General features: G+C 40.3%; 45 protein-coding genes (1 of these 45 running past the window's edge). 24 read left to right on the top strand and 21 right to left on the bottom strand.

Features of this window, described 5'->3' with window-relative positions; all coding sequences use genetic code 11:
- Positions 1-971 carry the beginning of a TonB-dependent receptor gene (locus tag BM015_RS16920; RefSeq protein WP_143075906.1) on the bottom strand. Its footprint begins 1,609 nt before the window's first position, so 971 of the gene's 2,580 nt are visible here — the first part of the coding sequence; it begins with the start codon at positions 969-971; its stop codon lies off the left edge, out of view.
- 107 nt (positions 972-1,078) lie between these two features.
- Here BM015_RS16920 and BM015_RS16915 point away from each other — a divergent pair, with 107 nt between their 5' ends.
- Positions 1,079-2,119, top strand: a complete 1,041-nt coding sequence (locus tag BM015_RS16915; RefSeq protein ID WP_090661326.1) for an endonuclease/exonuclease/phosphatase family protein — start codon at positions 1,079-1,081, stop codon at positions 2,117-2,119.
- A gap of 83 nt (positions 2,120-2,202) precedes the next feature.
- Here BM015_RS16915 and rpoC read toward each other — a convergent pair whose 3' ends face one another.
- Positions 2,203-6,498 (bottom strand): DNA-directed RNA polymerase subunit beta', encoded by a 4,296-nt coding sequence (rpoC, locus tag BM015_RS16910; RefSeq protein WP_090661323.1) that lies wholly within the window; start codon positions 6,496-6,498, stop codon positions 2,203-2,205.
- Positions 6,499-6,887: 389 nt separating this feature from the next.
- Here rpoC and BM015_RS16905 point away from each other — a divergent pair, with 389 nt between their 5' ends.
- Complete coding sequence (locus tag BM015_RS16905; RefSeq protein ID WP_090661320.1) at positions 6,888-7,127, top strand: hypothetical protein; 240 nt, start codon at positions 6,888-6,890, stop codon at positions 7,125-7,127.
- A 30-nt stretch (positions 7,128-7,157) separates the two neighbouring features.
- Here BM015_RS16905 and BM015_RS16900 read toward each other — a convergent pair whose 3' ends face one another.
- From BM015_RS16900 to BM015_RS16890, 3 genes are all read right to left on the bottom strand, one after another.
- Positions 7,158-8,558: a S41 family peptidase gene (locus BM015_RS16900; protein ID WP_090661317.1), complete on the bottom strand. Its 1,401-nt coding sequence runs from the start codon at positions 8,556-8,558 to the stop codon at positions 7,158-7,160.
- Positions 8,559-8,732: 174 nt separating this feature from the next.
- Positions 8,733-9,548 (bottom strand): alpha/beta hydrolase, encoded by an 816-nt coding sequence (locus BM015_RS16895; RefSeq protein ID WP_090661314.1) that lies wholly within the window; start codon positions 9,546-9,548, stop codon positions 8,733-8,735.
- Between the two features lie 251 nt (positions 9,549-9,799).
- Positions 9,800-11,059, bottom strand: a complete 1,260-nt coding sequence (locus BM015_RS16890) for an aminotransferase class I/II-fold pyridoxal phosphate-dependent enzyme (protein WP_090661312.1) — start codon at positions 11,057-11,059, stop codon at positions 9,800-9,802.
- A gap of 402 nt (positions 11,060-11,461) precedes the next feature.
- Here BM015_RS16890 and BM015_RS16880 point away from each other — a divergent pair, with 402 nt between their 5' ends.
- From BM015_RS16880 to BM015_RS21435, 5 genes are all read left to right on the top strand, one after another.
- Positions 11,462-12,061 (top strand): DUF3347 domain-containing protein, encoded by a 600-nt coding sequence (locus BM015_RS16880; RefSeq protein WP_090661306.1) that lies wholly within the window; start codon positions 11,462-11,464, stop codon positions 12,059-12,061.
- 3 nt (positions 12,062-12,064) lie between these two features.
- Positions 12,065-14,422, top strand: a complete 2,358-nt coding sequence (locus tag BM015_RS16875; protein WP_090661303.1) for a TonB-dependent receptor — start codon at positions 12,065-12,067, stop codon at positions 14,420-14,422.
- Positions 14,423-14,605: 183 nt separating this feature from the next.
- On the top strand, positions 14,606-15,547 hold the full coding sequence (locus tag BM015_RS16870; RefSeq protein ID WP_090661300.1) for a hypothetical protein: 942 nt from the start codon (positions 14,606-14,608) through the stop codon (positions 15,545-15,547).
- Between the two features lie 263 nt (positions 15,548-15,810).
- Complete coding sequence (locus BM015_RS16865; protein ID WP_143075905.1) at positions 15,811-16,413, top strand: hypothetical protein; 603 nt, start codon at positions 15,811-15,813, stop codon at positions 16,411-16,413.
- An 86-nt stretch (positions 16,414-16,499) separates the two neighbouring features.
- A complete protein-coding gene (locus BM015_RS21435; protein WP_177191945.1) occupies positions 16,500-16,880 on the top strand; it encodes a hypothetical protein in 381 nt (126 codons plus the stop codon).
- 35 nt (positions 16,881-16,915) lie between these two features.
- On the opposite strand, the gene BM015_RS16855 is transcribed toward BM015_RS21435, so the two are convergent.
- Entirely contained in the window at positions 16,916-17,245 is a 330-nt protein-coding gene (locus BM015_RS16855; RefSeq protein ID WP_090661292.1) for a hypothetical protein, read from the bottom strand.
- A 185-nt stretch (positions 17,246-17,430) separates the two neighbouring features.
- Here BM015_RS16855 and BM015_RS21895 point away from each other — a divergent pair, with 185 nt between their 5' ends.
- Positions 17,431-18,051, top strand: coding sequence for a DUF1801 domain-containing protein (locus BM015_RS21895; protein WP_090661291.1), 621 nt, complete (start codon positions 17,431-17,433; stop codon positions 18,049-18,051).
- A 161-nt stretch (positions 18,052-18,212) separates the two neighbouring features.
- Positions 18,213-19,718, top strand: coding sequence for a S26 family signal peptidase (locus BM015_RS16845; protein ID WP_090661288.1), 1,506 nt, complete (start codon positions 18,213-18,215; stop codon positions 19,716-19,718).
- A 70-nt stretch (positions 19,719-19,788) separates the two neighbouring features.
- On the opposite strand, the gene BM015_RS16840 is transcribed toward BM015_RS16845, so the two are convergent.
- The gene (locus tag BM015_RS16840) at positions 19,789-21,453 is read right to left on the bottom strand and encodes a glutamine--tRNA ligase/YqeY domain fusion protein (RefSeq protein ID WP_090661285.1); all 1,665 of its coding nucleotides are present in this window, start codon (positions 21,451-21,453) and stop codon (positions 19,789-19,791) included.
- A gap of 170 nt (positions 21,454-21,623) precedes the next feature.
- Between BM015_RS16840 and msrA the strand changes: the two genes are divergently transcribed.
- From msrA to BM015_RS16825, 3 genes are read left to right on the top strand one after another with little or no spacing between them, the layout of a single operon-like run.
- A complete protein-coding gene (gene msrA / locus BM015_RS16835) occupies positions 21,624-22,325 on the top strand; it encodes a peptide-methionine (S)-S-oxide reductase MsrA (RefSeq protein WP_090661282.1) in 702 nt (233 codons plus the stop codon).
- Between the two features lie 28 nt (positions 22,326-22,353).
- Entirely contained in the window at positions 22,354-22,635 is a 282-nt protein-coding gene (locus BM015_RS16830; RefSeq protein WP_090661279.1) for a DciA family protein, read from the top strand.
- Between the two features lie 48 nt (positions 22,636-22,683).
- Positions 22,684-23,100 (top strand): response regulator, encoded by a 417-nt coding sequence (locus BM015_RS16825; RefSeq protein ID WP_090661276.1) that lies wholly within the window; start codon positions 22,684-22,686, stop codon positions 23,098-23,100.
- 66 nt (positions 23,101-23,166) lie between these two features.
- Here the strand turns inward: BM015_RS16825 and BM015_RS16820 are convergent, their stop codons facing one another.
- Both BM015_RS16820 and BM015_RS16815 read right to left on the bottom strand, forming a co-directional pair.
- A complete protein-coding gene (locus BM015_RS16820) occupies positions 23,167-24,144 on the bottom strand; it encodes an ROK family protein (protein ID WP_090661272.1) in 978 nt (325 codons plus the stop codon).
- Positions 24,145-24,242: 98 nt separating this feature from the next.
- Entirely contained in the window at positions 24,243-25,694 is a 1,452-nt protein-coding gene (locus tag BM015_RS16815) for an MFS transporter (protein ID WP_090661269.1), read from the bottom strand.
- Between the two features lie 144 nt (positions 25,695-25,838).
- Here BM015_RS16815 and BM015_RS16810 point away from each other — a divergent pair, with 144 nt between their 5' ends.
- From BM015_RS16810 to BM015_RS16800, 3 genes are all read left to right on the top strand, one after another.
- On the top strand, positions 25,839-27,260 hold the full coding sequence (locus BM015_RS16810; RefSeq protein WP_090661266.1) for a glycogen synthase: 1,422 nt from the start codon (positions 25,839-25,841) through the stop codon (positions 27,258-27,260).
- Between the two features lie 55 nt (positions 27,261-27,315).
- On the top strand, positions 27,316-28,599 hold the full coding sequence (locus tag BM015_RS16805) for a glucose-1-phosphate adenylyltransferase (protein WP_090661263.1): 1,284 nt from the start codon (positions 27,316-27,318) through the stop codon (positions 28,597-28,599).
- Positions 28,600-28,767: 168 nt separating this feature from the next.
- A complete protein-coding gene (locus BM015_RS16800; RefSeq protein ID WP_218148527.1) occupies positions 28,768-29,922 on the top strand; it encodes an aminotransferase class V-fold PLP-dependent enzyme in 1,155 nt (384 codons plus the stop codon).
- A 103-nt stretch (positions 29,923-30,025) separates the two neighbouring features.
- Here BM015_RS16800 and BM015_RS16795 read toward each other — a convergent pair whose 3' ends face one another.
- Positions 30,026-31,246, bottom strand: coding sequence for an ABC transporter permease (locus tag BM015_RS16795; RefSeq protein WP_090661260.1), 1,221 nt, complete (start codon positions 31,244-31,246; stop codon positions 30,026-30,028).
- A 14-nt stretch (positions 31,247-31,260) separates the two neighbouring features.
- On the bottom strand, positions 31,261-31,644 hold the full coding sequence (gene rbfA, locus BM015_RS16790; RefSeq protein ID WP_090661257.1) for a 30S ribosome-binding factor RbfA: 384 nt from the start codon (positions 31,642-31,644) through the stop codon (positions 31,261-31,263).
- A gap of 122 nt (positions 31,645-31,766) precedes the next feature.
- On the opposite strand from rbfA, the gene BM015_RS16785 reads away from it, so the two are divergent.
- The 3 genes from BM015_RS16785 to BM015_RS16775 all read left to right on the top strand — a co-directional run bounded on the left by BM015_RS16785 (position 31,767) and on the right by BM015_RS16775 (position 38,431).
- Positions 31,767-33,596: an ABC transporter ATP-binding protein gene (locus tag BM015_RS16785; RefSeq protein ID WP_090661253.1), complete on the top strand. Its 1,830-nt coding sequence runs from the start codon at positions 31,767-31,769 to the stop codon at positions 33,594-33,596.
- Positions 33,597-33,973: 377 nt separating this feature from the next.
- Positions 33,974-37,027, top strand: a complete 3,054-nt coding sequence (locus tag BM015_RS16780) for a SusC/RagA family TonB-linked outer membrane protein (RefSeq protein ID WP_090661250.1) — start codon at positions 33,974-33,976, stop codon at positions 37,025-37,027.
- 18 nt (positions 37,028-37,045) lie between these two features.
- Entirely contained in the window at positions 37,046-38,431 is a 1,386-nt protein-coding gene (locus BM015_RS16775) for a RagB/SusD family nutrient uptake outer membrane protein (protein WP_177191944.1), read from the top strand.
- Between the two features lie 244 nt (positions 38,432-38,675).
- On the opposite strand, the gene BM015_RS16770 is transcribed toward BM015_RS16775, so the two are convergent.
- Positions 38,676-39,629 carry a methylenetetrahydrofolate reductase gene (locus tag BM015_RS16770; RefSeq protein ID WP_090661242.1) on the bottom strand — a complete coding sequence of 318 codons (954 nt, stop codon included), beginning with the start codon at positions 39,627-39,629 and terminating at the stop codon, positions 38,676-38,678.
- A gap of 206 nt (positions 39,630-39,835) precedes the next feature.
- Here BM015_RS16770 and BM015_RS16765 point away from each other — a divergent pair, with 206 nt between their 5' ends.
- The gene (locus BM015_RS16765; RefSeq protein WP_090661239.1) at positions 39,836-40,270 is read left to right on the top strand and encodes a hypothetical protein; all 435 of its coding nucleotides are present in this window, start codon (positions 39,836-39,838) and stop codon (positions 40,268-40,270) included.
- A gap of 166 nt (positions 40,271-40,436) precedes the next feature.
- Here the strand turns inward: BM015_RS16765 and BM015_RS16760 are convergent, their stop codons facing one another.
- The gene (locus BM015_RS16760) at positions 40,437-41,222 is read right to left on the bottom strand and encodes a M90 family metallopeptidase (protein WP_090661236.1); all 786 of its coding nucleotides are present in this window, start codon (positions 41,220-41,222) and stop codon (positions 40,437-40,439) included.
- A gap of 38 nt (positions 41,223-41,260) precedes the next feature.
- The gene (locus BM015_RS16755; RefSeq protein ID WP_090661233.1) at positions 41,261-41,650 is read right to left on the bottom strand and encodes a DoxX family protein; all 390 of its coding nucleotides are present in this window, start codon (positions 41,648-41,650) and stop codon (positions 41,261-41,263) included.
- An 87-nt stretch (positions 41,651-41,737) separates the two neighbouring features.
- Between BM015_RS16755 and BM015_RS16750 the strand changes: the two genes are divergently transcribed.
- Positions 41,738-43,342, top strand: a complete 1,605-nt coding sequence (locus tag BM015_RS16750; RefSeq protein ID WP_090661229.1) for a Na+/H+ antiporter — start codon at positions 41,738-41,740, stop codon at positions 43,340-43,342.
- Positions 43,343-43,492: 150 nt separating this feature from the next.
- Positions 43,493-44,389 (top strand): citrulline utilization hydrolase CtlX, encoded by an 897-nt coding sequence (ctlX, locus tag BM015_RS16745; RefSeq protein ID WP_090661226.1) that lies wholly within the window; start codon positions 43,493-43,495, stop codon positions 44,387-44,389.
- 35 nt (positions 44,390-44,424) lie between these two features.
- Here the strand turns inward: ctlX and BM015_RS16740 are convergent, their stop codons facing one another.
- A complete protein-coding gene (locus tag BM015_RS16740; RefSeq protein WP_090661223.1) occupies positions 44,425-46,362 on the bottom strand; it encodes an ABC-F family ATP-binding cassette domain-containing protein in 1,938 nt (645 codons plus the stop codon).
- A 214-nt stretch (positions 46,363-46,576) separates the two neighbouring features.
- Here BM015_RS16740 and BM015_RS16735 point away from each other — a divergent pair, with 214 nt between their 5' ends.
- Positions 46,577-46,795 (top strand): DUF2281 domain-containing protein, encoded by a 219-nt coding sequence (locus BM015_RS16735; RefSeq protein ID WP_090661220.1) that lies wholly within the window; start codon positions 46,577-46,579, stop codon positions 46,793-46,795.
- Positions 46,795-47,190, top strand: coding sequence for a type II toxin-antitoxin system VapC family toxin (locus tag BM015_RS16730; RefSeq protein WP_090661216.1), 396 nt, complete (start codon positions 46,795-46,797; stop codon positions 47,188-47,190). The genes BM015_RS16735 and BM015_RS16730 overlap by 1 nt, the downstream gene beginning before the upstream one ends.
- 79 nt (positions 47,191-47,269) lie before the next feature.
- Here BM015_RS16730 and BM015_RS16725 read toward each other — a convergent pair whose 3' ends face one another.
- The 5 genes from BM015_RS16725 to BM015_RS16705 all read right to left on the bottom strand — a co-directional run bounded on the left by BM015_RS16725 (position 47,270) and on the right by BM015_RS16705 (position 53,608).
- Positions 47,270-49,807, bottom strand: coding sequence for a DNA gyrase/topoisomerase IV subunit A (locus tag BM015_RS16725; RefSeq protein ID WP_090661213.1), 2,538 nt, complete (start codon positions 49,805-49,807; stop codon positions 47,270-47,272).
- 17 nt (positions 49,808-49,824) lie between these two features.
- Positions 49,825-50,283 (bottom strand): IS200/IS605 family transposase, encoded by a 459-nt coding sequence (gene tnpA / locus BM015_RS16720; protein WP_090661627.1) that lies wholly within the window; start codon positions 50,281-50,283, stop codon positions 49,825-49,827.
- Positions 50,284-50,671: 388 nt separating this feature from the next.
- Positions 50,672-51,514, bottom strand: a complete 843-nt coding sequence (locus BM015_RS16715; protein ID WP_090661210.1) for a DUF1835 domain-containing protein — start codon at positions 51,512-51,514, stop codon at positions 50,672-50,674.
- Positions 51,515-51,811: 297 nt separating this feature from the next.
- A complete protein-coding gene (gene rsmG, locus BM015_RS16710) occupies positions 51,812-52,435 on the bottom strand; it encodes a 16S rRNA (guanine(527)-N(7))-methyltransferase RsmG (RefSeq protein WP_090661207.1) in 624 nt (207 codons plus the stop codon).
- Positions 52,436-52,489: 54 nt separating this feature from the next.
- Positions 52,490-53,608, bottom strand: a complete 1,119-nt coding sequence (locus BM015_RS16705) for a glycosyltransferase (RefSeq protein WP_090661204.1) — start codon at positions 53,606-53,608, stop codon at positions 52,490-52,492.
- Between the two features lie 181 nt (positions 53,609-53,789).
- Here BM015_RS16705 and BM015_RS16700 point away from each other — a divergent pair, with 181 nt between their 5' ends.
- The gene (locus tag BM015_RS16700) at positions 53,790-55,961 is read left to right on the top strand and encodes a carbohydrate binding family 9 domain-containing protein (protein WP_245751467.1); all 2,172 of its coding nucleotides are present in this window, start codon (positions 53,790-53,792) and stop codon (positions 55,959-55,961) included.
- A 412-nt stretch (positions 55,962-56,373) separates the two neighbouring features.
- Here BM015_RS16700 and BM015_RS16695 read toward each other — a convergent pair whose 3' ends face one another.
- Entirely contained in the window at positions 56,374-56,868 is a 495-nt protein-coding gene (locus BM015_RS16695; RefSeq protein WP_090661202.1) for a carboxypeptidase-like regulatory domain-containing protein, read from the bottom strand.
- Positions 56,869-57,671: the final 803 nt, after the last annotated feature.

Genomic DNA, 57,671 nt, shown 5'->3' with positions numbered 1-57,671 from the left:
CGCGGGTCTGGTGTATTATACCAATCAAGCGATGAATAAGAACGTTCTCCAAAAACATAGCTCAGCGATGTAGTAAGATTGGTTTTATTGCTGATGCGAAAATCGTGTGTAAGCAGCATTACAGGCTGATTTACTTTACTGATATTGGCACTTCTTTTTTTGCCGTTTTGATAGCCCCACGACGGATTATAATAGTGCGTTCCGGCAATATCAATCATCTCCTGCGTGGAAGCGCTTTGCCTGCCGCTTTCTGCCGGAGAAGCAAAAGCTATAAAAGATAATATTTGTTTTTGGCCTAACTTTTTATCAATTGCTATAAACCAGCTGTAACCATTAAAATAAGAGCCTGGCACATAACCTTCATCTGCATAACGCCAGCTTCCGGAAACAGTAAAGGCCCAGCCTTTTTTATTTATGCCGGTGCTGTGCGTAAAAATGATGCGGTGATCATAACTTCTGTTTGATAAAGCATAACCAATACTGGTTTGTTGCCTTTGTTTACTGGCCCGCACATCAATATTGGTTGAGTTGCCAATATCGCCAAAAGCAAACGTATTATAACGAATACCAAAGTTGATGTCGCGGTTGCGGAATACGTCATTCAAACCGCCCCATAAGCCAAAAGGCGTATAACCATTGTCAAGGTTATCCATGGGAACGCCATTAATATAAGTGGCCGAATTATCTGCATTGTAGCCGCGAATGCGAAACCTTGCCACACTGAAATTAAATGTAGCTGCATTATAAAACGGGTCGCGGCCAGCGGTTAATAAAGAAGATATATTTTGTGTGCCTGCATCGCCTAGCTCATTATCATCAAGTGTGATGACGGGAATGTTATCAATAATATCATCTTTTAATTCCTGTATGGGAATTGAATCTACAGCGGGAATCGAATCTGTAATACCCTGTTGTGCAGAAACATAAAAAGGAATATTCAGGAGCGCGGCGGTTAGAAGGTTGCGTAACATAAGGTCAGATTTTGGGTTACTCAAATCTAAGATATATTTTTTCAATTTCAATACAGTTATTTAAATTGCTGTTAACGTGCGTCCTTAAAAAATCTAAACACCTTAAAATGAAAACTGTTTTATTACTGCTGATTGCAATCCTTCTTTTTAAAATTACTGATGCCCAAACCCAGCATTACAAACCTGCTGTTATAGCTTTTTATAACCTGGAAAACTTTTTTGATACTATCAATAATCCCAAAATAAATGATGAAGATTTTTTGCCGGGCGGCGTAAAGCATTATAACAGCAAAGTTTATCAGGCAAAGGTGCTGCGCCTGGCTACGGTTATCTCACAGATAGGGACAGATATCAATCCCGATGGCTTTGCTTTTATAGGCATTGCTGAAATAGAAAATGATACGGTGTTAAACGATCTTATTCATCATCCTTTATTAAAAGACCGTAATTATGGAATTGTGCATTATGATTCAAGGGATATCCGCGGCGTTGATGTTGCACTTCTTTATAATCCGAAATACTTTACTGTGCTTAACAGCAGGAAGTTGTTTGTGCCTTTGCCTGAAGGCGCCAAGACAAGCGCTTATACCCGGGATGTTTTATGGGTGAAGGGCATTTTAAATGGCGACACGGTTTATGTGTTTGTCAATCACTGGCCAAGCAGGGTGGGAGGTGAACAGCGCAGTGCGCCGGGGCGTTTTGCAGCAGCACAGGTGAACCGAAATTTTATTGATTCGATTGAAAAATATAAACCCGGCGCAAAGATTATTGTTATGGGCGATTTAAATGATGATCCAATAAATGAAAGCATTACAAAAGTATTAGGTGCAACAGGAAAAATAGCGGATGTAAAACCCGGAGGTTTATATAATCCCTGGGTTGATTTATATAAAAGAGGAATTGGTACGCTGGCTTACCAGGATGCATGGGGGTTATTTGACCAGATCATTATAAGCTATGCCTGGCTTGATAAAAACCAGCAGGGTTATTTCTTTTTTCAGCCGCATATTTTTAATAAAGAATTTATGGTTGAAAATACAGGAAAATACAAGGGCTATCCAATGCGCACGTGGGATGGTAATGTTTTTCGTGGCGGCTACAGCGATCATTTTCCTACCTATATTGTTTTGCTGAAGAAAGTGGAGTAACAGAACCTGTAGGTATCCATCGCTATAAAACAAAAAAGCAGGAAACTTTCGCTCCCTGCTTTTTCTTTTATTGATTTGAACAATTACTCTTCTTCATCAAAATTCATTGCCTCACGTGTAGTGGTGAGTAATTCATATTCTTCCTTGCTTCCTACAATCATATTTTCAAATTCACGTAAACCACTGCCTGCAGGAATTAAGTGACCGGTAATTACGTTTTCTTTCAAACCAAGCATGTCATCGCTCTTGCCGTTTATGGCTGCAGAACTTAATACTTTGGTTGTTTCCTGGAATGATGCGGCTGATATCCAGCTTTGCACACCCAGGGAAGCTTTTGTAATACCAAGAAGAACGGGCCTTGCAGTTGCGGGTTCGGCGTCCCTCACTTCCACCAGCTTCTTATCTGAACGGCGCAAAACAGAGTTTTCTTCCCTTAATTCACGCAGCGAGATAATCTGGCCTGAGCGGAGTTTTGAGCTTTCACCTGCATCAGTAACCACTTTCTTTTCAAAGAGGCGGTCATTTTCTTCAATGAAGTCAAACCTGTCTTCTAAATCTTCTTCCAGGAATTTGCTGTCGCCTGCATCTACAATTTCAATTTTCTTCATCATCTGGCGAACGATAACTTCAATGTGCTTGTCGTTAATACGCACACCCTGCAAACGGTAAACTTCCTGTATTTCATTCACAACATATTCCTGAACGGCAAAAGGCCCTTTAATTGCTAGAATGTCAGCAGGTGCAATTTGCCCGTCACTCAGCGGTGTTCCGGCTTTTACAAAGTCGCCATCCTGAACAAGAATTTGCCTTGTAAGCGGAACGAGGTATTTTTTGATAATACCATCCCTTGCTTCCACGATGATCTCACGGTTACCGCGTTTTACATTACCAAAAGCTACCACACCGTCAATTTCAGAAACAATGGCAGGATTGCTCGGGTTTCTTGCTTCGAACAATTCCGTTACACGTGGAAGACCCCCTGTGATATCGCCTGATTTACGAAGCGTTCTCGGTATTTTTACAATTACATCGCCCGCAGCTACCGCATCGCCTTCTTCAAGGATCAAGCGGCTGCCAACCGGCAGGTTATAAGATTTTGTATCCTTTGCTCCTTCAACCATTATTGAAGGTATCTTGGTTTTATCTTTTGTTTCGATAACCACTTTATCGCGGTGGCCTGTTTGTTCATCAGCTTCTTCGCGGTAAGTGATACCTTCCAGTACATTTTCAAACTTAACCGTACCTGGAATTTCAGCAACAACAACATTGTTGAATGGATCCCATGTACAGATAGTATCGCCTTTCTTCACTTCCTGCCCGTCTTTTACTGCAAGCACAGAACCGTAAGGAATGTTATTGGTAATAAGCAGGCGGTCGTTTTTCATATCCATGATACGCACTTCACCTGTACGGCCAATTACAACCTGTATTTTATTGCCTTCGTTGTTTACTGCCTGAACACTGCGCAATCCATCAAAATGAATGGTACCGTCAAATTTTGCAGTTAATGCAGATTCAATAGAAGCACCACCTGCAACACCACCTACGTGGAAGGTACGCAGTGTAAGCTGTGTGCCCGGCTCACCAATTGACTGTGCGGCGATAATGCCTACTGCATCACCACGCTGCGCCAAGTAACCGGTAGCAAGGTTTTTACCATAACATTTTACACACACACCACGTTTGCTTTCGCAGGTTAATACTGAACGAATTTCAACGCTTTCAATGCCTGATTCATCAATGCGTTTAGCAACTTCAGGAGAAATTTCTTCACCCGCTTTAATAATCAGTTCTTCTGTATGCGGATCATATACGTCATGTAATGAAGTACGGCCCTGTATGCGGTCGCCTAAAGACTCAATTACCTCTTCATTATCTTTTAATGCTGATGTTGCAATGCCGCGCAATGTGCCACAATCTTCTTCAGATATAACCACATCCTGCGCCACATCCACCAAACGACGTGTTAAGTAACCGGCATCAGCTGTTTTCAACGCAGTATCGGCCAAACCTTTACGGGCGCCGTGTGTTGAGATAAAGTAATCCAATACGTTCAAGCCGCCTTTAAAGTTGGAAAGAATCGGGTTTTCAATTACTTCAGAACCGGTAGAGCCGCTTTTTCTTGGTTTCGCCATCAATCCGCGGATACCTACAAGCTGTTTTACCTGTGTTTTAGAACCACGGGCGCCGGAATCAAGCATCATATAAACAGAGTTGAAACCGTGTTTATCTCTTGCCATTTCCTGGATCAGCGATTCGGTAATGCGCATATCCACGCGGCCCCATATATCAATAACCTGGTTATACCTTTCATTATTGGTGATAAGGCCCATGTTATAGCTTTCGCGTATGTCTTCCACTTCAGATTTTGCATTTTCGATCATTTCGCTCCTTACATCAGGTACAATCAAATCGTTTACACTGAAGCTTAAGCCGCCGCGGAAGGCCATGCGGAAACCAAGGGTTTTAATATCATCAAGGAATTTCGCAGATTTTGGAATATCTGTTATTTTGATGATATCACCGATAATTTCACGAAGGTTTTTCTTGGTTAGTAATGCATTGATGTAACCAACTTCCTGCGGAACAAACTGGTTAAACATTACGCGGCCAACAGTTGTTTCAATTAGTTTTTTAACAATGTTGCCATTCTTTTCGCGTACTTCCGTGCGCACTTTAATGTGTGCATGAAGATCAACTTTGCCTTCGTTGTAGGCAATCATTACTTCTTCAAGGCTGTAGAAAGCTTTGCCTTCACCTTTTACAGGTTCTTCCGGCGTACCTTTTTTACCTTTTGTAATATAATAAAGGCCCAATACCATGTCCTGTGAAGGAAGGGTGATTGGTGTGCCGTTTTGCGGGTTAAGAATGTTATGCGAAGACAACATTAATAACTGTGCTTCCAAAATGGCGGCATTGCTCAACGGAACATGCACCGCCATCTGGTCACCATCAAAGTCGGCGTTGAACGCTGTGGTTACCAACGGGTGCAATTGTATCGCTTTACCTTCTACCAGTTTAGGCTGAAAAGCCTGGATGGATAAACGGTGAAGCGTGGGGGCGCGGTTAAGCATAACCGGGTGCCCTTTCAATATATTTTCAAGAATATCCCAAACAACAGCATCCTTTCTGTCCACTAATTTCTTGGCAGATTTTACTGTTTTTACAATACCCCTTTCAATTAATTTTCTAATGATAAATGGCTTAAACAACTCAGCAGCCATATCTTTTGGTAAACCGCACTCGTGCATTTTCAATTCAGGGCCCACCACGATTACAGAACGGCCTGAATAGTCAACACGTTTACCCAACAGGTTCTGGCGGAAACGGCCTTGCTTGCCTTTCAGCACATCACTCAGAGATTTTAAGGCGCGGCCACCTTCAGCTTTAACGGCGTTTGATTTTCTTGAGTTATCAAACAGGCTGTCAACAGCTTCCTGCAGCATACGCTTTTCGTTACGTAAGATTACCTCAGGCGCTTTAATTTCCAGCAAGCGTTTTAAACGGTTGTTACGGATGATTACACGGCGGTAAAGATCGTTCAGGTCAGAAGATGCAAAACGGCCGCCATCCAAAGGAACCAGCGGACGCAATTCCGGCGGAATAACCGGTATATATTGCATTACCATCCATTCAGGATTGTTGCTGATTCTTGTGCCGGCATCACGAAAAGCTTCCACCACGCTCAAACGCTTTAAAGCATCTGCTTTACGTTGCTGGGAAGTTTCATTAGCTGCAGCGTTTCTTAAAGTATAGCTAAGTTCATCCAGGTTAATGCGGGCCAGCAGGTCATGCACAGCCTCAGCACCCATCTTGGCAATAAACTTCTGCGGGTCTTCATCCGGCAGGTATTGATTGTCTTTTGGCAGGTTATCAATTATGTCAAGGTATTCTTCTTCCGTTAAAAGATCGCCGGTTTGCAAACCTTTATCTTCACGAATACCCGGCTGAATAACTGCATATCTTTCGTAATACACAATTGTTTCAAGCTTTTTAGAGCTTACGCCCAATAAGTATCCGATTTTGTTGGGAAGGCTTTTGAAGTACCAAATGTGTACTACCGGTACCACCAGCTTAATATGCCCCATTCTTTCACGGCGAACTTTCTTTTCAGTTACCTCTACACCGCAACGGTCGCAAACAATGCCTTTGTACCTGATTCTTTTATACTTGCCGCAGGCGCACTCGTAATCTTTTACAGGTCCGAAAATGCGCTCACAAAACAAACCATCGCGCTCTGGCTTGTAGGTGCGGTAATTGATAGTTTCAGGTTTTAAAACTTCACCAAAGCTGCGTTCCAAAATACTATCGGGAGAGGCAAGACCAATAGTTATTTTTGAAAAATTGGCTTTGGGACGATTTTCTTTTTTGATAGCCATATTGAAATTTCAATTTTTCTGATGATTTGTTTTTTGAATTTTTGGTTACCGGCTTTAGTATTTCATGGCATTCTGCCGCGGCGGATCAACTCCTTTGGGCAACATAACTTTACTTAGCTATTGCCAAATAACAATTAATTGTTTGTGATGATGTAAAAATGAAAAGCGAAAGGCGGTTCAATACTCCAAAAAACATAAGTCGGCAAAGGTAATATAATTTGCCAAAAAAATTTGTTTTTATTGCAAAGCCTTCTTAAAATTTAGGCCGAAGATAACTTCTGATTTTACCGGCAATGCTTTTTCTGCATCCGCCACTTAAAATTTCGATTTAAATACTGTTAAAATTCTGCGATACCATTACTTTACTCTTGCAGCTAAGTCTTAAAAACATGAACAAAATACTTTTATCAATTATATTCCTTCTATTTTCAGCAGTAATGGCAAACGCCCAAACCACTGAGAAAAGAATGAGCCCGATGCAGAAGGAGCAAGCTGCCAAAGCCGATGTATATATAGCTAACTTAAAAAAGAAGATTTCAGACAGCACTCAATTTGTTATAAAAGATTCTGCCACTATTGCCATTAAGCAAGAAAAAAATTGCCGGTTTAAAAAGAAAAAAAGCCCCTGAACCAGGAGCTTTTTTATATGCAAACAGAATTTATCTGCGCAGTAATTTTTCTTTTGCAACGGCGCCTGTAAATACAGTCCTCGACTGTATTTTTTTATTAATAGCCCTTACATTTCTGCTAACTGCTGCATTGGATATATTGCCATTACCATTATTAGCATAACCAAATACTCCCGTTTGAATATAGGTAAGAACAGAATGCAGGCAATTCTCCTCTGTATCTCCCCAATCCTTATCAAGCCCATCCCAGGTGGGATGATCTATGGTAAAACCATCAAAATAATTACCATAGCCATTTTTATTAACCGTTTTGAATGAAATAGGGAAAGTGTACCAGTCGCCCACGGGTATGGGGAAGAAACCTACCGGTTTTCCATAAGTGTTATATGCCGGGCCAACCAATTTTTCTTCCACAAAAGGGCTTAAAGCATTTATTAATAACTCGCTGGCTGATGCCGTGTTATCAGAAACAATAAAATATATCTTATCAATATTTAAACTCCCGAGCTTTTTATATAACGCCGTGGTATTAAAATCAGTATAGTTGGCATTAAATGTTTCTGTGTACATCACCTGGTTGTTACTGGCCACAGGTGCAAGATAGTTAGCCAGTTTTTCGGCCATACTTACATAACCGCCGCCATTATAGCGAAGGTCAACGATCATTTCACTTACATTTTTAGACTGAAAGCCGCTGAAAATACGACTAAACTCAGTATAAATAGCCGTTGTATCACCAAGGAAGGAATTAAGTGCCAGGTAACCCACTTGTTTGCCGTTTACAGCGTACACAGAATCTGCAAATATGGGGTGCGTTTGATAAGTGCCGGCATGCAGCGTAAGTTCCGTTGCACTGCCATCGGGTTTTTTAAAAGTAAACCTGGTGCTTTCACTGTAAAATACAGCATCCACTATGCGGTTAATGGTAGCGGCATTTGTGTCAATCTGCGAATTGCCGTTTATTTTTAATATCTGCCACCCTCTCTTTATACCAGCCATCCCTGAAGGCGATGCCACTTCAGCATATTTCACCCGCAGGTCTGTGGGCGTGTTAAAAAATACACTCATACCAAAATCTTCCGCCACGCCGGTGCTCACATTATCCCATTCATCCTGTTTTACAGCAAAACTGAAACGGTCAACCGGGTCTGCAAACCCGGTTTCATGGCTGTACTGGCGAATAGCTTCCATTTCTTCAACCGGGCTTGCATAAGAACGGGCGTCAAAATTTGCAGGTATTTGTGTATTCCATAAATACACATCCTGGCAAATAAGCAGCACGGTATCTTTTACAAGATCATCCGCCGAAGGCGTTTGAGAACCGGTGGAATCGTCGGGCGGGGTAGCATTGGTATCGTCAATACTTTTTTGGCAGGAAGCAAAAAACAATATGGTTATTGCAAACAGGGCAGCACTGGAGATTTTTCTCATATAAAATGGATATTAAATTTGTAGAGCGTAAAATGCAGTTTTGTATTTTCAAATATAAGCACAAACTTATTCCGGAATGTAGCCATAAATTAAGCTGATAATTACCTGGTCCAGGGTTTAACGGCCAATTGACCAAATTATTTTGCTGAGGTTTGAACTGTAAGAATTAAATGCCTATTGTTTAGGCCAGGCCCATTCCAAAAAATAAGGGAAAGCCCTCGCCCAAGTTGGCACATCGTGATGGCCGCCTTCCAGTTCAAGGTATTTTACCGAATCATTTGTATAGCCTTTTTTACCTAATTCTGCAATCAGGTCAAGCGTATCATCAATGGAATCAATAATGCCGTTTTTATTGCGGTCGGCAATTTCATCCAAAGCCCCGCATTCAAAAAAGAACTTCAGCCAGGCATAATAACCACCTTCTTTTACCTGCCTGTGCATAAGGCGGTGCCGGTTATCATCATAGCCTTCATTATAACCTTTACTGCGCCACCACAGCGAGCCGCTGAAAACGCCCACATTGGCAAATTCCTGCGGATGGTTCCATACAATATCCAGCGCACTCAGCCCGCCAAGCGAAAAACCGGCAAAGGATTTCTCCTTAAACTCCGGAACATTGTATGTTTTGCGTATAAGCGGCAATAATTCCGTAAAAACAAAATCGGTATAAGCCCCGGCCTTTGCGCCACGGCCTTTATAATCCGGCTGGCTGGCAACGCCATATTCCATTTTACGGTTTTCGCCGCAATGAATGCCAACGCACAGCACTGGTTCTATCTTATTTTCCTGCAGTAAATCATTTAAAATATCTTCAAAAGGCATTTTGGGCAAATCCTGCCCGTCGTTTATCAGCAGCAGGCTCATATTTTCCGGTTCGATTACATTAGTGGGAAGATAAGCATCAATAATAACCTCTCTTTCCAGCAGTTTTGAATTGATTACGGAACGCTCAATAAGAATGTTAGTTAATGTGGCTTTGCTGCTCTCCATAAAAAATCAAATATAAGGGAATGGTTTGCTGAATTAAAAATCAAATAATCCACCGGAAAATAAAAAGAGGCCGCCGTGGCCTCTTTTGTATATAAGAATGTTTGGTAACGCTCAATAATTAATATTCAATAATCAATAATCATTTTGCGAACGCTTATAATTGAACATTGATTATTGAACATTGACTATTGTATATTTTTTAAAAACTTAATAATAATACCTGCTCACAGCTCATCACTCACACCAGGCCCTCATCTCGCTTCTGCCATCTGCACAATATCTTCCACCTTATAAGCGCCGGCATCTAATTTCTGTTTTGTTTCGCTGAAGGCATTCAATGTGGCTTCAATATCTTCATTGGTATGCGCTGCCGTGGGAATTAAGCGGTAAATAATATGCCCTTTGGGAATTACAGGGTAAACCACTATAGAACAAAATATGCCATAGTTTTCGCGAAGGTCGGTAACCATTGCAGTGGCTTCGGGCACGCCGCCTTTCATATAAACCGGTGTAACTACCGAATCGGTTTTGCCAATATCAAACCCTTTTTCTTTTAAACCGTTTTGCAGTTTAAGGGCATTCTTCCAAAGCCTTTCTTTTAATTCAGGCATGGAGCGCAGCATGGCAAGCCTTTTTAAATTGCCTATTACAAACGGCATGGGAAGGCTTTTGGCAAATATCTGCGAGCGAATGTTATAGCGGATGAAATCTATAATTTCCACGGGGCCGGCCATAAATGCGCCAATGGAAGCCATTGATTTGGCAAAAGTGGAAAAGTAAAGGTCAATACCATCCTGGCAGCCCTGCTCTTCGCCGGCGCCGGCGCCTGTTTTGCCCAGTGTGCCAAAGCCATGCGCATCATCCACCAGCAGCCTGAACTGGTATTTATCTTTCAGCGCCACAATTTCTTTTAGTTTGCCCTGGTCTCCGGCCATGCCAAACACGCCTTCCGTAATTACTAAAATGCCGCCCTGTTTTTGTTTTTCAACCAGCGCCACGGCGCGCTGCAATTGCTTTTCGCAATCTTCCACATCATTATGGCGGTACACATACCGGTGGCCGGGGTGCAGCCTTAGCCCGTCAATAATACAGGCATGCGATTCTGCGTCGTACACAATTACATCGTGCCGGCCGCAAAGCGTATCAATAGCGCTCATAATGCCCTGGTAGCCGTAGTTTAAAAGAATTGCGTCTTCCTTATGTTCAAATTCAGCCAGTTCTTTTTCAAGCTGTTCATGGTAAATGCTGTTGCCGCTCATCATGCGGGCGCCCATAGGGTAGGCAAGGCCAAAACCGGCCGTAGCTTCTGTATCTGCCTTGCGTATTTCGGGGTGGTTGGCAAGCCCCAGGTAGTTATTTAAACTCCAAACAATTACTTCTTTACCGCGAAACTGCATGCGGTTGCCAATTTCTCCTTCCAGCTTTGGAAAAGTGTAATATCCGTGGGAACGGTTGCGATGTTCGCCAATAGGGCCATAATTTTTAATTAGCCTTTCAAATATATCTGCCATTATAAACTGTTTTCAATTTTGTGATGATAGCAAGAGTTGAAAAAAACCGTGCAAATTTAATGGATTGAAATGTATATGGTTTCAAACTGTTACATAAGAGGTGCATAAAATATGAAAAAATGTGCTTATGGGTTAGAAGCTGTTTTGAACTATTACCCTTTATATCGGGAAAGATTTCCGGGATTTCCCGTAACCCGCCCAGGCTTGACAATTATTGAATCAGAAAGTGATAGCCACAGATGCACAGATATTATCTGTGCATCTGTGGCTATAATAAAACTTATCAAACAGAGCCTTCCGTAAGCCTTATTATGGCAAACAAACAGTGGCAAACATGCGAATGCCCGTTAAAAGGTGACCTTAAATAAGTTTGCCGTTACCTTTGCCAAAAACCTGTAGATAATGCAATTGAAATATGCCGTTACCGCTTTGTTTTTCATGTTTATAATAATGGCCTGCAACAATAAACCTGCGGAAAATAAAACGCCTGACGTAAAAATATCCGTAAGCAAAAACACCGACTCCTTTAATGTGGCTTTTGACAGCGTAATGGTGAACTACGACAGCCTGCTCACGGCTTTTATTAACTGGGACACCGTTGCCGTCGATAAATATGCCACCGCTTTGCAGCTTTCTTTAATAAGTGTGCCTTACGAACAAATGCCCGATGAGGACGCAGCCTCCAAAGCCACCGGCATTGCCCAAAATGCTGCCGGTGCATTGCAAACTTTAATCAACATTGACTCTATTAATAACAAGCGCCGCTTTTTTTACACCGCATCTGAAGGCCTTTATCACCTTATAAAAACAACCGGTTACGATAAAGCGGTTATTTATCATAAAAAATGCCCCATGGCTTTTGACGATGAGCGTGAAGGCTGGTGGATTTCAACCAAAAAAGACATTGATAACCCTTATTTGGGCAAGTTTCATCCTAAATACAGGAATGCCATGCTGGAATGCGGTATTATTGAAGACTCCATCAATAATATGCAACAGTAAATTATGCGGGCAGCCTTTATTCTTACCTTATTGCTCACTGCTTCGCAGCTTTTTGCGCAGCAAAAATTCACCTGGAAGGGTTATGTGAAGGATTCCCTCTCCGGAGAAACCTTAATTAACGCCAGCATACTGGTAAACAGCGAAAATCGTGGCGTGGCCACCAATCAATACGGCTATTTTTCCATCACTTTGCCCGCCGGTAATTATAAACTCATCTTTTCCTTCGTTGGTTACACCCCAAAAGTGATTGATGCGGATTTTAGTAAAGATGTTTCGCAGGATATTCTGCTCGTGCCCACCGCCGCCGCCATGCAGGATGTGGTGGTAACCACCGCCGCGCAAAAAAGGCTGAACAATGTAAAGAGCGCACAGATGGGGCAGGTGGATTTAAGCATTAATACGGTGAAATCCCTGCCTGCTTTTATGGGCGAAACGGATATTCTTAAAACATTACAGCTATTACCGGGCGTGCGCAACGCCGGCGAGGGCAATAGCGGCTTTTATGTACGCGGCGGCGGCCCCGATCAGAACCTTATTTTATTAGATGAGGCCGTGGTATATAACAGCGGCCACCTTTTTGGCTTTTTTTCGGTGTTTAATTCCGATGCGGTGAAGAACCTCAGCTTAATTAAGGGCGGAATGCCCCCGCAATATGGCGGCAGGCTCTCTTCCGTTATTGATATTGCCATGAAAGAGGGCAATGTAAACAAAACACAGGTGGATGCAGGCATTGGTTTAATAGCATCCCGCTTTTCTATACAGGGCCCCATCATTAAAAACAAGGCTTCTTACATTATTTCTGCCAGGAGAACATATATTGATGTGCTGATGCAGCCATTTATTAAGAAAAGCAGCAGCTATTATGGTTCGGGCTACTATTTTTATGACCTGAATGCCAAGGTTAACTATCAAATTTCCAATAATGACCACCTTTATCTGAGCGGTTATTTCGGAAGGGACAAGTTTAAGTTCAATAATGCCCTTCGTTCGTTCAGCACCACCATTCCCTGGGGCAACAGCACGGCCACTTTTCGCTGGAACCACAGTTTCAGCAAGAAATTATTCTCCAATGTTTCCCTTATTTACAATGATTATAAGTTTGATTTCCTTGGCAAACAGGATGATTTCAAAATTGGCCTTTCTTCCGGCATTAAAGACTGGAGCGCCAAGGCCGATGTGGACTATTTTGCCTCTACTTCGCACAAAATAAAGTTTGGCGGGCAATATATCTACCATACTTTCTTCCCCAGCGTTGCCAGCGGCAGCCAGGATTCCATTGTTTTTGCCCCGGCCAACACGCAACGCAAGTTTGCCAACGAATTTGGCCTGTATATACAGGATGATTGGGACGTAACCAACCATATTAAGATCAATTACGGCGTGCGTTTCAGCGCTTTTCAGCAGGTGGGCCCTTATACAGCCTTTACTACTGATGCCAATGGCAATAAACTGGACAGCACCGTGTATAACCGCGGCCGGAACGTGAAAACTTACAGCGGTTTTGAGCCGAGGATTACCATTCGTTACGGGGTTAATAACAATAGTTCCATAAAAGCTTCCGTAACGCGCAACCTTCAGTACATACACCTCGTGAGCAATGCCGGAACCACCTTGCCCACCGATATTTGGGTACCTTCTACTTACCGGGTGCAGCCGCAGGATGGCATTTTATACGCTGCGGGCTACTTTAGAAACTTTGCCAGCAACATGTTTGAGACATCACTGGAGGTTTATTACAAAACAATGAAGCACCAGATAGAATATAAAGAGGGATATACGCCCGGTTTGGCCGATCCCGAGGAAAGTTTTGTGTTTGGAAAGGGCTGGAGCTATGGCAGCGAGCTGTTTATTAATAAAGTAAAAGGCAGGCTTACCGGCTGGGTGGGTTATACGCTCTCCTGGACGTGGCGGCGCTTCCCGGCATTGAATGAAGGCAATAAATATCCCAGCAAATACGACCGCCGCCACGATCTTTCCATTGTGGGCATTTATGAGCTCTCGTCCAAATGGAAACTTTCTTCCACTTTTGTTTTTGGTACGGGCAATGCCACCTCGCTGCCGGAGCGTTTTTACTTTGTGGATGGCACGCTTACGCAGGAATTCAGCACCATTAATGCTTATCGCATGAAACCTTACCACCGCCTTGACCTTGCAGCCACTTATACGCCCAAACAAAAGAAACCGCGCAAGTATAAAGGCAGTTGGGTGTTTAGCATTTACAATGCTTACAGCCGGCAAAACCCATATTTCTACTATTTTGACCAGGATGGCTCCCTTACCGACGGCAGTTTAAAGGTTTCGGCCAAACAGGTGTCGCTGTTCCCCATTATTCCCGCCATTACGTGGAATGTTCGTTTTTAAGAATGATTATAATTGAAGTATAGCCACAGATGCACAGATATTTATCTGTGCATCTGTGGCAAAAAAAATAAATTTTTATATTCAATAAATTTCTAAATTTGGTTATCAACTAACGATTTAAATAACCCAGGCCAAACATATACCTGCAAACCTATTATATCACTAAACCAACAATCCATTATTATGGCACGACTAACTATTCCCGAGGACTTTAACAGCCAGGTTACACTCCTCAACAATATTATTGCCCAAAACACGGCGCTTGGCACGAGCAGCCCGCTCACCGCTTTCCTGGTGCAGCAAAATATTGTGCTAACCAACGATGAAGCGGCGGCCACAGCGGCACAAACGCACGATGCTGCCCGCGCCCTGCTTAAAAAGCAAAGTGAAAATTACCGCCAGTTGCGCGATAATTATTTTACGGCGCCCTGGGCGCACCTTACCGGCAGTGTTCAGTTCCTGAAAACCTTTTATAAAGGCAATACCAAAGAACTGGGCAACTGGGGCATAACCATTACCGACAGCGGCAAAGTGAATTACCCCGCCGCCTTCACACAACGCAGTGCGGTGTTCATTACTTTCACCGCCAAACACAACAGTTACCCCGATAACAGCAGCCCTTTGCAGCCTTTTCTCACGCTGCAAAACATAAACCTGGATGCAGACAGCGCATTGGTGGAACAAGCTACTACAAATAACACCAGCTTTACCGCAACCGCCCAGCAAAGCGAGAATGAAACGGAACTGCGTAACCAAATTTGGATGCCTGTGCTGACGCACATAAAAACAATAGGTAATTACTTAATGAAATTGTTCAGTAACAACCAAAAAGCGCTGGGCAACTGGGGTTTTGTGGTGGATGAAAACACGCAAAAGGCGAGGTTGCGGACGAGTAAACTGAAACCGGGGGAAACTTCGGTTTACGCTGGGTTAATTGTAGGCGGTAGTATTACCAATATTGGTACAGTTGACATTCATTTATACAAAGGGGAAACAACTACAGGAACACCAAGCATCATACATGTGGGCGAGCAGTTTGGACTTGTAAAAGGTTATAGCACTGTGACTGTTGTAAACCCGTCAACACTTATTGAAGCAAAATTTACGGCATTAAGTGCGCATTAAATGAATAAAGCAAGCAGGAAAATGAATTAAATAGCCAAAGAAATGAACAGAATAAGCAGAAAAATGAATAAAAATGTCGGAAAAATGAACAAAATAAGCTGATAAATGAATAAAAAAGACGGAAAAATGAACAGAATAATCGAATAAATGAATTAAAAATGCAGAAAAATGAATAAAATAATTGAAAAAATGAACAGGTTCGACAGATTAACGAACAAGAATTTGGATAAAACAGGCAGAACACCAACTACGCAAATTGAATTATGATGAAACAGGGATTTTCGGGTTATATGAGGATTGCATTTTTAACCATCATTGGTGCGTTTGCACTTTCCGGCAGCATGGCGCAGCACATATATGTCGATACCATAACCTATGCGGGTACGTTGAAATTCAAAAAAGGAAATATATATTATAAAAGAATTAAAGCCGTTGCAGGAAGCCTTAATGGCAGCTTTGTTATGCATGACCCGGAACCTTATCCTGAAGATGAAACCCTTTTATTGTTTGATGAAGCCAACAATTGTATATTAAACTTTAAATTAAATGAAGTATTGGCTGACCATGAAGATGCAACTATTATGACAACGGAGTGTTTGTTTACAGATACTTCGTTAATACTAACGCGTTATAGCTACTGGAATGGGCTTTGTAATGGTTGCCAGGTGGGTATAGAACATTTTACATATGGTTTTAATAATGCCGGTGTATTTTGTCTTAAAGACAGCAGTTCTGCATTTACTTATGATCCAAAAGAGAAACTAAAACTTTCAAAAAAAGATAAAAGCAATTTCCGCCGGGTATTAATACAATCGCCCATTTTAGATGAAACAGACAGAAAAAAGCTTTATGAATACCTGGAATGATGGAACGATGTGGGGATAATATAAAATGCTTTTACAGGTTCATATTATATAACATAAATTAATAGGTTAACGCAACTTTTATGACGATGTTACAACTCCCACCAACCATAAGAACTGCCGGGCTGCATGAAGTGCCGAAGCAAGGGGACATTTTGGATAGAATTGCTGAAAGTAAAATAGCAAATATTGTTGAGGGATTTATTTTTCGCAATAATGAAACTCAGCTCGTCGAAGTATTCCGGAAGTCTCGGCGAAGTTTGCAACTTCGCCGTCTCTATATTAAAGTTTGTAACTTTTCTTCAGCATTAAAGCAATACACAAAAAAGTTTAAAACTTCAGCATACCACAAGCGAAGTTGCAAACTTCGCTTAGCTTTCGCTTCATCAATATGCATTTCTTTATCGGTTGGCGTTCCACCAACCGAAATATCTGTAAATAAAAAAGGCCGTTTCAAACAAAAAATCTGAAACGGCCTTTTTCATTGTAACTGTTAGCTGCTTAATTATTGTTTAGAGGCCGGGCTTGCAGATGAAGCTGCTTTCTTATCTTTCTTTTCAATCTTTTTGGTTGATTTAACGGCTTTCTTGTCGGCTTTTACCTGCTTTTTGTCTTGCTTCTTTACAGTAGCGGAAGATTTTTTAGCAGCGTCTTCTTTCTTCTTAGCCTTATCGCTTGCTAAGGTGGCTTTGGAACTGGCGGTGGCGGCTTCATCATTTTTCACCGCGGTGGTTTGGGTGGCGGGTTTATGGTTTTTGGATGCAGTGAAGGGAGTTTGTGCAAAAACGGAAAGTGAGAACATTGCACAGGCAATTAATAAAAGATTCTTTTTCATAAATAAAAAAATTTGTTGCCTTGACGAAAGCCTTAAATGCCGGTTTAAAAAATGTTTTTACATTCAGAAACATTTAACGTTCCATCATGCGGGCAGGTTAGCAGCAACAGTTTGTGACGCTGTGTTTTTGCATCGGCAATAATTTAAAATTTTAATGTAGCTTACTTTTTAAATAACCATGTATAATGCCGGTTGCTAAAAACATTGATGAATATATTTCAGCATTTCCAAGCAATGTGCAAAAGCTTTTAAAGCAAATGCGCAGTACTATTAAAAAGGCTGCGCCGCAGGCAGCAGAAACGATTAGTTATGCTATGCCCACATTTACATTAAACGGTAACCTTGTGCATTTTGCAGGATATAAAAATCATATTGGGTTTTACCCGGCGCCATCCGGTATTGAAGCGTTTAAAAAAGAGCTGAGTGTGTATGCCGGCGCAAAAGGTTCTGTTCAGTTTCCGCTGGATAAGCCATTGCCGCTTGAACTTATAACAAAGATTGTTGCATTCAGGGTGGCAGAAAATATGGAAAAGGCTTTAAAGAAAACAAGTAAGCAATCAACTAAAAAAGCTGCCGCTGCGGAAACCGGTAAATCAAAACAACAAAAAGCTTTGCTTCAAAATAATTTCTTATCAATGCTGCCTGCGCCCGCAAGGCGTGCTTTGGAAAGCAATGGCATCAATAGTTTGAAGAAGCTTTCGCAGCTTACGGAAAAGGCTGTATTATCTTTTCATGGCATGGGGCCATCTTCTATTCCAAAACTTAAAGAAGCTTTACAGGCTGAAGGATTATCATTCAAAAAATAATGCTGAATTTGTTTATTATTCATCATCTTACTCCCTGGATTTACCTTGCAATAACCGGCTGCATTGTATTATAAACGCTAAACATATTTAAGAAAACTTTACTTTGCTTAATTGCAGTTGCATAATTAGAACATTATTTTTGTTGCCTTTAAAATAAAATTATGGGTTGGATCTTATTTATAATCGGAACCATTGGCTGGCATATAGGTGTTTATGGCTTGTTTAAAAAAGCTGGTATTGCTTCGTGGAAAGCCTTTGTGCCGTTTTATAATACCTGGTGCATGGTTGAAGTAACAGGTATAAAAAAAGTTTGGTTCTGGTTGCAGTTTATTCCAATCCTGGGCCAGTTTGTTACCATATGGATAACCATCATTTTTGTAATGCACTTCGGGCAATTCACCCTTTTGCAGCATGCTGCGCTGGTATTCCTGCCTTTTATCTATCTGCCTTATATCGGTTTTTCGAAAGATGTAAGATGGGGCGGTAAAGAAGTAATGAAGCATTATAAAAAATCTGCGGCAAGGGAATGGGTTGATGCCGCTGTTTTTGCCGTGGTGGCTGCAACGCTTATACGCACTTTTATTTTTGAAGCTTATACCATACCTTCTGAAAGTATGGAGAAAACCTTGCTTATAAATGACTTCCTGTTTGTAAGTAAATGGAGTTATGGTGCAAGGCTTCCGGCAACGCCGTTAAGCTTTCCCTTTGTGCATAATACTATGCCGGGCATGCCCACAACGCCATCTTATTTAAAATGGATAGAACTGCCTTATAAACGGTTGCCGGGTTATACATCCATAAAAAGAAATGATGTGGTGGTGTTTAATGTGCCTGCGGGCGATACCATCATTAACCTGGAAGGGTATGGCAGCAAGATTTTGTATTATGATGTATTGCGTGAGCAGTTTAATGGCAACCGCGATGCTTTAAATGCTACCTACCCGGTTATTGTTCATCCTTTTGATAAAACCGATAATTATATAAAACGATGTGTGGGTGTGCCGGGCGATGTGATACAAAACAAAGAGGGTGTATTGTATGTAAATAACCAGCCGGCCTTTGTGGCGCCGGCTTCGCAGATTGATTATATGGTTGAAACGAATGGCACTATTTTCAGCCCGCAGTTTTTACAGGATTCTTTGGATATGGATATTGAGAACAACGACCAGGTGCAGGTGGACGCCAGCCAGAAAATATATTACATGAACCTTACGCCGGAAAAGGCCGCTATTGTAAAACGACAGCCCAATGTTAAGAGCATTTCAATCTATGCACTAACCGATGTAACCACGCATACATTTCCGTTTGATACGGCTAATTTTAGATGGTCGCTTGATAATTACGGGCCGCTGCAAATTCCCAAAGCCGGGGCAACTATTACATTAACGCCGCAGAATATTGCTTTGTATGAAAGGCTTATTACAACGTATGAACATAATAAGCTGGAATATGCCAATGGCAGTTATGTTATCAATGGCAAACCCACCAATAATTATACATTTAAATATAACTATTACTGGATGATGGGAGATAACCGCCACCGCAGCCAGGACAGCCGTTTCTGGGGTTTTGTGCCCGAAACACATATTGTGGGCAAGGCTTCTTTAATATGGTTTAGCTGGGACAAAGGGCCGCGATGGAACCGGTTGTTTAAATCCATTCATTAAAATTATAAATGGCATTAAAGTAAAAGGGGCAAATAAAATATTCGCCCCTTTTACTTTGGTTCTAATTTACTTAACTATTTTTTTGCTGCTCTTTAGCCCATGTATCTTTTAAAGTAACTGTTCTGTTGAAGATGAGCTTTTCTTCAGTGGAGTATTTATCCAAGGCAAAATATCCTTTGCGTAAGAATTGATAGCGCTCATCCTGCACTGCATTTTTTAATGCAGGTTCTGCATATACCGCAGGAATTATTTCCAGTGAATTTTCATTGATGTAATCTTTGAAATCGCCTGCTTCGCCGGAAGGGTCTTCCACCTTAAATAAACGGTCATACAATCTTACTTCAGCCGTTATTGCATGCGCAACGCTTACCCAATGCAACGTGCCTTTTACTTTTATGTTTGAGGTGTCGTTGCCGCTTTTACTTTCGGGAATATAAGAGCAATTAAGCTGAATGATATTGCCGGCATCATCTTTCACCACCTCATCGCATTTAATAATGTAAGCGCCCTTTAAACGCACCATGCCGCCAGGAAACAAACGGAAAAATTTCTTTGGCGGGTTTTCCATAAAGTCATCCCTTTCTATATATAATTCTTTGCTGAATGGCACATCACGGAAACCGCCATTGGCATCTTCCGGGTTATCTTCAACACTTACAAATTCGTTATCTTCATTGTAATTGGTTAGCACAACTTTTATGGGATTGAATACCACCATCCTGCGCAATGCAATTTTGTTTAAGTCTTCCCGCACGCAAAACTCAAGCAGGCTCAGTTCTGTAACATTTTCCCTTTTGGCAATGCCTGCGCGGTCGCAAAAATCCCTTATGGACGCAGCAGTATAACCTCTTCTTCTCAGGCCGCTGACAGTGGGCATGCGCGGGTCGTCCCAGCCGTCAACATATTTTTCATTTACCAATTGAAGCAACTTGCGCTTGCTCATTATAGTGTAACTGATGTTGCGCCTGGCAAATTCATACTGGCGTGATGGATAGATATTAAGCTTCTCAATAAACCAATCATATAATTCGCGGTGCGGCACAAATTCCAGCGTGCAGATACTGTGCGTTACATGCTCTATGGAATCACTTTGCCCGTGCGCAAAATCATACAACGGGTAAATGCACCAGTTATCGCCTGTGCGGTGATGGTGTGCATGTTTAATGCGGTAAATAACGGGATCACGCATGAGCATATTGGGATGCGCCATATCAATCTTTGCCCGCAATACGCGTTCGCCATCTTTATATTTTCCAGCCTTCATTTCTTCAAACAATTGCAGGTTTTCTTCAACGCTTCTGTTGCGGTATTTGCTGTTTGTGCCCGGCGTGGTTGGCGTGCCTTTTTCAGCAGCAATGGTTTCACTGTTGTTGTCATCCACGTAAGCATAACCTTCTCTTATAAGCTTTATTGCAAAAAGGTAAAGCTGTTCAAAATAATCGGAAGCGTATAATTCATGTTTCCATTCAAAGCCTAACCAGCGCACATCATTCTTTATATTCTCAACGTATTCTGTTTCTTCTGTTGTGGGATTGGTATCATCAAACCGCAGATTAGTATAACCGCCGTATTTTTTTGAAAGGCCAAAATTCAGGCAAATGCTTGCGGCATGGCCCAGGTGCAGGTAGCCATTGGGCTCAGGCGGAAAGCGTGTAACGATGGAAACATGCTTACCGGCATTCAAATCATGCTCTATTATTTCTTCTAAAAAATTTAAAGATTTTTCTTCTGCCATAACCGGCAAAGATAATTGCTTAATGTTGCTGTAAGAATTTAGATGGAAATGTTAGCTGAACGAAATTTTAAAAGAAAAGTTAAACTGCCTATGTTACTGCTTTTATAATGACCCGATTGGGCATTTGTTAATTAACTTGTTTTACTGGCAACTAAAACGTTATTTGCAACATGCTTCTGAACATCACCCATCTTTTTAGTTTATCTGTGCTTGGCTTCGCAGGTGTGTTTTCTCTCTCATCCTGTGCCGGGCATAATTCTCAATCTGCCACAAGTATGAATGAACAAAAAGTTACAACAACAGCAGCCACTGATACAGCCAGTTTTGGAACAGGCTGTTTCTGGTGCACCGAAGCCATTTTTCAGCGATTGAATGGCGTTATAAGAGTTATGAGCGGTTATAGCGGCGGCTCTGTTCCCAATCCAACGTATGAAGAAGTTTGCACCGGCACTACCGGCCATGCAGAATGCTGCCAGGTGGTGTATGACCCATCTGTAATAAGCTATGATGAGTTGCTGGAAGTTTTCTGGAAAACACATGACCCCACCACTTTGAACCGCCAGGGTAATGATGTTGGGCCGCAATACAGAAGTGTGATATTTTACCATTCAGAAGAACAAAAAGAAAAAGCGGAGCATTATAAAACAGCATTAAACGACAGTAATGTTTTTAATAAGCCCATTGTTACGGCTATCGAGCCCTATAAGAATTTTTATGTTGCAGAGAATTATCATCAGCAATATTATGATTATAACCCGGGCCAGATGTATTGCCGCCTGGTAATAGCGCCCAAGGTTGAAAAATTTGAAAAGGTTTTCAAAAACAAATTAAAGAGCACTGTGAAAAACAGTGAAATGGCGAATAACCAGTAATGGCAGTTAAATAATTTAATTTGGCACCATGGCTCAATTGCAATTAGGGGATGCATTAAAAGATTTCTTAAACAAGAGTAATCTTAGAAGCGGCTTAAGAGCTGTGCAAATTGAAAGTATTTGGGAAGAGGTGATGGGGAAGACGATTGCACGCTATACCGATAAAATTCAGATAATTAATAACACACTTTTTGTTTATACTGCAGTGGCTGCATTAAAGCAGGAACTTGTTTATCAAAAACCAAAAATAATTGAAAGGGTAAACGAGGCTTTACGGGAAAAGGCTATTACTGACGTTATTATAAAATAATTTTTATTATTACAATTAATCTCAGTTCAGTTTAATATTGATAAAGCAATGCCTGAAGCAAAGAAAATATTAATGGTTGATGACGATGCGGAAGACAGGATGCTGATGCAGGATATGTTTACCGAAATTGGCGTGCCTGATGTTGCCTGCTATGCCGATAGCGGCGAAACAGCACTGCATTATCTTGAAGATTTACCAGATGATAAACTGCCTTCTGTTATTCTGCTTGATTTAAACATGCCCAGGCTAAATGGCACGCAGGTATTGAAAATATTAAAGCAGAACGAAAAACTTAAAGATATTACCGTAATCATTTATTCCACTTCTGTAAATAATATTGAAAAAGAGCAAAGCCTGAAATTAGGGGCGCATTCTTACGTAATTAAGCCAAGCTCTTATAATGGCTGCATTGAAAAGGCAAAATACTTTAACAGCCTGTGCCGCGAAGGGGAAGAAAAAAATTAAAAGCCGGCAATGAATTGCATAATATTCGCAAATTGCCTACTCACTATTTACAACGCACCACGCACTTTAGTTAACTTCCCAGGCAAGGGCGCTGGCGCCAAGTATGGCAGCGTCAGATTCCTTTAAATGGCTTACCAATATCTTTATTTTATTCTCAAATATTTTTATAAGATTGGCCTCCATGCTTTCGCGGGTTGGCTTTAAAATAAGTTCTCCGGCTTTTGTTAAGCCGCCAAACAATATAATTGCCTCAGGGCTTGAAAACATTACAGCATTAGCAAGTGCAAGGCCAAGTATCCTTCCTGTAAATTCATATACTTTTTGTGCAAGTTCATCGCCTGCAATAGCAGCTTCATATACTTTTTTAGAGTCAATATCTTCAGCGGCTATATTTCTTAAAGAACTTGGTGTTTTAGTATTTTGAAGCATCTCGAGCGTGGTAGCGCGAACTCCTGTTGCAGATGCATAGCTTTCAAGTGAACCTTTTTTGCCGGTTCCGGGATGTAATCGTCCGTCGGGTATAACGATTGTATGCCCAAGCTCGCCTGCAAAACCATCATGGCCATAAATTAATTTTCCATTGGCCACAATGCCGCTGCCTACGCCCGTGCCCAGCGTTATCATTATAAAATCTTTCATGCCTTTGGCTGCGCCATAAATCATTTCACCTTCAGCGGCTGCATTGGCATCATTGGTTAAAATAACCGGGAGTTTAAATTTATCGTTCAGCAGCTTGGCAAGCGGTATAATACCTTTCCAGGGCAGGTTTGGAGCGTATTCAACCGTGCCTGTATAAAAGTTGCCGTTAGGAGCGCCAACGCCAATGCCCTTCATTCTGCCGGCGCCGCCTGCTTTCTCTATGAGTTCTGTTACCTTCTTGTGCAGTTCATCAATAAACGTTTCAACTTTCGCATGTTTTTTTGTTGACATAGAACCTGAAAACAAAACATTACCTACATGATCAACAATTCCGTACTTGGTTCCTGTACCGCCGATATCAATTCCTACTGCCAACGGTTCAACTGCCGCCTTAGAAGAAGCCATAATTAAAATTTCTGGTTTATGATTTTTCGATCCCTGATCCTTAATTTTTTAAGTGCTTAATTATGAAATACAATATACGATATTAATAGTAACCTGTATTAATGTCCGCCACTACTTTCAAGATGGTCATAATCTATGCCTTGTGCTTTAAGAACAGCCTTAACCCTTATTGCATAAAAGGCAAGGTAAAGAAAGCAACATACACCCACGAGGTAACTCCATTGAATGCCTAAGACATTATCTGCAAGAAAACCCTGCAGCAGGCTCACAATACCACCACCCATAATCATCATAATAAGGAAGCTGGCGCCTTCATTGGTATGCCTGCCAAGCCCTGCAATGGCAAGTGTAAAAATACACGGCCATAAAGTGGAGCAGAATAAACCTACGCTCATAAACGCGTAAGCGCTAACCATTCCTTTGGTAAGCATTCCAATAAACAAAGCAATTATGCCAAAGCTTGAATATATTAAAAGCAATCTTGCCGGGTTGCCCTTACTTAATATATCGCCGGCGATCATGGCAACAATAACAAACGGATAATAATAAAAAGGCGTTACATCGTGATTGGCGATTACATTCACCAATATAAAAACACCGAATGCTATATAAGGCATAAAGAAACGCAATACCTGCTTTGCGCCTTTGCTTAAATCAAATGCGCCAACAGATTGCGTCCATCTTCCAATCATAAGGCTTGCCCAGTATAACGAAATGAACGGTGCAACTTTATCAGTGGAGATATCAAGGTCTTTCTGTAAAAACGCAGGAAGGTTAGAAGCCGTAGCCACTTCAACACCCACATACACAAAAATGCCTATCATGCCCATAATAAGCTGCGGGTAACTAAAAACACTTCTTTCATGCTCAACCTTATTAACATTATCCGCTTCTTCTGCGGCAACTTTATCAAGATCAATTTTATTGGGAACAGATGAGAACCTGAAGATGATGGCAACCAATATAAACACGGCGCCTAAAATAAGATAAGGTGTTTTTACACTTTCAATGCTTGCCACAGCTTCGGTATTGGCGGTTACGCTGCCAAAGATGGCAAAGCTCACCAGCAAAGGCCCGATAGTTGTTCCAAAATTATTAATGCCTCCCGCAAGGCTTAAACGCTGTGCGCCTGTTTTAGGATCGCCCATAACAATTGCCAATGGATTAGCCGCTGTTTGCTGCAGCGAAAAACCAAGCCCTACTATAAACAGGCCGGTTATCATTATGGTGAATGAAGCGGTTTGTGCAGCAGGATAAAACAGCAATGTGCCTAATGCAGAAATTACAAGGCCTAATGAAATACCATTTCTAAAACCAATGCGGTTTAAGATATCGCCGCCGGTGGCTTTTGAAATAATAAAATAGATGACTGAGCCAACTGTATAAGCCACATAAAATGCAAATGAAACCATTTGCGATTGCAGTTGTGAAAGATGCAGCTTGTCTTTAAAAACGGGTATAAGAATATCGTTAGATGCTGCTACAAAACCCCAGAAGAAAAATACGGTAATTAAAACACTGAATTGCGACCATTTGGTTTGCTGGCTCATTTAACAATCATTGAATAAATTATAAAAGTGGCGTAAGATAAGTACAATTTAAATTATCAGGTTGTATTAAAAATTATTTTGCTCTTTCAATATAGTTGTTAATTTGGTAGCGTAAGAAAAACCTAACGTAGAAATAATTGCTGCATGGAAATAGTTCACCTGAGTTTTGAATGTTACCCGGTTGCAAAAGCCGGCGGTTTGGGCGATGTGGTTGGCGCTTTGCCCAAGTACCAGGTTAAGGCCGGGCATTATGCAAAAGTTATAATGCCAATGCACCGCACAAAATTTTTAATTGCCAATGATTGGGATGTTGATTTTAAAGGAAGGGCTAATCTTGATAATTGGTGGTTTGATTATACCATTATAAAAGAACGGCATAATACACTTGGTTTTGATCTTTACCTCGTAGATATAAATGGCCTGCTCGACCGTGAAAATATATATGGTTATGATGATGATACGCAGCGCTACGTAGCTTTTCAAATCGCAGTCATCAATTGGCTTGATCAATGGGAACATAAACCTGATATTGTTCATTGCCACGATTACCATGTAGGGCTTGTTCCTTTCATGATGAAATATTGTTACCAGTACAACAGGCTGGCGTCCATACCCACAGTACTTACCATTCATAACGCACAATACCAGGGATGGATGAACTGGGACCAAAGCCGTTTTATTCCTGCATGGGATACCTGGAAAGGCGGCCTGCTTGAATGGGGCGGCGTAATAAACCCGCTGGCTTCGGCTGTAAAAAATGCATGGCGGGTAAATACAGTAAGCTGGAGTTATATGGAAGAACTGCGCTGGAACTCTAACGGGCTTGAGGCTTTGTTTGAATATGAACGTGGTAAATGCTCCGGTGTATTAAATGGCATTGATGCAGAAGTGTGGGACCCAGAAACGGATAAGTTTATAGAGCATAGTTATAAGGTTGCAGATGTTGATAAGGGCAAGCAAAAAAACAAAGAAGCATTGTGTAAGGAGTTTAACCTCGATCCGCAAAAACCTTTAATTGTTTTTATTGGAAGATTGGTAGGAGAGAAGGCTGCCGACCTTTTGCCTGATGCCATTGCATCATCTTTATACGGCATGCAGGGCTATGTAAATTTTTTAGTGCTGGGAAGCGGCGATCCGGATGTGGAATGGCAGCTCAAACAATTGCTCGATACTTTTCCCGGCAGTTACAATGTTATGATTGGCTACAACGAAGCGCTCAGCCATCGCATGTATGCCGGCGCCGATTTTTTATTAATGCCAAGCCGTGTTGAACCCTGTGGCCTTAACCAGATGTATTCAATGCGCTATGGCACCGTACCCATGGTAAGAAGTACGGGAGGATTAATTGATACCGTTACTGATATGGGCGACTGGCAGGGTTGGGGCATACGCTTTAACCAGGCTTCTGTTGGCGATATTGTGCATGCCGTAAGCCGTGCTGTAGGATTATATTATGATGATAAGAAAAGTCTTACCCGCATGCGCAAACACATGATGCAGATTGATAACAGCTGGGAAAAATCGGTACAGCAATATTTTAATATTTATCAGGGTATTAAGATTTAACCGGACTAAAATTTGTTGAAAATACTTTTATACATTTATACAAAACTACCCATATATGACATCCTATGCACAGTCAGTTATAGCAGTAATTCTCGGAGGAGGCGCAGGCACAAGATTATATCCTTTAACAGCAGCCCGTTCAAAACCGGCCGTTCCTATTGCAGGCAAATACCGCCTTGTTGATATTCCCATCAGCAATTGTATCAACTCTAATATCAACAGGATATTTGTATTAACGCAATTCAATTCGGCATCATTAAATAAACACATAAAAAACACTTACCTGTTCAGTCATTTCAGTTCAGGCTTTGTGGATATACTGGCTGCGGAACAAACGCCAGATAATGCAGGCTGGTACCAGGGCACAGCAGATGCAGTGCGCCAGTCGTTAAGGCATATTCGCAATAACGATTTTGAATATGTGCTCGTGCTTAGCGGCGACCAGTTGTATCAAATGGATTTTGTGGAAATGCTCGATAACCATGTTGCTTCAGGGGCCGATCTTTCTATTGCTACAATTCCTGTTGCAGCGCGTGAAGCCACCGAGTTTGGTATTATGAAAACAGATGCAGAGAATAATATCACATCTTTTGTGGAAAAACCAAAGGCAGATGTTTTGGGTGAATGGGTAAGCGATACCGGCGATGAAATGCAGCGGAAAGGAAGGGTTTATCTTGCTTCTATGGGTATTTATATTTTTACCAGGAAACTGATGAATGAATTGTTGCTGAATAAATTCCCCGATGCAACCGATTTTGGTAAAGAAATTATTCCTTCTTCCATATCTTCCCATAAAGTAGTAAGTTACCAATACAATGGCTATTGGACAGATATTGGAAATATTTATTCTTTCTTTGAAGCAAATATTGAATTAACGTCAGACGTTCCTGAATTTAATTTGTTCGACAGTTCTCATCCTATTTATACAAGGCCGCGTATGCTGCCGCCTGCTAAAATAAGCGGAACCACGCTTGAAAAAACGGTGATTGCAGAAGGTTGTATTGTGCTTGCCAGCCGCATTGAAAATACGTTGATGGGCATACGTTCACGTGTGGGCATTGGCAGCACCATCGTTAACTCTTATATAATGGGTAACGATTTTTATGAAACGCTTGAACAAATGGAAGATAACAATAAGGAAGGTGTTCCGCGTATTGGTATTGGCGACAGGTGTTATATAAAAAATGCCATAATTGATAAGAATGTGAGAATAGGAAACGATGTACGTATTAATGGCGGCGCTCATCTTGAAAATGTTGACCATACTTTATATACTGTAAAAGACGGTATTGTGGTTGTAAAAAAGAATGCGGTGCTGCCTGATGGCTTTATAATATAGAGCATAACCTTTTTAATAAAAAAGCCGCTTTAAACAGAGCGGTTTTTTTGTGCACTTGTAGCTATAAATCATCAACTCTTCACTCACTTTTTATGATTAACTCAAACAGCTTTTAAATGCTTTAATTTTTATTGGCAGATATTTGAACGTTTAAAATTTTTAATCAACATGTATAATATAAAAGAACAATTCCTGCTTAATCCTGGAATAACATTTCTGAATCATGGTTCTTTTGGCGCTTGCCCCAAACCAATATTTGAAAGTTACCAGCAATGGCAGCGCGACCTGGAAGCTGAGCCTATACAATTTCTTACCAAAAAATATTATGATGCGCTGGCGGTTTCAAAACAAATGCTGGCAGCTTATATTAATTGCGATGCACAGGATTTTTTCTTTCTTCAAAATCCCACAACTGCTATTAACCAGGTGGTAAAAAGCCTTGGCTTAAAACAAGGTGATGAAGTGTTAACCACTAATCATGAATATGGAGCTATGGATAAAACCTTTGATTTCTATTCAAAGAAATATGGCTTTGTAAACCGCAGGCAAAATATCTCGTTGCCATTATTATCAAAGGAGCAGTTTATTGAGGAGTTCTGGAAAGGTTATAATGAAAGAACGAGGGCCATATTCATTAGCCATTGCACCAGCACAACAGCGCTTGTTTTTCCGGTAAAAGAAATTTGCGACCGCGCCAAAGAATTAGGTTTGATAGCCATCGTTGATGGGGCGCATGTGCCCGGGCACGTGCCATTAAACATAAAAGAATTAAAAGCAGATTTTTATACGGGTACTGTACATAAATGGCTGTTAAGTCCCAAGGGCTGCACTTTTTTATATGTTGATAAAGATTATCAAAACAGCATTGAGCCGCTGATTATAAGCTGGGGTTATGAAACCGCCATGCCAACCAAATCAAAATTCCTGGAAGAAAATGAAATGCAGGGAACAAGGGATGCCACTTCTTATTTAACCATACCTGCTATCATGAAATTTTTTGATGAGCATAACATGAAAGAGAGGCTTGCAGCCTGCAGGCAAACTATACTGGAACAATATCCTGTGTTTTGCGAACTTCTTAAAACAAAACCTTTATGTAAATTATCAGGTGAATTTTCAGGGCAGATGTGCAGCATACCCATACAAACAGAAAACCCATTTCAGCTAAAAGAAACCTTATACAATAAATATAAAATTGAAATACCGGTTATGCAGCGCGCCGGTGAAACATATCTGCGCATTTCTTACCAGGTGTATAATACACCGGAAGAACTTGAATATTTAAAGGAAACATTGCAGCAACCAGAGTTGGGATTGATGTAGTGAGCCTTATAAAGGCGACATTTTATATGCCGCCCGCCAGGGCTTGGGAGGATTATGTGATGGTTATTGTTACTACCAATTATCACTCCCACGGAGCTTGTTCTCAGCTTTTCAACGAATAAAACTGTTCTGCGGCTTTTTTGGCGGGTATCCATGAAGCCAGCACGGCAATAATCATTATAGTGAGCGTAACCAATATAAAATCCGGGGCAGTCATTTTTACGGGATAATAATTAATGATAAACGTGCCGCCTTCCAGTTTAATAAGCTGAAATTTTATTTGTATGAAGCAAATAATAAAAGCTATCAGCATGCCTAAAAAACCGCCGGCGCCGGCAAGCACAAACCCTTCACTTAAAAAAATATTTTGAATGCGTTTTTCCGATGCGCCCATTGCTTTTAACACAGCTATATCTTTTTCTTTTTCCAGTACCAGCATGGTTAATGCGCCAATCATATTGAAAGCCGCTACAACCAGTATCAACGAAAGAATACCATAAATAACCCATTTCTCAATTTGCATTACCGTAAACAAACTTTGATTCTGTTCATAGCTTGTTTTAATTATAAAACGGTCGCCCAAAATTTTTTGTAATTGTCTTTTTATATCATTTGTTTTATCAGCATCCTTAGCCGATAACTCCATGCTGCTATATTCATCTGCAGTAAGATCGAGCATGTATTGCACGAAAGCAAGATTGGTAAAAGCATACTTATCATCAAACTCCTGCTGCACCGAAAAAATACCTGCAGGCTTTACTTCAAAAGAATGCATGGCATTAAGGCTGTTGAAGGTATTCGCTTTGCGGTTGGGTAAATAAATAACAAGCGGCTGCTGCGCTAAACCCGGAAAAGCGCCAACGGCATTCGCAATGCCGGAACCGGAAACAATGTCTGGCGCATCCGGCGTTCCAAGCTCATATTTCCCATCCGTTATATAATGCGATAATTTATTTACGTTATTATAATTCTTATCAACACCCTTTAAAAAAACAATAGTTTGGTAATCGCTGCCATTTACCAGCACTGCTTTTTCTTCTACAGTAAAACTTAATTGATTAACCCCGTTTACAGATTTTACTTTTTGTATAAAAGCCGTATCAGCCGTAAAAAATTTGCCTTGTTTTGGTGTGATTTTTATGTCGGCATAAAAATCGCCATACAGGTTTTTTACAAGGTCTTCAAAGCCGTTAAATACACTCAGTACAATGATTAACGCTGCAGTGCTTACCATGATGGCAATCATGCTTATCCACGCAATAATGTTGATGGCATTGGTGGATTTTTTTGATTTAAAGTAGCGCCAGGCGAAGAGGAAGTTCAAGTGCTGAGTTCTTTTTAATTTTTTTCATCTTTTGTTTCGTTTTTCTTTTCCTCATTTATCTGCTTGAATAATTCTTCCATTTTAAATACATGGTCAAGCGTATCATCGAGATAAAATTTTAATACCGGTATGCGGCGCAGCTGGTGCTTAACGCGGCTGGCCAGTTCTCTTTTTATTTCCCATGCATGGTTCTCAATTTTTTTCAATGCCGCATTCTCGTCCGGTACCTGGTACATGCTTACATATATTCTTGCTTCAAGCAGGTCGGGCGTAATTTTAACCGAAGAAATAGAAACCATTCCGCCATTCATCATATTCAGGTTCAGCCTTCTGAAAATATCATTCATTTCTTCTGCAATAACCGCTGCCACCTGTTTTTGTCTTTTACCTTCTTCCATACTATTACCTTTGTTGTAAAATTAGCGCTAAATAAGTAATTGGGCTTTGCACTATCAATTTATAACAAAACAAATGCCTTTGCAATCATAGCTTCGCCCATTGGTTTAAACAATTTATATAAATGAAAAAATACTCAAGGGTTTTTGCTTACCTCAAAAATTATATACCTCAAATAGTTCTTTATTTCATCTGTTCCATACTGGCTATTATTTTTTCAATTGTATCTATTGGCATGTTAATTCCTTTTTTGGAATTAATATTCAACAGCGGCTCATCTTCTCTCGGCGAGCTCACCAAGCAATCAAACAACCCGGTTGTAAATTTTATAAGAGACCTGCTTACCGGCTCAATAAACAATTACGGCAAGCTTAATACGCTTTTATTTATCTGCATCTTTATTGTTGTTTCTATACTTTTAAAAAACCTTTTTTTATACCTCGCATCGTATATACTCAACCCTTTAAAAAATAAAATTGTAAACCGCTTAAGAATTGAATTATACGATAAGGTGTTGCAATTGCCCATTGGTTATTTTACAGAGAAGAGAAAGGGCGACGTTATAAGCCGCATAACCAACGATGTAAATGAAGTTGAAAATTCAGTTGTAGGCACTTTGGAAGGATGGATACGCGATCCGCTCACCATCATACTTAATGTTAGCTTCCTTTTTTTTATGAGCCCGCAGTTAACGCTTTTCCTGATTGTATTAATACCGGTAATGGGTTTTGTAATTGGAAGAATAAGCCGCTCTTTAAAACGGAAATCGAACCTCGCTGCTGAAAAACTGGGAGAATCGGTTTCTATTTTAGATGAAACTTTAAGCGGCCTGCGCGTAATAAAAGCATTTAATGCCGAAGGTATTTTGCGCTCAAGGTTTTATAAAGTGAATGATGAATTGTTGTATGCAAAAAACCATATTGGTTATAGAAGAGACCTTGCTTCGCCGGTGAGCGAGCTGCTTGGCGTAATGATGTTCGCTATTATTTTATGGTATGGCGGCAGCGGCATTTTAAGTGGAAGAATTCCGCTGGAAGCTTCTGTACTGCTGGGCTATCTTGGTTTGTTTTATAATATTATTACGCCTGCAAAATCTTTATCCACTTCATTTAGCAATATGCAAAAAGGCAGCGCCGCTATTACACGCATTGAAGAAGTTTTAAGGGCAACGGTAACGGTGGATGATAACCCTAATGGTAAAAAGCTTGAACAATTTAAGCATGGAATAGAATTCAGGAATGTAAGTTTCAGATATGATGATATAACTATTTTAAAGAACATCAATCTTAAAATTGAAAAGGGAAAAACCATTGCACTGGTGGGCGCTTCGGGTGCAGGCAAGAGCACGCTGGCCGATCTTATTCCACGCTTTCACGATGTGAGCGACGGTGAAATTTTGGTAGATGGCATCAACATAAAAGATTATTCGCTGCAAAGCCTGCGCGAACAAATAAGTATTGTAACGCAGGAGCCTATTTTGTTTAATGATACCATTGCCAGCAATATTGCTTTGGGCGAACATGATGCCTCTGCTGAAGCCATTGAAAGCGCTGCTAAAATTGCAAACGCCTATAATTTTATTCAGCAGAAAGAAGAAAAGTTTAATACGAATATTGGCGACCGCGGCAGTAAATTAAGCGGCGGCGAAAGGCAGCGGCTTACCATTGCAAGGGCCATTTTAAAAAACCCGCCCATATTAATTCTTGATGAAGCCACTTCTTCTCTCGATACCGAAAGCGAAAAGCTTGTGCAGGATGCTATTAATAATATGATGCAGAACCGCACATCTGTTGTAATTGCCCATCGTTTATCCACCATTCGCCATGCAGATGAAATAATTGTTTTGCAGAAAGGCGAAATAGCAGAACGCGGCACGCACGATTCATTGATGAATGCAGAAGGCATTTATTTCAGGCTCGTGCAAATGAACCAGTTGATTGCGGTGAATAGTTAAGGAAAAAAATCAAAAAAAACAGCGAGAATAACCGGGAAAGCAGCGAGAATTATCGCGAAAACAGCGAAAAGAAAATTATTGCCTCCTCTTTATGCCCGGCTTAACCGCGAGCCTCATCCTGCTAAAAATGCACATAATTAGCCATTCAGTTTCATCCTTCTTATATCCGGCTTTAGCAGTAATATTTCCTGTTTGAGAAATTTACCGCCCATTCCAGCATGCGCATGCAGCCCCTTTTTTTGTCCTTTGTAGATGGACAAGAAATTCAATCAGTTTTAATTGTGATTAACAACAAGCAACCTGATCATATTTTTTGCTGCGGGCGGAGATAATTCATTCAGCCGCCAATTAATTTTTAATTATCAATGATTCGATCTATGAAGTTTAAGCTTACACTGATGGCATTATTGCTGCTGGCTGCTGCACAGCTTAATGCCCAACAAACAAGAACAGTTAAAGGAACGGTTACAGATGCAGCTAATAATAACCCTTTGCCCGGCGTAACCATTAAAGCCGGCAATTCCAATACGCTCACGCAATCCGGCACGGATGGCAGTTTCTCCATAACTATACCGGAAGCCACGCAAACGCTGATTTTTTCTTATGTGGGTTATGCCGATGCCGAGGTTACGGTAAAAGACGAAATGAACGTGCAGTTAACCACCGCTGATAAAAGTTTGAATGAAGTGGTAGTGGTTGGTTATGGACAGGCAATTAAAAAAGAAATTACGGGCTCTATTGTCAAAGTCGGGTCAAAAGATATCCGCGATTTTCCGGCGCCTAGTTTTGAATCTGCTTTGCAGGGTAAAGCTGCCGGTGTTGTAGTGGAATCTGGCAGCGGCAAACTGGGGCAGGGCATTAAGGTAAGGATACGCGGCACATCATCCATATCTGCCAACAGCCAGCCTTTATACGTAATTGATGGGCTGCCGGTAACCAGTTCGAGTTTATCTGACCCCACTAATGATGCCAGCAACCCGCTTGCAGATATAAACCCCAACGATATAGAATCTGTGGAAGTGCTGAAAGATGCTTCTGCGGCGGCTATTTATGGGGCACGCGCTGCCAACGGTGTTGTATTGATAACCACCAAAAAAGGCCGCAACAATCAGAAAACAGTATTTGAATTAGATGCCAACACAGGTCTCAGCAATCCTGCACGTTTGCGCCATTTTTTAGATGGGAAACAATATGTTGACCTGTATAATATGGCTATAAAAAGCGATGCGCAGTATGATCTTGATAATGACATATCTGGTTACCCCGATCTTGAAACGGCCATAGCAGATTATACAGATGCTTATGCTACTTATGGTATTTCATTAAGTGATCTTGCCGGCGGGGCAGATTATAATAAAATAAATACAGATTGGCAGGGCTTATTGTATAACCGCAATGCGCCTTCCAATTCCATCAATCTTTCCGCAACAGGCGGCGATGCCAAAACACGGTTTTTTGCTTCCGGTTTTTATAATACGCAGGATGCCATTGTTATCAATAATAAATTTTATCGCTATGGCGGCAGGATAAACCTTGAACATAGCCCGACAGATAAATTATCTTTTGGTATCAATATAGCGATTGACCGTTCTCAACTTAACCGCGTTACAACCGATAATGCTTTTTCTACGCCGGGACAGTTGGTGGCCTTACCACCAATACAGCCTCTGTACGATCCTGAAACCGGTGAGTTGAACAACAACACTCTATATCCAAACAGCTTGTTTGATGCAAAATATAATTCAGACAGGCAGGTTTCCAACCGCACGGTAGGCAATGTATATGCAAACTATAATTTGTTGCCTTTTTTATCTTTCCGTTCAGAGTTTGGCGCGGATATATTAAACCTTTACCAGGAAGCTTTCCAGGATAAACGCACCACAGATGGCGCCGGTGTTGGCAAGGCCAATAATATTATCGCCTTATCCACATCATACAACACTAATAATTATTTCACTTTCACGCCAAAGCTTGGCGATAAGCATAAACTCAGTGCCGTACTGGGCATGAGTTATTTGCAGAACGATACAAAGCAATCGCTCACCAATGCAGAGCAGGCGCCATCCGGCAAAGTGCAAAACCTTAGTGGCGCAACATCCATTACGTTTGCAACATCCACCAACGACCGTTATAATTTCCTTTCTTATTTCTTAAGGGCTAATTATGTTTTCAATGATAAATACATGCTTACTGCCAGCGTGAGGGATGATGGCTCATCAAGGTTTGGGCCTAATAACAGGTATGGTATTTTTCCTGCTTTTTCAGCAGGCTGGGTGTTGAGCGAAGAAGATTTCCTGGCAAATAGCAATACACTTAGTTTCTTAAAACTAAGGGCAAGCTGGGGTTTAACCGGTAATGCTGAAATTGGTAACAATTCCTATTATTCTTTATATAACATCAGCAATTACCCTGAACTGCCGGGTTACATTGCTTCGCAAGTGCCCAATCCAGATTTGAGGTGGGAGAAAACTGCCCAATCTGATGTTGGCCTTGATTTCGGTTTCTTTAATAACCGCCTTTCCGGTGAAGTTGATGTTTATTATAAGAAGACATCAGACCTTTTACTTAATGTAAATATTCCTGCAACCACAGGTTACACCACCATTACAAAAAACCTGGGTAATATGGAAAATAAAGGCATTGAGATTGGTTTGAATGCAACTGCTTTCAGTACCAAAAATTTCAGGTGGAATATTGCCGTTAACGCTGCTTATAACAAAAACAAAGTGCTTGATATTGACGGCCAGATTATAGAAAGCGGTTTTAGCTTAACACAGCGTGCCGTAGAAGGCAAACCAATCGGCGAATTTTATGGCCAGAAATATTTGGGCGTTGATCCTGAAACAGGCGACGCACAATATCTTGGTGAAGATGGCAAGCCAACAACGGATTATGGCAGCGCTGCAAGGGTTACATTGGGCAATTCAAATCCTGACTGGACGGGTGGTATCACCAATACGCTTTCTTACAAAGGCATTGATCTTAGTTTCTTCTTTATGGCTGTGCAGGGCAATAAAGTGTATAATGCAGCAGGCACTTACCAAAGCTCCGGCTTTTACAATGGTTTTGATAATGAAACAACAGATATGCTGAAGGCCTGGCAAAAACCGGGGGATATAACAAACGTTCCCCGCATCGGATATTTTTATGCAACCGGATATGATAATTCTTCACGTTTCTTGTATAATGGTTCTTACATACGTTTAAAGAATGTTTCACTCAGTTATACTTTGCCTTCTTCGTTTGTTACGCGTTTGCACCTGAGTTCTTTAAGGTTTTATGCATCAGCATTCAACCTGTTAACCTTCACCAAATATCCAGGCGACCCGGAAGTGAATACGCAAACTACGGGCAATATTGGCGGCGGGCAGGATTTCTATACAATCCCGCAGGCAAAAACATTCACATTCGGTATCAATGCTAAATTCTAAAAAATTAAAATGAACGAAATGAAAACTTACAGATATATACTGGCCGCCCTGTTTTTTATAAGCTGCTTTGCCTGCAATAAAAAATTAGATGTGTTGCCGCAAAACAATGTAACAAGTATAGAAGATGGCGACGATGTTAAAGCCTTATTATATGGCAGCTATTCTTCTTTACAGGGCGCTTCAGGTTTTGGAGAGCGTTATATTTTTATTGCCGACCTGCTGGCTAATACAGACATGGTTGATTATGTTGGCTCTTTTTCAATTTATAAAGATATTTTAAACAAGAATCAAACGAGGGAATCAAGTATTGCCACCGGTATATGGACGAATTCTTACCTGCTTATTGAAGATATGAATATCGTATTGGATAAGCTGGACCTGGTGGATGAAGATGAACGTGATGCTGTGGCTGCAGAAGCTAAATTCATGCGTGGTGTTGCCTATTTTGAATTGGTGAACTATTTCGCACAACCTTATTCTGCTGGCAGCACAGGTTCCAATGCCGGCGTGCCGCTGGTGCTTGAGCCAACTTATATATACGATGAATCGAAGAATAAGCCTTCCCGCGCTTCCGTGGAAGATGTTTACCAGCAGGTAATTAAAGACCTTACAGATGCTGCTGATGGTTTGCCTGAAACGGCAGACAATGCGAGGGCAACCACTTATGCCGCGAAAGCATTCCTGTCAAGGGTATATTTAAATATGGGTGATTATGCCAAGGCGGCTACTATGGCAAACGAGGTAATTACTTCAGGTTATTTCACGCTTACTTCTACTTATAACCAGGCATTTAATAATCCCAGCAATTCGCCGGAAGATATTTTTGGCATACAGAACACAGCGCAAAGCAATGCAGGCACTTCAAATAATGGCCTCAGCACATTTTACCGCTATGCTTACGATGCCAATGGCAATGGCGCAGGCGGCCGTGGCGAAGCACAGGTGGATGCCAACTATTTTAATTATTTCGATGATCCAAACGACTTCAGGGCTGGCTTTGTTTCTGATGGTTACAGCATTACGGGTAACGGCGGCATTTATACTTTAAAATGGCTTACTTTTTATCGTGTTATTCCCGTAATAAGATTAGCTGAAATGTATTTAACAAGGGGAGAAGCCAACCTGAGAAAAGGAGGTGCACCTATTGGCGGCGTGGCGCCTCTGAAAGATATTAATATAGTAAGGGAACGTTCAGGCGCTGAAGATTTAGCAGGAGTAAACGGGCAGGATTTTGTGGATGAACGTTTTCGCGAACTGGCTTTTGAAGGCGACAGGTTATGGACTCTGAAGCGTTTGAAATCAGATGTGGGCGATTACAGTTATGACGATCCGAAACTGGTATTGCCCATTCCGCAGAGAGAGATTGATGCCAACAGCAATCTTACGCAAAACGAAGGTTATTAACGGGTGATTTTTTGAATTGCAGAAGCGCTTCAGCAATGAGGCGCTTTTTTATGCTGTATCTTCTTATGATAGAATTGTGCAATTATTAATCTGTCATTCACTGTGGTTTAGCCGGGGATGAACATTCAATATTCAATATGTAATAATCCCCGCCTGACGGACGGGCAGGAATGTATAATTGTAAGCACCTGCAAAATGATGTTGATTATTCAAAAAATAAACCCTGGCTCATATTCTTCTGCTGTTATACCAGTTTCTTCATTACATTTTGAATAACCCTTGGCTTACCCAGCGTGTAATAATGCAATACGGGCACACCAAATTTTTTTAATTCCCTGCTTTGCTGCACAAGCCATTCTGTGCCTACTTTTTCGCTGTCTTCATCCGTTTTGCAGCGCATGATTTCTTCTGATAATTCGGCAGGAATATCCACGTGAAAAATACGCGGCAATACTGATAGCTGTTTGCGGGAAGTGATGGGTTTAAGCCCGGGAATAATAGGAATATTAATATCGTTATCGCGGCATTTTTTTACAAAATCAAAAAACTTCTGGTTGTCAAAAAACATTTGTGTCATGATGAATTCTGCACCGTTGCAAACTTTTTCTTTCAGCCTTTGCATATCAATTTGCTGGTTGGGCGATTCAAAATGTTTTTCAGGATAGCCGGCCACGCCAATACAGAATTTTGTTTTACCGCCATCACGAATGTCATCGTCTAAATAAATGCCGCTGTTTAGGTTTACTACCTGTTTCAGCAGGTCTATAGCATAAGGGTTGCCATCTGGTTCCGGTTCAAATGATGCAGAGTTTTTATCAGCATCGCCGCGAAGCACCAGTACATTATCAATGCCCAAAAAGTTAAGGTCAATCAATGCATCTTCCGTTTCTCTTTTGGAAAAACCGCCGCAGATGATATGCGGCACTGCATCAATTTTATAATAGTTCATGATAGCGGCACAAATACCCACTGTGCCCGGTCTTTTGCGCACTTCCACTTTTTCAAAATTGCCATCGGCTTTCTTTTTAAAAGCTGTTTCGCTGCGGTGATAAGTAACGTTTATCCACGAAGGCTTAAATTCCATCAGCGGATCAAGATGGTCGTAAATTGAATTAATGCTCTTGCCTTTTAACGGCGGCAATATTTCAAAAGAAATAAGGGTGTCTTTTGCGTTGCTTATATGCTCTGTTATCTTCATCTTCAAAAAAAGTGGTGCAATATACAGGTGAATTGGCAAACGCCAATAACGGGCTTAAAGTGATAAACCAGCTTTTTATGTAAATTCAATAAAATATAAATTTACAGCCGGCTGACAAACCATGCTATTTCTACACCTGTACTAAGCTGCTTGGGATTAATTACTAGGAATGTGGATGCTATCACTAAACACAAAAAACGTACGTAATGGAACAGATACTTGATACAATTTTGCTTGAGTATGATAAAAGCACATTTATTATTGATTTAAGAAAACATTCGATTGGGCCATTGTATATAACTGTTGAACAAATTATTCACTTTGATAACAATTTAAATCTATCACAAAAACTAAAGATCAATCCTTCAATTCTTGATGATATTATTGATGTACTTATAAATTTAAAGGGAAAATTATCCGCAGGTAATAAAAAGGTTCCGTCTCAAAGATACTTCTCAAGTGAAAAAAAAGAAGAAGTGAAAAAGCGATATTTTAAAGGAATTTCAATAAAAGATTTATCACTCCAATTTGGATGCACTGAAAATATTATTGAGCTAATTCTTAGAAACGGCGGGATAGAAATAGTCAGTAATGAAGTTCCTAAAAATATAGGACGCTATAAGCGGAGACGTCGAAAATAAAGACAGCAAATAACATTCAATCTGACGCTATGAGGATTCTTGTTTGCTTCATAGAAGCATCCTTTGTAGTGGAATTATTGATAGTTCGAAAATCACTCTGGAAGAATGCACTGGTATTTCAATATTTGACTCGGCTAGAGTTGCGATTATTAATTATTTATGATAGTTATAATAGCTTTTCTGTTTCAGGGTTTTGATGAAATATTTTTGTCATCAGGTCAAACAATTCAGGATGATTTTTTTTGAATCGTTCAGGCGAGCCGAAAAAATATTCTGAAGCCACGGCAAAAAATTCTGCCTTATTGGTAGCGCCATAAATATTAATATCAGACTTTCCTTCCTTCATTTTTTCTATTTCTTCACTCATATATTTAAGCCAGGGAATAGTGTATTGCCTGCTCATAAGTTCTTCGGGAATGCCATCCGTATCGCCATCAGCTTTGTCAAGTAAATGCACAAACTCATGAATGCCTGTATTGCTTTTTGAAATTTCGTTGGCAAAGCCTTGCCGCAATGCAGGCTTTGATAATATCATCATTCTTTGCATGGCGCCTGTGCCAACCATGCCTAACACATTAGCGCTTTTTGCATTAACGGCAAATTCATCTTCACTAAAAGTTTCATCGTATAACAATACATCTGCGAGATTATAATAATGCCAGTTAAAGCCAAAGGTTGGTATAATAGCGCTTGATGCAACAAGCAATTTGTCAAGACTTGTTATTTCAGTGTTTACAGCATTGATGCGTGTGTATGAAAGAAAATCCTGTATGCGGCTTTCAAATTTTATTTTGTCAGCATCATTAAGATTCTTATAAAATGCAACATGTTCATTAAGCAGCGAACGGAAATTATCCGGCAGTATAAACCCGTTTTGCTTTCGTTTGCCGGAGCGCCATATAAGCGTGACAACAATGGGCATTACAATTAAAAAAATAATAAGTCCTGTCATTTCTGCCTGCTAAAAAATACAGTTATAAAATGGTTTTATTATTTGTTATGGTTATCTATGCAGAAGCTATTGCTGTTGATGAATTGCAGCAATACCACGAAGAATGCAATATGTATAAGTTGCGATGGCAGCACATCCCAGTTCTCAATCATTGTTGAACCGAAAATCAGCATTAGCATAACGAAGCTGCCGAGTAATAATGCCTGTTTGGTAAATAAACCCAGTATCAGCAGGATGCCGGTTATCAATTCAAGAAAAGGAAGTATATAACTGAATGGTATTACTATTGCCTGCGGCAGTATTGATTTTTCAAACTGGCCTGTCATCCATGTGCTGAAGGCGTTTAGCTTGAATATGCGCACAAAACCATGGCCAAACATGCTGATGCCAATGGATAGCCTTAGTATTAAATAACTGTATTTATTCATAGCTTGTAAAGTATTGTTTTTTTAATGGCCTGTATGATAAAAAATGAAATTATTATATCTTACCATCGCTAATACTTAAAAATATAAATGGAAAATATCATTCTTCTTTGCATAGGATTAATTGTGAGCGTATGCTTTTTAGTACTCATAGCCCAGAAAGTAAAAATAGCCTATCCTGTTTTTCTTGTGCTGGCAGGGCTTGTGGTTGGTTTTATCCCTGTTGTGCCAATCGTTCACATAGACCCACAGGTTGTATTTCTTGTAATACTGCCGCCTATTTTATATGATGCTTCACAAAATATGTCGCTGAAAGGTTTATGGAAATGGCGGCGCATTATTACCGCAATGGCATTAGGGTTTGTTTTGTTTACAGCCACTGCAGTTGCTTTTATAAGTTACTGGCTCATTCCGGGTTTTACATTAGCACAGGGTTTTTTATTAGGCGCAATTATTTCGCCGCCGGATGCAGCGGCTGCCACTGCTATTTTAAAATTTGCACCATTGCCCAAAAGCACTAAAGATATACTGGAAGGCGAAAGCCTCCTGAACGATGCAACGAGCTTAACACTTTTCCGGGTTGCGCTCGTAGCCATATCCACCAATCATTTTGTGTGGTATGAAGCAGCAGGCAGTTTTATTTGGGTAACAGTTGCTGGCCTTGCCATCGGGCTTGCATTTGGTTTTTTATTTTATATGGTGTATAAATGGCTGCCAACTACGGCGAATATAGATACCGCTTTAACGCTTGTAATACCCTATGCTATTTACCTCACGGCAGAAGAGTTTCATGTTTCAGGCGTGCTGGCCGTGGTAAGCGGCGGGCTGTATATAGCTTATCAAAACCATTTTGTGTTTTCACATAAAAGCAGGCTTAAATCGGGTGCTTTATGGTCTGCTATTGTTTTTATATTGAATTCAATTGTTTTCTTTCTTATTGGCCTGCAGTTCCCGGATATAGCCAAGGGCATACAAAGCCTGTCGTTTTTCAAAGCATTATCTATTGCTTTAATCATTTGCCTCGTGGTGATTTTTGCGAGAACCATTGCGGGTTTTTTTTCTGTAATATTCACAAGGTTCATCAGCCGGTATATAACGGTTGCTTATAATAAGCCGGGCTGGAGAAACCCGCTTGTTTTAAGCTGGGTGGGCATGAGGGGTGTTGTTTCACTCGCATCTGCATTGGCTATACCGTTTGCCGTTAACGGGCAGGCTTTTCCTAACCGCAATCTTATTTTATTTATAACATTCACAGTTGTTATTGTTACGCTGGTGGGCCAGGGGCTTGCTTTGCCCTGGGTTATAAGAAAGGTGAAGCCAGATGCCATTCCCGCAAATAAATCGGAAGATGAACAGATGTTTGAACTGGAAATTGCCCTGAATAAAACTGCTGTAACCAATATGCAAACTACATATAATGAGCATGTGGAAAAGAATATATTGCTGAAACAGAAGTACGAGTTTTTAAAACATAAAACGGATTTGTTATATAAAGCGAATGAAGGTGATGGCGCCCGCAAACAGGCTGTGGAAATGATAGCCCAATTTAAAGCGGTTATGCTTAATATTTCAGAGAAAGAGCGCTCTGTATTGCATTCTTTTCGAAGGCATCCTGATTTTGATGATGATATTTTAAGGCTTATTGAAAACAGGCTTGATCTTGAGGAAGAAAGCCTCGAAGGAAATGCAGAATAATTGTCAATATAATAATCTGCAATAAATCCGTTTTTTTTAGTAACTTTTAATATAAAGCATTTAAAACGGCTCCTTTATTGCTATTTCAACATCCAGGAGAATGCTGAGTTAAATTATCAATTGAAATTTAAACCTAAAAATTATTGACGTATGCAAAACACAAACACAATTTTAATGGTACGCCCGGTTGCGTTTGCTTATAATGCAGAAACTGCGGTTAATAATAAATTCCAGGCGGCGGGCAATGCAGAAGCTGCGCAGGTAAAAGCATTGGTGGAATTTGATGCTTTTGTTGACAAGCTGCGTGAAAATGATATTGAAGTTATTGTTGTGGATGATACGCCTGAGCCACATACGCCCGATTCTATTTTCCCCAATAACTGGATATCATTCCATAACGGCACTATTGTATTATATCCCATGTATGCAGCCAACCGCCGTGCCGAAAGAAAACAGGCCGTGCTGGATATGATCAATGATAAATTCAATGTAACCGAAACGATTGACCTGACCGGTTATGAAACGGAAAATACATTTCTTGAAGGAACAGGCAGCATGGTTTTAGACCGTAAAAATAAAATTGCTTATGCATGCCTTTCTGAAAGGACCAGTAAAACTGCGCTGGAAGATTTTTGTGCGAAGATGAATTATAAGCCGTGCAGTTTTACAGCAACTGATGCGAACGGGAATGTAATTTATCATACCAATGTTATGATGAGTGTTGCAGACGAGTATGTAATTATTTGTCTTGAATCGATTAAAGACACGGATGAGCAAAGCAATGTTGTGGCAACTATAGAAAAAACAGGTAAAGAAATATTGCCTATTTCTTTTGAGCAGATGAACCGCTTTGCGGGCAATATGCTGCAACTGGAAAATAAAAAAGGAGAGAAGATATTGATAATGTCGGAGCAGGCGCATAAATCGCTTACGTATGAAGAAATAAGTAACCTTCAAAAATATAACCGCATTGTTTATTCAAAACTTGATACGATTGAAATGAATGGCGGCGGCAGTGCAAGATGTATGATTGCGGAAGTGTTTTAAAACTGTCAACCGTCAACTGTTGACAGTCAACCGTTTTATTCCGCCTGCATTATTCTTTCAAATAATAATTCATATTCTTTGTTGGCAGCGGCTATCTTCTGCTGAACGGTTTTATAACGTTCTTCCAGTTCAACAAACTTCGTTCTGTCTGCATAATATTCAGGATTGGCCAAATCGCTTTCAATATTTGTTTTTTGCTGGTTTAATTCATTCAAATGCGCTTCTGCCTTACTGAATTGTTTTTGCAGTTTCTGTAATTCTTTTTGCTGTTCCCGGTTAACCGTTGACTGTTTATTGTTAACCGTTGGCCGCTCACTGTGGACTGTTGAGGGTTGAGTGTTGACCGCTGACTGTTTATTGTTAACCGCTGACTGCTTCATCCTTTCTTTCCATTGCACATATTCTTCATAACTGCCTTTAAATTCTTTTATTTCATGGTCAACAATTTCCCATATTTTATTGGCTGTTTTAGAAACAAAATACCTGTCGTGGCTTACCAGGATATAACTGCCTTCATATTTATTTAAAGCTTCACTTAACAATTCAACGCTATGAATATCCAGGTGGTTGGTGGGCTCATCCAATAATAGAAAATTTGCTTTGCCTGCAATAACTTTCGCCAGTGCAACCCTTGCTTTTTCGCCACCGCTTAATACGCGTATTTTCTTTTCTACATCATCACCGCTAAACAAAAAACAACCTAATAATGTTCTTAATTCAAGTTCTGTTTTACCGCTGCCGCACAACATCATTTCTTCAAGAATGGTATTGTTCAGGTCTAATGCTTCCAGTTGATGCTGGGCATAAAAACTTTCATCAACATTATGGCCCCAGTTTCTTTCGCCTTCAAAAACTTCAGTACCGGCAATCATTCTTAAGATGGTTGATTTACCTTTTCCGTTGGCGCCTATCAATGCAATTTTATCACCACGGTCAATTTCAGCGCCGGTATTTTCTATAATGAGATTATTGCCGAATTGTTTTGTTGCATGTTTAAGCGATGCCAGTATTTTCCCCGGCTGCTTATCAACCCTGAAATTAATTTTAAGATTGGGCCTTTCAATTTCAACATTTTCTATCTTATCAAGCTTATCTAATTTCTTCATTAAACTTTGCGCCATTGCTGCCTTACTGGCTTTGGCGCGAAAGCGTTCAATCAAACGTTCATTCTGGCGTATATAATCCTGCTGGTTTTCATAAGCACGCTGCTGAATTTCTATGCGTTGTTCTTTTTCTGTTTCATAATAATCGTAATTGCCTGAATAAATATGCAGTTGCTGCTGGTACAGTTCAACAATTTTTGTAACCATGCGGTTCAAAAAATATTTATCGTGGCTTACTATTACAACACTGCCTTTATAATGCGTTAAATATTTTTCCAGCCATTCAATGGAAGGTAAATCCAGGTGGTTGGTAGGTTCATCCAGCAACAATAAATCCGGTTGCTGCAATATCATTTTTGCAAGCAGCACGCGCATGCGCCAGCCACCGCTGAATTCTTTGTAAGGCCGCTTTAAATCCTCGTTTACAAAACCAAGGCCCTGCAAAACCTCTTCTGTTTTATGATGAATATCGTAGCCGCCAAGCACTTCCAACTCGTGCAGTTTATCAGAATAAATCAATAATGTTTTTTCGTCTGACGTTTTTTCAAGCTCGTTCCCTAAATCTTCAATTTCCTTTTCAAGCTGTTTAATTTTTTCGAAAGCGCTAAGCGCCACATCAAGGATAGAGTCGTTGGTGTCGAAGCTTAAAAGGTCCTGGTGCAGGTAGCCCACAGATGTATTGCGGCTGCGTTCAACCGTTCCGGCAGAAGGCTGGTATTCGCCTACAATTAATTTTAATAAAGTTGATTTGCCGGTGCCGTTATAACCAATCAAACCAATGCGTTCGCCCGGCTGTATGTGCCAGGTTGCATCTTCTACAATAATTCTTGAACCAAATTCAAACGTTACATTATTAAAACCTGCGAGCATTGCTAATTTTTAAATGCGCAAAGCTAACGGCAATAGCCAAGTTTTTCAAGAAGTGTATTAAAGTATTGCGTTAAAACCGTGGTGTTTAAATATTTTAGGCTTTCAGCTCCTTTGCTTTTTAGTAAAAAACTAAAAGAATGCTACTGCATACCCTTCAGGAATAAGCTATTTTCAGAAAATTTATAAATGCTAACTTTACTGGAAACGAAATATTATGTTATCCACTATAAAAGGCGTTTACAACAAAGGGCAAATTATTTTGGAAGAACATCCTGAAATAAATAAACCGGTGGAAGTACTGGTGACTTTTACTGAAGATATTCATAAGAATAATGAAAAAAAACCACTGGTTTTTGGTGCACTAAAAGGTAGTGTTTTATATATGGCGCCTGATTTTAATGAACCTCTTGAAGACCTTGAAGATTATATGTAATGGATTTATTGCTTGATACCCATGCACTAATATGGTTTCTGGAAGGTGATGCTTCACTTTCGGAAACAGCCCGCAAAGCAATTGAAAATATAGTAAATAAAAAGTACATAAGCATTATTTCCTTTTATGAGATAGCCATTAAGCTGAAAACAGGAAAGCTTAAACTCCGCCAGCCATTAAACAATTATTTTCAAAGTGCACTTAGCTACGATATTGTTGTACTGCCTATCAATGAAAAATATCTTTCTGAATACGATAACATCCCGCTTTTCCCTGTCCATAAAGACCCGTTTGACAGGCTGATTATAGCCACAGCTGTTGTTGAAAAATTGGAGATTATTACCATCGATGAAAAGTTCTCCAATTACCATGAGCTTGTTTCTATAGTTTGGTAAGTTTAAATTATTAACAAGCCATAGAACCTGCAAATATTTAGCATTATTAAATAGCGGCAATAATTTATGAATCAGATTCTCATTCAAACAAACTCTGTTGTGCATTGGCGCCGTCAGCCGGTTCCACCCAATGCATTTTTACAGACTTGCTGTAGTCTTCAAACCTTGTTCCCACGGCTTTCCAGCCCGTAACTTCTATATTCTTTCCAATCTTATATTTTATTTTTTGCGTTTGTGCGCCGCGGCCTTTTTCAAAATATAAAACGGGATCATCGGTTGTAGTTACCGTTTCCAGTTCCACATGCTTGTCTTCTTTTATAAAGAAAAATTTATTGTGCAGCGTTGATGTTTCAATCTTAAAACGCTTTACAAAATATTGTTTCTTGTCAAGATCGGCATATACGGCAGTAATAATTTTTTCGGGTTCAAACTTTTCTATCCATGCTATTTTATCTGCATCAAAGCGTTGCGTTAATTCGAGATCAGTAAGTTCGTAACTGCCATCTTTATAAAGAACGAGAATTTTATCTTCTGCTTCAAAGCTACCTAATAAAACACCTTTCTCATCACCATTCAACCTCCCGTAAACATTATCAAACCAAAGTTTTCTGCCGGCTAAAGTGGCTGTGCCTTTTTCTTTAAATTTTACTGTGCGCACAGGATATTTTGTAACCTGGTTGCCCATGCTGCCGCGGCCTTTTATATCAAGCGTTTCAAAATAAAAATCAAATTCTTTATTGCGTGCCGAACAGTTAGGGCTCAGCGTTATTTTCACCACTTCAGCTTCGCCATTAGGATTAACGGATAAATATTGCACCTTGCTTTTATCGCTGCCTTTGGTAAGGTCGTATTCCTTATCGCGTGTAACAGCGGTTACATTAAAGCGTTTGGCATAGCTGGTGCCGGTTTTACCATCGGTGTAAATCATATTGTAAGTGGTGCGGTCATCATTTTTTAAGAAGACGGCTGCATGCAAAATATCTTTGCCAATAAAACTTTTATCAGCCACTTTTATCACTTTCATAATACCACGTTTGGTGAAAGCAATAATGTCATCAAACTCAGAACAGTCGCATAAAAATTCATCCCCGCCTGACTGATCAGATCGGGCAGGTTTCTTTAAACCTGTGCCTATAAAACCTTCTTCGCGGTTGATGTATAATTTAGTATTGGCAATAGCCACCTGCTTTGCCTGTATGGTATCAAATGGTTTTATTTCGGTTTTGCGTTCACGGCCTTTACCATATTTTTTTAAAAGATTTTCGAAGTAGGCTACTGCAAAATCAATAAGGTTGTCCAGGTCATGCTTCACCTGTTTAATATCTGCTTCAATACCTTTTATCTGTTCATTCAGTTCATCTATATCAAGCCTGTAAATACGGCGGACAGGTTTTTCTGTAAGCTTTAAAATATCTTCTTTTGTTACGGCGCGTTTTAATTTCTTTTTAAAAGGATCGAATGCTTTATCGATGGCTGCAATTACTTTATCCCAGGTTTCATGTTTCTTTTCAAGCTCTTTATAAATCTTTTCTTCAAAGAATATTTTTTCGAGTGAAGTGTAATGCCATTTATCTTCAAGCTCGCCAAGCTTTATTTCAAGTTCACGCTTTAAAAGGTCTTTTGTTTTATCAACAGAAATTTTAAGCAGGTCGTGAACGCTGACAAACCTTGGCTTTTTATCAACAATCACACAGGCATTGGGCGAAATGCTTATTTCGCAATCGGTGAATGCATACAACGCATCAATCGTTATATCAGGCGAAATACCTGATGCGAGTTCAACCAATATCTCCACATGCTTTGCCGTAGCATCTGTAACCTTTTTTATTTTGATCTTTCCATGGTCGTTTGCTTTTACAATAGAATCCATTAAGGTTGATGTGGTAATACCATAAGGAATACTTTTTATGATGAGCGTTTTTTTATCACGTTCTTCAATGGCTGCACGCACACGAATTTTACCGCCGCGTTTTCCTTCGTTATAATTGCTTGCATCCATCATGCCGCCTGTTTGAAAATCGGGCAGTAATTCAAATTTTTTACCACGCAAATATTTAATAGACGATTCGCATATTTCAATAAAATTATGCGGCAATATTTTGGTGGATAAACCAACAGCAATGCCTTCTGCGCCCTGCGCCAGCAACAATGGAAATTTCATGGGCAGCGTAACCGGTTCCTGCTTTCTTCCATCATAACTCAGTTGCCATTCAGTAGTCTTTGCATTGAAGGCAACTTCTAATGCAAACTTGCTTAAGCGTGCTTCAATATATCTTGGGGCAGCGGCATCATCGCCGGTTCTTACATCGCCCCAGTTTCCCTGTGTTTCAATGAGCAATTCTTTTTGCCCCATATTCACCAATGCATCGCCAATGCTGGCATCGCCATGTGGATGGTATTGCATGCTTTGGCCAATGATATTCGCTACTTTATTAAAACGGCCATCATCCATTTCCTTCATAGCATGCAGTATGCGGCGCTGCACGGGTTTTAACCCGTCTTCCACCGCCGGTACTGCACGTTCAAGAATTACGTACGATGCATAATCCAGGAACCATGTTTTGTATTGGCCCTGCACTCCTGTTTCGTTTGTTGTAACATTTTTTTGTTCTGCCATTTGTATATAATTAATTTCTAACCGCAAAATTCAAATAAATATTTTTCATCATAGTCAATGTTGAACTTTACAAGAAATTCAACATATTCTTCTTTAAAAGTTTTCTTTTTATGATGTTCAGGTTGGTTCAAAATATAGTTGATTACTTTATCAAGAGAAGATTTTGAATAACTGAAAGCGCCATATCCTTGTTGCCAGTGAAATTGATTCAGCCAATTTTTTTCTGTAATGAAATTGCAGGATGAATTTTTTATTTCTTTTACAAGATCTGATATAGACTGAGCCGGATTGAGCCCTGTTAAAAAATGAATATGATCCGGCATGCAATAAATAGCCAACGGTTTATGATTGTTATTGCGCACGATGCCGCAAATATATTTTTCCAGTTCATCCCGGAATGATTCTTTAATAAAATTATGCCTGCCTTTAACAGCAAAAACCAATTGAATATACAGTTGTGTAAAGGTATCTGGCATGGTTGATAAAGATGCAGCTTCTCCGAAACCGTAATTTAAAAAAAACATATTATTGCTACAAAGATATGGCTCCTCCGGAGCCGGGGGATATTACAACCTTAATCGTTTTCGTGCGTAATGTTACGTTGTTCAGTTGTCCTGAAAGAGCAGTGCTTTTTTGGAAGCTCCAAATACGATTAAGGTCAGGTAATTGGTATGAAGTCATTTTTATAGATAAACTATTTGCTCGTGTTCAATGATGCTTTATTTAATTGCTCTGGAAGAGCAGCATCTTTGTGGCAATGTGATTATAGATTAAAACCGCTCCGGAGGAGCGGCATCTTCCCGTCCAACTAAAACATATCAGTCATAAACATTACAGCCTCTTCAATCTTAATAGGCTTCATGTTTATGCGTTTATATCTACTTCTTTACTTATTTCTTCCGCAGCGCCCGGTAATTTCAGGCTTATTTCTTTCCAGCCATTATTCCAATTGCCACTCAATTCTATTTTTCCATCATTAATTAATTCTTTCATACGCCAGGCTAAAAATGCATCGCCGGTATGCACTTTCATTTTAGTAAACAAAGTTTGAAATATTTTATTCAGCTTTTGCGCATCTTTAGTTAATGCGGCTATGATCTTATCATCGTAATAAGAAACTTCCCTGCTGATAATTTTTTTGCCACCATCCAATGTTCTCACCATGCCATTTTCACTGCATAATTTTTTCCATTCGTCGCCGTCTAATTCAAACTCACTTATGGTTACAGGCCTTGCCAATTTCTTTGCTTTAATAAATTCTTTTGGCGGTATTTCAGATAAATTAACAGGATAAAAAATGCTTCCCTTATCATTTATAAACGGAAGGTTATTTAATGAAAGAATATGAATGCGGCTTTCAAATTCTTTCAGTTGATTTATTAACCAATAATAACCGCAAACATCATGTTGATTAGGCGCCATCCATATCCACGCCTGTTCTGCTTCGTCTTTTAATTTTTCCTGCAACTGGTGTGTGGTGAGCTTATCATCAACTATATCCAATTGTTCAGTATAAGGCGAGTTTTCCAATACTTTTTTCCACCAGTCACGACGGTTTTGATAGCCTTCTGTTTCATAAATATCCGCAATTGGCCCCACGGCAAAATCATCTTTTATATGAAGGATTTCGCCCTGCAATGTTGCATCCAGTTCAATGGCTTTTTGCAATGTTTCAATATCTGCCTGTTGAAAAACGATATGTATCATACTCCTGCTCCCTAAGGAAATTTATTATGTAATAATTTTATTTTACCGCTATACTATTAGCCTGGCGGAGGGTTAAAAAAACTTGCGGCGCCAAATGGCTGATAGATTTTTGCAGGGTGCTAAAGTAATGGCATAGCAGGTAAGAAAACCTGTAAATGTGCATTTGTTGATAAAAATCCTTTATACCTGTGGGTTCTTTTTTGTTTGCGGGTAATGCAATAAATAATAAAAGTTAAACAGTTCAAAAAAATAATTATGCTAAAGATGGTTTATTCGAGGTGAATATTTGAACTGCATTTACAACTTCACATACAGCATATATTTCTCTTTAAAATAGTCTTCTTTAAAAATACTTTCCAGCGAAACAAGGTTGGGTTTTAAACCGCTTTCAGAAATTTCCTGTGCAAGATCACCGCCTTTTAAACAAATAAGGCCATTGACAAAATCATTTTTATTATTTTTTTGCAGTAGAGGTTTGCTCCATTTCCAAAGCTCTTTTAATGGGGCAACGGCACGGGAAACAGCAAAGTCGAATTTACGGTTTTTTATTTCTTCGGCCCGAATATGCTGCGTTGTTACATTCTTTAACCCGATGGCTTCAGCAACCGCTTCAACCACTTTCAATTTCTTGCCAATGCTGTCAGCCAAATGAAATTGTACTTCAGGAAAATAAATAGCTAATGGTATGCCTGGAAAACCGCCGCCGGTGCCAATATCAATTACCGAACTGCCATCAGCAAATTCAAAAGCGGCTGCAATGCTTAAAGAATGCAATACATGCTTAAGGTATAAATGTTCAATATCTTTTCTCGATATCACATTTATCTTTTCATTCCAGTCGCTGTACAGGTTTTGCAGTTGCTCAAACTGCTTAAGCTGCATTGGTGTAAAATCTGAAAAATATTGCGTAATGTATTCCATTCAAATTATTGTAAAGCCGGCAAAGAATGCTGAAATGTTTTGCTTAATCAAACATTAATCCCATTTGCGTGCAGGCTTTCTGAACAGCGAAGGGAAGAAGAATAGATTATATATGAACATCCATGCGTCAAATACAAAAAAGTAAGCAAACAAGTCTGCTTCGTTTAAACGCTTCATGGTTTTGTACCAGATAAAGGCCTGAACAGCTAATCTTATTACAAAAATGCCAACTGCAATATACCAGTTAAAGAATATAGCGGTTGCTACAGTTAATGGATAAATTATGGTTTGAAGGGTAGCATATACTGAAAGCAAACGTTTATGGCCGGGCTTATAAAATTTTGCCGTTGTATAATGCCGGTTCTTTTGCTGCATCCAGCTATTCCATGTTTTGTGCGGTTCGCTTAACGTGTGCGCTTCCTGGTCAATAACAATGGCCGTATTGTTTTTGGTGGCAACCATGTTGATGAAAAGATCATCGTCGCCGCTGGGTATATGATTGATGGTTGAAAAACCTTTATTGGCCAGGAAAGTATTTTTTCTGTACGATAGATTTCTTCCCACACCCATATACGGTTTGCCGGCCAGTGCATAAGAGAAATATTGCAGCGCTGTATGAAAGGTCTCAAAACGTATGAGCTTATTTAAAAAGCCCGGGTATTTTTTATAAGCGCCATAACCCAGTACTATTTCAATGCCCGGCGCATAACCATCCTGCATTTTTTCAAGCCAGTGCTCGCTTGCAGGAATGCAATCGGCGTCTGTTAATAAAACAATTTCATGTTTAGCTGATTTTATACCAACAGACAATGGAAACTTTTTGCCAGGAATGCCTTTAGCTTCCTGTTTAAGCGGTATAATGGTAAGGTTTTTAAAACCGCGCTGAAATTCTTCCAGTATAAATTTTGATTCATCGGTTGAATTATCGTTCACTACAATTACTTCATGCGTGGTACGGTAATCCTGCACCAGTATGCCGGGCAGATTATTCACCAGGTTTTCAGCTTCATTCTTTGCACAAATAATAATAGAAACAGGATATTGCTGCGAAGCAGCTTTGTCTTTAGGGTTATACTTAACCAGTTTATAAAAAAAATGGAGGTAATACCAAACTTGCACAAGCGCCACAATTGCCAGCAGGAACGGAAAAATATATGTGTAATTAAAGGCCATTTAAACAAAAATAGCTACCTGCCGTAAATTGTAATTAAAGAGTTTTTCGAATTGTGGATAAGTTGGGAAAGCCCGGTGTTAAAGAATCAGGCATTTGGGACTGAATAGTGGATGAAGTACATTCAAAGCCGATTTAAAACAACTAATAGTATTTTCGCCCTCTTTAATGCAAAACCAATACTTGAAAAAATTTTTTACGCTGCCGCTTTTGTTCTGCTTTTTTTATTCGTTTGCTCAAAAGAAAAATGAGGCTTATCAATATCATATTCATCGTGCTGCATCACCCATTGTTATTGATGGCATAATGGATGAAGATGCCTGGCTGCAGGCGCAAACGGCCACCGGTTTTTTTATGGTATTGCCCATGGATACCAGTAAGGCGCAGGTGCGTACCGATGTGAAAATGACTTACGACGATCAGAATATTTACCTTATTGCCGTTTGTTATAATGCACTTCCCGGCCCTTATATGGTGGAATCGCTGCGGCGCGATTTTAATTTTGGCAAGAACGATAATTTTCTTTTGTTCATGGACCCTTTCGACGACCAGACAAATGGTTTTTCTTTCGGCGCCAATGCTGCAGGTGCGCAGTGGGACGGCATTATGTATGAAGGCGGCGCTGTTGACCTGAGCTGGGATAACAAATGGTATTCTGCCGTAAAAAATTATCCTGATAAATACATATTTGAAGCGGCTATTCCTTTTAAAACCATCCGTTATAAAAAAGGTATAACAAGATGGGGCATTAACTTCAGCCGCAACGATCTTAAAACCACGGAGAAATCGAGCTGGACGCCGGTGCCGCGGCAATTTCCCACAGCTTCACTTGCTTATACGGGTGTGCTGGTTTGGGACCAGCCGCCGCCTGAAGCCGGCCTGAATGTTTCCGTTATTCCTTATGCGCTTGCCGGCTCTGAAAAAGATTTTACCACGCACAGCAAAACCGATTATCGCGGCGATGTTGGTGCGGATGTAAAGATCGCCCTTACCTCTTCGCTCAATTTAGACCTTACCGTGCATCCCGATTTTTCGCAGGTGGAAGTGGATAAGCAGGTTACCAATCTCAGCCGTTATGAATTATTTTTTCCTGAAAGAAGGCAGTTCTTTTTAGAGAACGGTGATCTGTTTGCCAACTTTGGTTACGACGATATCAGGCCTTTTTTCTCCCGCAGGATTGGTTTAGGCGTGCCGATAAAATATGGCGCCAGGTTAAGCGGGAAGCTAAACAAAGACTGGCGTATCGGCGCCATGTATATGCGCACGGGGAAGGTGAATGACCTTGATCTTCCCGACCAGAGTTTTTCTGTGGTGGCTTTGCAGCGGCGTGTGTTCTCACGTTCAAACATCCGCTTTCTTTTTATTGATAAAGAGTCGTTGAATTATCATCCCAACCCCGATTCTGTGAAATATTTATACCAGGCTTTTAACAGGAACATAGGGTTTGAATATAACCTTGCTTCTTCCAATAATATGTGGACGGGGAAAGCTTTGTTTTTAAAATCGTTCAGCCCCGGTAAAAATTCCAGGGATTTTGTTCATGCGGCCAACCTTCAATACAGCAGCAAATATTGGTTGTTGCTATGGCGGCACGAGTTTGTTGGCAATAATTATATGGCCGAAGCGGGTTATGTGCCGAGAAGAAATTTTATTAAGTTAAACCCGCAGGTAACGCGTTATTTCTTTCCCAAATCAGGTATTGTTTTAAGCCACGGGCCACAACTGAGTTCCATTAATTTCTTTGATGATAAATTTCATCAAACCGATAACCAAAACACTTTGTCTTACCTGGTAACCTTCAGAAGTAAGGCAACTTTTACCGGCCTTGTTAGCCATGATTATGTACGGTTGCTGCAACCTTTCGACCCCACCAATCTTGGTAAAGATTCTTTACTGGCGGGCACAAAACACCACTGGAATACGGCAGGTTTTGATTTTGTTTCGCAGCCTCAGCAGCTATTTACTTATACCTTGTCTGCCCGTGCAGGCGGCTATTATGCAGATGGCGCTTACCGCAATGTTGCAACAGAATTGGGATACCGTTTTCAACCTTATGTAAGTATTGCTTTAACCGGGAGTTATAACAATATAAAACTGCCGCAGCCCTGGGGCAATACCACGTTTTGGCTGGTGGGCCCGCGGCTTGATATTACGTTTACCAACAAGCTTTACTTCACCACGTTTATTCAATATAATGAGCAGCTCAAAAACATAAACCTTAATACGCGGTTGCAATGGCGTTATAGCCCGGCATCTGATTTTTACCTGGTATATACCGATAATTATTACCCGGCGCCGTTTTCCGTAAGAAACCGCGCTTTTGTTTTAAAGTTTAATTATTGGTGGAATTTATAAGAATGGGCTTGCCGCCTTGCCTGTGCTGGTTAGAGAAACATAAATAATTACCGCCGGGATGTTATTTTACATATTGCGAACCCTATTCTAAAAAATTGGGATGCCACTTTCCAACCGGGAAAGGAAAGTGGCAGAAGATATTTGTATAGCAGTGCAAGATTTTATTATAACAAAAAATGCCTGACTGAATTAGCGCAGAAATAATTGAAGGCTAAGCGAAGTTTCAAACTTCGTTTATTGCATTGCTGTAAGCTTAATAAAAGTTGAAAACTTTAAAATAGATGCGGCGAAGTTGAAAACATTCGCCGAGACATCCGAACACTTCACCGAGCTGGGGCAACACCGGCAACCGTAGGTTCCGTTCAACAGCGCTTTCATTGTTCGTCCTGCGGACGCAACGAAAGCTTAGTTATTAGGTGCTGGGCATTCGTGTCCTTGCTTTATGTCTTTCTATCATTTCCTTTTTGTGAGAAATAAACTTTTCAATGTAACAGGGTTTATCTGTTTTGAAAATCCCTTTTGCAAATGCAGATTGATGAAGTCCAGGTAATTTGTCAAACTCTTTTTTCCGAAGTCTGTCCACTTTTGCTGGCGACATAAAATCATATGTCGCCGCAAGTTGAAGAATGATTTCAAGGTTATTACAGTCGCTTAATAAATCAAGACTTTTCCATTCCATACCGACACCGGCAACTATCAATTCTTTTGTGTCCAAGGGAACGGTTATATTGAAATTTCCGTTGCTGTCACTTTTTGCCAAGAGTACAGTATCAGCTCTGAAAATACTTACTTGAGCAAGTGGATTAAATTCATTGTCAATTATCTTACCTGTCAAAGTGCGTGTCTGCCCTGAGACTTGTGTCACAAGAAGCAGTGCAATAAAAGTAATAATTGCTTTTGATGTCATGATTGATAATAGAAGGCTGTTTTGCCTTGCACCTAACGTTCGAGTATTGCTGCAGGTGGGGGATTCATTGAAAGTCCAGCCCGGAACAAATGCCGATTGAAAAACTGCTGATGAAGATAACAACTAAAAGCTAAATTACTAACGTCCAGCCCGAACAAAAGACGAGACACCAAAAGTTGACGAACGTTTTCCGTCTGCCCGCATTTTTGCCAACCTGATGTTGCACGCCGCAATCCGCTCCTGGCAGAGAAAATGGTAGATCAGTAATGCTTTGAGGGTATGGGTCGACGGAAACTATTGTATAGGGACTGGTTGAATTTTGTTTGTCTATAGCAAAACATAATAAAAAAACAATGAAGCCAAGCCTGCTGAATTTAATGAGCGTTGGGTCTGACTGTCAGCAACTTACTATTTTTCAATGTCAAACAAAATATGATCAGTAAAAAGGCTATTAGAAACGGTCTGCCGCAACCTGTATAAAAACTTGCAACAACTTGCCTATATAAATCGTGTCATGGTAGCGCCGGCAAAGCTGAAAGCATTCCTATAGTTTAGCATCTGCCATTTTCGTTAATGTCTGCCGGAAACTGCCCGTCTGCATATGATCTATATAAAAACCCACTTCGCTTATTGTCCTGTGTCTACTGAAAAAAAACTATATTTTATCGGGCAGTGCGTCCTATGTCCTGCCGCAAAGGGCTGTCCGGGTGTAAGCTTCCCCAAAAACAGTACGTTTTGAAAGTAGACAGTAAAGTTTAATTTTAAAACGTAAGAAATGAAAAAAAGCACATTCAGTCCTGCGC

The sequence above is a fragment of the Parafilimonas terrae genome (assembly GCF_900115755.1).
Taxonomy (GTDB): domain Bacteria; phylum Bacteroidota; class Bacteroidia; order Chitinophagales; family Chitinophagaceae; genus Parafilimonas; species Parafilimonas terrae.
Note: the sequence above shows the minus strand (reverse complement) of the source record. Positions and strands in the feature narration are given on the sequence as shown.

Excerpts from the sequence above, each read along its gene's own strand:
- BM015_RS16760 (WP_090661236.1), bottom strand. The coding sequence starts at position 41,222 with ATGACAGGACTTATTATTTTTTTAATTGTAATGCCCATTGTTGTCACG.
- BM015_RS16740 (WP_090661223.1), bottom strand. The coding sequence starts at position 46,362 with ATGCTCGCAGGTTTTAATAATGTAACGTTTGAATTTGGTTCAAGAATT.
- BM015_RS16750 (WP_090661229.1), top strand. The coding sequence starts at position 41,738 with ATGGAAAATATCATTCTTCTTTGCATAGGATTAATTGTGAGCGTATGC.
- BM015_RS16755 (WP_090661233.1), bottom strand. The coding sequence starts at position 41,650 with ATGAATAAATACAGTTATTTAATACTAAGGCTATCCATTGGCATCAGC.
- BM015_RS16915 (WP_090661326.1), top strand. The coding sequence starts at position 1,079 with ATGAAAACTGTTTTATTACTGCTGATTGCAATCCTTCTTTTTAAAATT.
- BM015_RS21435 (WP_177191945.1), top strand. The coding sequence starts at position 16,500 with ATGTTACAACTCCCACCAACCATAAGAACTGCCGGGCTGCATGAAGTG.
- BM015_RS16845 (WP_090661288.1), top strand. The coding sequence starts at position 18,213 with ATGGGTTGGATCTTATTTATAATCGGAACCATTGGCTGGCATATAGGT.
- BM015_RS16880 (WP_090661306.1), top strand. The coding sequence starts at position 11,462 with ATGCAATTGAAATATGCCGTTACCGCTTTGTTTTTCATGTTTATAATA.
- BM015_RS16855 (WP_090661292.1), bottom strand. The coding sequence starts at position 17,245 with ATGAAAAAGAATCTTTTATTAATTGCCTGTGCAATGTTCTCACTTTCC.
- BM015_RS21895 (WP_090661291.1), top strand. The coding sequence starts at position 17,431 with ATGCCGGTTGCTAAAAACATTGATGAATATATTTCAGCATTTCCAAGC.
- BM015_RS16800 (WP_218148527.1), top strand. The coding sequence starts at position 28,768 with ATGTATAATATAAAAGAACAATTCCTGCTTAATCCTGGAATAACATTT.
- BM015_RS16780 (WP_090661250.1), top strand. The coding sequence starts at position 33,974 with ATGAAGTTTAAGCTTACACTGATGGCATTATTGCTGCTGGCTGCTGCA.
- rbfA (WP_090661257.1), bottom strand. The coding sequence starts at position 31,644 with ATGGAAGAAGGTAAAAGACAAAAACAGGTGGCAGCGGTTATTGCAGAA.
- BM015_RS16705 (WP_090661204.1), bottom strand. The coding sequence starts at position 53,608 with ATGGCCTTTAATTACACATATATTTTTCCGTTCCTGCTGGCAATTGTG.
- BM015_RS16785 (WP_090661253.1), top strand. The coding sequence starts at position 31,767 with ATGAAAAAATACTCAAGGGTTTTTGCTTACCTCAAAAATTATATACCT.
- BM015_RS16725 (WP_090661213.1), bottom strand. The coding sequence starts at position 49,807 with ATGGCAGAACAAAAAAATGTTACAACAAACGAAACAGGAGTGCAGGGC.
- BM015_RS16715 (WP_090661210.1), bottom strand. The coding sequence starts at position 51,514 with ATGATACATATCGTTTTTCAACAGGCAGATATTGAAACATTGCAAAAA.
- BM015_RS16775 (WP_177191944.1), top strand. The coding sequence starts at position 37,046 with ATGAAAACTTACAGATATATACTGGCCGCCCTGTTTTTTATAAGCTGC.
- BM015_RS16805 (WP_090661263.1), top strand. The coding sequence starts at position 27,316 with ATGACATCCTATGCACAGTCAGTTATAGCAGTAATTCTCGGAGGAGGC.
- BM015_RS16825 (WP_090661276.1), top strand. The coding sequence starts at position 22,684 with ATGCCTGAAGCAAAGAAAATATTAATGGTTGATGACGATGCGGAAGAC.
- BM015_RS16865 (WP_143075905.1), top strand. The coding sequence starts at position 15,811 with ATGATGAAACAGGGATTTTCGGGTTATATGAGGATTGCATTTTTAACC.
- BM015_RS16820 (WP_090661272.1), bottom strand. The coding sequence starts at position 24,144 with ATGGCTTCTTCTAAGGCGGCAGTTGAACCGTTGGCAGTAGGAATTGAT.
- BM015_RS16770 (WP_090661242.1), bottom strand. The coding sequence starts at position 39,629 with ATGAAGATAACAGAGCATATAAGCAACGCAAAAGACACCCTTATTTCT.
- BM015_RS16735 (WP_090661220.1), top strand. The coding sequence starts at position 46,577 with ATGTTATCCACTATAAAAGGCGTTTACAACAAAGGGCAAATTATTTTG.
- BM015_RS16870 (WP_090661300.1), top strand. The coding sequence starts at position 14,606 with ATGGCACGACTAACTATTCCCGAGGACTTTAACAGCCAGGTTACACTC.
- rpoC (WP_090661323.1), bottom strand. The coding sequence starts at position 6,498 with ATGGCTATCAAAAAAGAAAATCGTCCCAAAGCCAATTTTTCAAAAATA.
- BM015_RS16895 (WP_090661314.1), bottom strand. The coding sequence starts at position 9,548 with ATGGAGAGCAGCAAAGCCACATTAACTAACATTCTTATTGAGCGTTCC.
- BM015_RS16840 (WP_090661285.1), bottom strand. The coding sequence starts at position 21,453 with ATGGCAGAAGAAAAATCTTTAAATTTTTTAGAAGAAATAATAGAGCAT.
- BM015_RS16695 (WP_090661202.1), bottom strand. The coding sequence starts at position 56,868 with ATGACATCAAAAGCAATTATTACTTTTATTGCACTGCTTCTTGTGACA.
- BM015_RS16730 (WP_090661216.1), top strand. The coding sequence starts at position 46,795 with ATGGATTTATTGCTTGATACCCATGCACTAATATGGTTTCTGGAAGGT.
- ctlX (WP_090661226.1), top strand. The coding sequence starts at position 43,493 with ATGCAAAACACAAACACAATTTTAATGGTACGCCCGGTTGCGTTTGCT.
- BM015_RS16900 (WP_090661317.1), bottom strand. The coding sequence starts at position 8,558 with ATGAGAAAAATCTCCAGTGCTGCCCTGTTTGCAATAACCATATTGTTT.
- BM015_RS16810 (WP_090661266.1), top strand. The coding sequence starts at position 25,839 with ATGGAAATAGTTCACCTGAGTTTTGAATGTTACCCGGTTGCAAAAGCC.
- BM015_RS16890 (WP_090661312.1), bottom strand. The coding sequence starts at position 11,059 with ATGGCAGATATATTTGAAAGGCTAATTAAAAATTATGGCCCTATTGGC.
- BM015_RS16815 (WP_090661269.1), bottom strand. The coding sequence starts at position 25,694 with ATGAGCCAGCAAACCAAATGGTCGCAATTCAGTGTTTTAATTACCGTA.
- BM015_RS16905 (WP_090661320.1), top strand. The coding sequence starts at position 6,888 with ATGAACAAAATACTTTTATCAATTATATTCCTTCTATTTTCAGCAGTA.
- BM015_RS16875 (WP_090661303.1), top strand. The coding sequence starts at position 12,065 with ATGCGGGCAGCCTTTATTCTTACCTTATTGCTCACTGCTTCGCAGCTT.
- BM015_RS16830 (WP_090661279.1), top strand. The coding sequence starts at position 22,354 with ATGGCTCAATTGCAATTAGGGGATGCATTAAAAGATTTCTTAAACAAG.
- msrA (WP_090661282.1), top strand. The coding sequence starts at position 21,624 with ATGCTTCTGAACATCACCCATCTTTTTAGTTTATCTGTGCTTGGCTTC.
- BM015_RS16765 (WP_090661239.1), top strand. The coding sequence starts at position 39,836 with ATGGAACAGATACTTGATACAATTTTGCTTGAGTATGATAAAAGCACA.
- rsmG (WP_090661207.1), bottom strand. The coding sequence starts at position 52,435 with ATGGAATACATTACGCAATATTTTTCAGATTTTACACCAATGCAGCTT.
- tnpA (WP_090661627.1), bottom strand. The coding sequence starts at position 50,283 with ATGCCAGATACCTTTACACAACTGTATATTCAATTGGTTTTTGCTGTT.